We start from the raw sequence: 57,671 nt of genomic DNA, 5'->3' as shown, positions 1-57,671 counted from the left end.
ACTTTTAAACCCATTACAATCAAATTGTATATAAGAATCTCCTTTTATACTTCCGTCCTTTTTTTCTAGATCACCTCCAATTATTGTTAATAAGGCTTTATTACCTAGTTGAGGTAAAGTTGTATTTCCTAACGAATAGAGTTTCCAATCTCCTATAACTCCTCCATCATGAGATAATTTTAATCCTTCCGCTGCAAAGTACAAATGAGTATCTAAAAATTGTGTTTCTAATCGTGCAAAAGCAGTAAGTTCTAAATACTCAGAAGTGACTTTAGCATTAACAATAACCATTTCTGCTTTAAACCCATCATTAGTAAAACCTTTAAGCCCTACAGGCAATTTCACTAACTCACTTTTAGTTAAATTTTCTAAGTATTTTAAGTTTTTAGAATTAAATAGTTTTTTTAATTTATCAGTAAATTTTTCTTGTTTGGAAGAATTAAGAACACTTGAAAGTAATTGATTCCAATTACTAGTTCTATATTTTTCTATATCATCATGAATGGGCTGAATAAAAGACACTTTATCAGACTTATTGAATGCTTCATTAAATGCTATTTGAGCATCTAGTTTTGAAAATCGGGTCTTTATAACAGGTTCTGTCCTTAAGGTATCATTATAAATATTCTTAGTATTTGAGAATATCGAAAAGGAAATAAGAAAAGTTAAAAATAATAGAATTCTATTCATTTAGTTTGTTCATTTTTAAAATGCAAATGTACATATTATTAACAAAAAATTAAACAAACATTAAATCAAGATTAGATCCTTTTAAAGTTACTTTATTTTAACCAACATAAATTTCATAATATAAGAAAAACTTCTATTCCTTAATTTTTTGTTTTATTTTTATTATAAAAATCTAAAAAGCACTAATTACAAAACTTTTAAACCTTTCAAATAAAATCTATCATATTTAATTTTAAAAACAAATGAATGGAAATAATACGTAACAAAAAAGCTACAACTAATATAGTTGTAGCTTTACCTATTACTCAAAATAAGGGTCTTTAAAAAGACAATTTCTAATTAATTTTTCTTAGCCCAATTTAAATTGGTTATATATGAAATTCTAAGTGTTGGATTATTTTCTTGTATAGTGTTACCTAAATTCCATAAATTTTGATGAATATAGCTTAATTGTATCTGATGTTGTGAATTTAAATTATACCCCAAGCCTGTAATCACTCTATTTTGCTGTAGAAAAGTCTTTGCGTCTTTTACTCCTATATTCATAAACACCTCATCTCCTAAAAAGGCAAATAACTTCGGCTTATCTCCATTTTTAGTTAATGTATAATTTACTAAATACATATATCTTAATCGATTTCTATAATCTTTGTTAGTTATAGCAAAATCACCTGCTTCATTTTTAGTAGCTACTCCTACCCATCGGCTCTCATCACGCAAACGATGAGTGAATCTAAAATTATTTTTCGCACAACTAAAAACACCCTGAATCCAAACATTATCTTCTGGAGTTACAACTCTATTTAAAGGTACATCTCCATAAACAAAAATTCATGATGAGTATAACCAATACTTGCACTTATTTCTTTAGTAAATTGATAATCTACAGATGGACGAATAAAATACTGCTGTTTTTGATCAAATCCATTAGCAAATATTAGTGATCCTTCAAGAGTTAAGGAAAGTTTTTTACCTACCATATTTTTACCTAAATAATGTAACCAGATATCATTATTATGGTTTATTACCTGACCAAATACATTATTGTATAAAGACAATAATACTAATAAAAACAGTGAAGATTTAATGTTCTTTTTCATTTTATTTTTTTTAAGGGAGGGCAAAGGTACAATAAAAAACAAGAACAATAAATATTTTTTTTACAACTTAACAAAAAGAAGATTCTTTCAACATACTCTTACTAAAACACTGACTACAAAGCAACTAACAGGTCATATATAAAACAATTCGTATTATCTTGGCATACCCAAAAACCTTCAACATATGACTCTTTTTTGTTTCTTTAAAATTCCATACATCAAGTATTTTACATAGAAAATGATTTTAGATTAGGCTTTCTGATACCAAAAATTTTAGGAGATGATCTATGCTTCTATAAACTCAAAAAATCCATGTTTTATATTTTATATAGCTAATATTTAAAATAGTCAGTTTTAGATCGTGTTTTTCAAATATTTTTTATTTTATCTCTCCTTTATTTAAAATTTTCAATCTTCATCTTAACACTATATATCTAAAAAACAATCAAATACAATGCTTAAAATAAAAAGATATTATTATTATTAAAAGTTATTTCTTTTACTTCTCCAAAATCTAGTTTATAAAAAAGGCTTGTTCAAGCGGTTGATTTTCTAGATAACAGATTAAGCTTCTTATAACTCCTGCATGAGTAAAAATTACAATTGGTTCATCAGATGACAATTGACTTAAACTATATAAAAAATTGACTACTCTTTTGTATAAAATTTGAAAAGATTCTCCCATAGGTACTTGAATGGTAACAAAATCAGCCATCCACGGATTTAATTCTTCTTCTAAAATTGCATCCCAAGGTTGTAACTCCCATTTTCCGAAATTCATTTCTTTAAGCCGATTATCTAAAATGATTTTTTCTTTTGAATAACAATATTCTGCTAACTGAGTACAGCGTTTTAACGGACTACTATAAATATGTGCATTTATTGGTAATTTTTTTTAATTTTTTTAAATTCATTTAAAAAATTGGGCAATAAATCTACATCACTCTGACCATAACATATTCCTTTTGGACAAATAGTTTCAGTATGGCGTACTAAATAAATTTGCATATTGTTAAAAAAGATAAAAGTGTTATTATTTCACTTATTTGTTCCAATGCTCCTAAGCAATCACCTGTATAGCCTCCAATCCATTTTACAAAATAACGTCCCATATACCAACGTGTTAGTAACAACACTGGTATAATTAATAAAAATAAAAGGCTATAAATAATAGACATAGAAACTAAAGGTAAAAGTCCTAAAAAGACTACTCCTATAACTTCATAATAACTAAATGTTTTAGCAATATGTTTATTTTTACTTAATTCATCTTCTCTTACATAAAACAAGGTAAAAGAGAGTGAAATAGCATTTGCTCTGCTTATACTATGATAGGTTATAAATAATAGTCCTATATACAAATATTGATTAGAAAAAAAATTAGGTATCTTATCCATTATTTCCAATAGAATACTGTATTTAGCTAATAATAAAAGAATGACTCCTATGACTCCATAAGCTCCAATACTACTATCCTTCATTATTTTTAATATTCTTTCTTTGGTCCAGCCTCCACCAAATCCATCACAAACATCAGCAAATCCATCTTCATGAAAAGCCCCTGTAGTTAATATGCCACTTATTAAAGAAAAAACAACTGCTATATTAGAGGAAAAAAGATAATTACTTCCTATAAAAGTAAAAAATGAAATAATACCTACTAGCCAACCTACCAAAGGGAAATAACGTGTTGCCTTATTTAGATAACTAGAATGATGATGAATATATTTTGGACACGGAATACGCGTATAAAACGTAATCGCGGTAAAAAAATGTGTAACTGTTTTTTCATGTTTTTTTATTCAATAAACCTAACTGGTTTTAAAAAACTATTGAGTTTACATTATTCTTTATTACTTACTCCTGCTTCTTCAAAACTTGCCATTTCATTTAAAAAATTCACAGCACTTTGTATTAATGGAAAAGCAAGTGCCACCCCTGTTCCCTCTCCTAAACGCAATCCTAAATCTAATAGCGCATTTACATTCAAATAATTTAATAATGATTTATGTGCCTTTTCTTTTGAACAATGACAGAACACTGCATTCTTAAGTATTTGTGGTTCATAAGTATACGCTACTAAAAAAGCAACTGAACTAATAAAACCATCCACTAATAAGAGCATATTATTTTCAAAGGCTTGTAGCATTCCTCCTGCCATTTGATAAATTTCAAATCCTCCAAAATATGCTAATTTTTCTTCTAAAGAATCTAATTTAGTATGCTCTTGCAAGGCTGATTTTAAAATGGCTATTTTTTTATCTAAAGCTTCATTTACAAGTCCTGTACCGCTGCCTACACATTCTTCAATTGGAATTTTTGTCAAAATACTCATTAAAACTGATGAAGTAGCAGTATTTCCTATTCCCATCTCTCCAAACCCCACACAATTAGATCCTTTTTCATATACTACTTGTACAATCTGTCTTCCTTTTTCCAAACATTCCTTTAATTGATCTATAGTCATAGCTGGTTCATGTAAAAAAGATTGTGTACCCCAACCTACTTTTTGATGTATGATAGGTAATGATTTATCAAAATCAAAATTCACTCCTGCATCAATTACTTGCAATGTCAATCCATTTTGTTTAGAAAATACATTAATAGCTGCTCCTCCATTAACAAAGTTTAATACCATTTGTGGTGTTACTTCTGGAGGATAAGCACTAACTCCTTCCTTTGCAATACCATGGTCTGCAGCAAAGACTAACATATATGGTTTGTGTATTTCAGGAGTAAGTGTATTATATACTGTCCCTATTTGTAATGCTATATTTTCTAATTGTCCTAATGATCCTAGAGGTTTGGTTTTAAAATCTATTTTATGTTGTAATTTCTGTGTTAAATTCATTTTTTCTATAATTATATTTCACAAACTAAAAAATAATAGTTCTAATAAAATTCTTTTTTATAATCAAATAATTCTATTGATTTTCAAATAATGAGTAATTTATGGAAAGTCTCTTAAATACTCTATTTCTACCATAACAATCTCGTTACCAAAATCATAATACCTCTTCTAACTCAGCTTGACTACATGCTTTTGCCCTTCTATCCTCAATAAAATTCTAAATGAATACCTTAAAAAACGTTTTCTATTTGTTTTTCTTTAACCCATGTAATGTTTCAACCTATATTTTCTCATAATTCCCCAAGTAGTAGAATCTACAAGCGGAATATTGAGTACATTAGTATCCTATTTTGATATAAATTAAGTTAAAACATGAAAACGTTTTCATTTATACTATTTAAAAGAACAATGGGAGTGAATCCTATTTTTTAAAGCTTTCAATATTATAAAACCCTTATTTTTTCTGCTCCAAGAAAAAATTGCTTCTATCAATTTAATTTCCCTAACAAAGAAAACAAAAGTATCTGATTAAAGCATAATAAAAAAATTACATTCAAAAATTGATATTTTTAAATAGTTTTATTTTAAAACGTAAAACAATAAAAGTGTCTAAAATTATTATCACAAATTCTGATAATTGAAAACGATTTTCTTCAAGTGGCATTTTTTTATTTCATACTGAAGAAATAAATCTTTAACACTACAAAAACACTTAAATTAACTAGATTAATTATTAAATGAATACAGAAATAATAATCGTTTATTAGAACACAGTACATATTATTCACTTTTGAAACTCAAAAAACAACTAGCCAGATCATTTAAAGAAAGAAACTTAAAACACAATTCCCTTTCTATATCTATATATTTTCATTTTATAAATAATAATAAGTTTATTCTTTACCCCTTTCTTTACATCAAAAGACATTACAAATAAAAATAGACGATAAAAAAGGCTTCAAAATACGTTAGAACTTCCTACAAAATTAAAAATCTAGCTTTTTACTCTTTATTAAACGATGTTCAAGAGCAAGTGGTTTTTACTAACAAAATATTCGATAATAGAAGAATAAAAAGTAGCATATCAAAAACTACTTAATTATTACAGGAATTCCAGAAATCATCAAAACGACTTTATCAGCTTTTTTAGCTAAATATTGATTCATCCATCCTTGTAATTCTGTAAATTTTCGGCCTATTTCTGTTTGTGCATGCCCTCCCATCCCTATTTCATTAGTAATAATAATGATGGTTGCATCTTTTGTAATAGTATTTTTTCTACCTCTCTTTTTGCTAATTCTAAAGATTGATCAACGTCATTATTAGTATCTACAAAAAAATTAGTTAACCACAAGGTAACGCAATCAATCATTGTTACTTTTCCTGAAAATTCAAATTTACTAATCTGTTTTTCCTCTTCTACATTAGTCCATCTATGATCACGATCTTTTTGATGTCTATCAATTCTTTTTTGAAAATCATCATCCCATTTACGGGCAGTAGCCATATACACGGGATTAGGGGATAATTCTAGAGCTAAATTTTGAGCATACAAACTTTTACCTGAACGCTCACCTCCTGTTATAAGATACAACATAGACTTATTTTTTTTGGATGTAAAGATATTTAAAACTTTATCTTTGCTTATGTAATAGTAAAAAAACATTACAACCTACTTAACTCTATTTATTTTAGTAAACTTTACAAAAATACACCATTATGGATACCTATAAAATTCAATTTTTAGAAACAGTAGCAGCTCTTGTAATATATATTTTCCTATTTTTCTTTACTAAGAACATTATCAACAGTACTCTAAAAAAAACATATATAGAAAGAACTAGAAGAAAAATTATTATCAAAATACTACATCTCTTAATAAGTATCGTTTTTATAGTTTTAATTTCTGGAATTTGGGGACTAGAACAAAATGAAATTGCCTTATTTGCTAGTAGTATATTAACAGCTTTAGGCGTTGCTTTTTTTGCTCAATGGTCTTTATTGTCAAATATAACATCAAGTTTAATACTCTTTTTTAATCACCCTCTTAAATTAGGTGATATAATAAAAATACTTGATAAAGACTTTCCTTTAGAAGGTGAAATTATAGAACTTACCTACTTTTTTGTTCATCTAAAAACGAAAGAGGGTCATACTATTACGATACCAAACTCTTTAATTTTACAAAAATCAGTTTCAATAATAGAAAAACAAAATATGTCATTATAACACGTAAAAACTTTTATAATATTTAACTTACAAACAATTTATACTTTTCCAAAAAGTCAAAATATAATAATATAAAAGCACAAAGTATTGTATGTTTAAAACCTAATACGTGAAAGCTATTGAACCTATTCAACTCAAAGTATTAGCTCTTCACAGAACATACGTTTTTGTTCCTGAAGACAAAATTAAAGCATTTCAAAACGAAATGAATAAGGCTAAAGTCGACTGGCAAATGATTTTATTATGCAGATGCTGTGTATCCCTTTACCCACAAAGATGCTAAAAACAACAAAAGTAAAGGAGAAGCTTACAACGAAAAAGCAGCTAGACGCTCTTGGCAAGCGATGAAAGATTTTTTTGAAGAAATTTTGAAGTAAATCTACAAACCTGTTAGGTTTAATTTTAAGTTAAAAAAACCACGAAAAACGGTTATTCAATTTATCAACTAACCACCACAAACAAACAGCAAAAAAACAAATAATTGGAAATTTTAATAACCAATCGTAAAATTCTTTTTGTGGCAAAAACTCATTAACAATTCTAATAGCGTAGGGATGACACAAATAAATCCCTAAAGAAAGTGTACTAGGCATTTCTTGATTTGTTATTGATTTAGAGTTATTAATCCAATTAAAAGTCAACATACTTAATAAAGGAAGCACCACTAAAAAATCCATCACTTTAACTTTATATGTATAATACAGGCTCACTTCTACTAATAATAAAATCCAGATAGGAATGAGCAACCATTGCACCTTTGAAATCCTATCTTTCCAGAATTCGTATAAAGTACCTATCATCATCATTGGTAAAGCAAAAAACAAGTAATTGCGAGTTGTTCCAATGATTTCATACAAAAACCGAATATCTAAATTATGGATATAATTGGATTGAATACCTATTTGAAAGCCATAACCTACAAAAAGCAATAGCACAATTAAAACAACTTTGAGACTTAGACTAAAATTTCTAAAAACGTATAACAATCCAACTGCAATTGCGGTTGCTAATAAATACCACAAATGCCAATATCCATAAATAATCTTTAAAAGCATATCGGTTTTTGTAAACCACCCTAAGTTATAAAATCGGATTAAATCGGGTAAATAAATGAGTTGCCAAACAACATACAGCAGTAAAATTCGCTTGACATATTTCCATAAATAAGCTGTGTCATTTAACTTATTTCGTAAAAAATAACCCGATATCAAAAAAATGTAGGTACTGCAATTCTAGTAATACCACTTGCAATTTCATAGGAAATTAATCCTTTAATTCCATCCACTTTAGCAACAGGAAAAATATGCAATGCAATGACAAGAAATGCCATTACTATTTTAAGGATGTCGAGGTTGTTGTTGCGCATTAACCAAAGAAATCAACAGTTTTCAATCTCTTCTTTTGACAAACCTGTCGCCTCAGCAATTGTTCTTGTATCAATCCCCAAAACCTTTAAACTCTTAGCAGTTTCTAGTTTTGCCTTACGTTCACCTTCAAGTCGACCTTCTAACCTGCCTTCTAACAAGCCCTCAAGTTTTCCGTCGTCAAAAGCAGTATCAACTGTATTTTTATAATCTCTATAGTATTTAAGATTCATTTCATATTTTTCCAAATCTTCATAGCCTAACTTAGATAATTCTGCTTTTTCGAATGCCGACGTAAACACATCTTCGTTAAAAATCGTAGGTATTTGTTCTAACTCTTCTAGATGCTTAATAAAATAAAGCCACTTATCAAGTCGTGTATTCAGTTCATTTTCTGCTTTTAAAAAATTAGGCATTTCCAAATAAATATAAGTCAACTTATCATAGAAAACTTTTCCATTTTGATTCTTCAATTTGATCGTATGAAGTACTTCACTCTTTTCAGGTTCATTTTCATAATCATCAAAAGTAAAATCTAAGATTCCAATACAAAAAACAGCAGTTAAATTAAAATTCCAATTCCCTTTTTCAGCTTGTTCGCGAATAGGAAAAGTAGAATAATAAATGGTTCTATCTTTAAAAAAATTTTGTTTTGCTTTTTGAAGCTCAACTATAAACTTCTCACCTTTTTCATTCTCACAGTAAATATCATAAACCGCTTTACGATCTAAATCAGTAAGACCTAATTGCTCTGTATTTTTAAACGATAAATTAACAATTTGATTCGTTAGAGGCAAAATACTATTCAAGAAATCAATCAGCTGTGGCTTACTGGCTTCTTCTCCAAATATTTTCTTAAACCCAAAATCTGTAAATGGATTAATATATTTCGCTCTCATTTCTAAAAATTTATATAAGCAAATTTAATAAATTATACTTTTCTGTACACATTTTTGACATGCACTCTAAAACAACCTCTTGCCCAATCTCCTTAAGTTAAGGAAAAAAACAAATATTCTTTTCTTTTTCAGACCTAACAGGTTTTTAGCACCTGTTAGGTCTCACTAAACAGAGATTAACATCTTAGATTTCTTAACTTTATGACATTGACCTCTAACCTACTTATCAAAGCCTTCCACTTCAATCACTTCCCCTACCTTCAAACAATTCAACCCAATTGCTCCCACACGCACACGCACTAATCTCAAGGTAGGAAACCCAACCGCAGCGGTCATTTTACGAACCTGACGGAATTTACCTTCGGTAAGCGTAATGGAAAGCCAACTAGTAGGTCCGTGACGTTCATCACGTATGCGTCTGCCTTCGCCTATAAAATCAGGTAATGCGTCTATAATACTAGCCTCGCAAGTTTTGGTGGTGTAACGAATGCCTTTGAAGCCAATTTCTACTCCGTTTTTCAGTTGTTCAATAGCTTCAGGTGTAATTAAACCATCCACTTGAGCATAATATTCTTTCTCAACGGTTTTACTTCGCATGATCTCGCTCATCATGCCATCGGTAGTCAGTAACAAAATCCCTTCTGAGTCTTCGTCTAACCGACCTATAGCCATAGTGCCGTCTGGAAAATCATACAGTTCACCTAATTTCTTCTTAGGGCGTTTCTTTTCATATATAAATTGGCTTAAGTAACCGTGTGGTTTGTGGAGGATAAAATGGCGGTGCTTCATATTGCAAAAATAATTTAAAAAATCTATGGGTTTTTAATTTACATTACATTTTCAATTAATTGAAGATCAAAATCATTAAAGTGAGTAGTCATTAGTTTGTGCATTTGATCTACATCTTTGCAGATAAAGTCTACATTCTTAATAATTAAGAAACAAAATATCAATTAAAAAAAACACTATATTTGCGCCTCGAATAGATAACTCAGTTTTAATCTTTTTAATACTATTTACGGTGTAATACATTTTATATAACCCATTGACTAGACCTCGATTACTTTGAGGCAGGTTTGTTATGGCTTTTTTAAATATAAAATTTACACCTATGAGTTTATCAAAAAAATACAATAGAACGTATCATTTCCCCTTTTCACCTGGTACCACCAGTGATGACCGTATTAGTCATGAATACTGGGAATATATACAACAACTACCTGAGCTAATCATTACAGAAAAATTAGATGGCGAAAACACTTGTTTAAATCAGTATGGCGTTTTTGCACGTTCGCATGCAGCCCCTACATTGCATCCTTGGGCAAACTACCTAAAGGAGTATTGGCAACTTATAAAAAATGAGTTGAAAGATTTAGAAATCTTTGGCGAAAATTTATATGCGATCCATTCTATTGAATACCAAAACATAGAACACCATTTTTATGTTTTTGCAGCTCGGTACAAAGATCATTGGTTATCTTGGGAGGAAGTCGTTTTTTATGCTTCGCTTTTAGATTTACAAACAGTTCCTGTTCTAGATCTTCTTACTCCAGCACAAGAAACCGAGTTGACTTTAAAAGAAAAAGTATTAGAAATTATTGCGCGACCAAGTGTCTTCGATTCCTTTGATGTTCATACCCTACAACCTTGTACAATGGAAGGTATAGTGGCAAGAAACACACAAGAGTATTTAGTAGATGATTTTTACAAAAACGTTTTTAAATACGTTAGAAAAAATCATGTTAAAACCGATGAACATTGGACTAGAAATTGGAAAAGAGCGCACTTAAATTGGGAAAAAAATGTGGACATTAACAAATAATTATAACAACTGGCAAGCCCTTGAAAACGAATTTATATGGGTAGCCGAAATGAAAGAAGTACCTCAAGACCCTATTCATCATGCCGAGGGTAACGTTGCTATTCATACACAAATGGTACTTAAAGCCATGCAAGAATTACCTGAATTTGTAGCTTTAGCTAAAAATGAACAAGCGTTTTTATTAGCAGCTGCATTGGCACACGATATAGAAAAACGAAGTACCACGGTGATAGAAAATGGACGAGTACAGTCCCCAGGTCATGCAAAAAAGGGGCTTTTACCTTTAGACAAATTCTTTTTGAAAAAGGTGGCTTATCGCTCTTTGAAAGAGAACAACTCGTGGGACTAGTTCGCTATCACGGATTTCCTATCTGGTTGATGGAAAAACAAAATCCTGAAAAAGAATTGCTTAAAGTATCGCTAGAAACCAACACTAAATGGTTATACCTTTTAGCTAAAGCCGATATTTTAGGGCGAATTTGCAATGATCAGAAAGAAATGCTTGAGCGTATAACTCTTTTTAAAATGATGTGCGAGGAATATGACTGTTGGGGAAAACCTAGACATTTTAACAGTACCGAAGGTAGGTTTCACTATCTCAATACTAATGAAAATTATCCTGATTACCAACCTTTTGATTCCTACAAATGTACTGTACATGTTTTGTCGGCGTTGCCAGGTATGGGGAAAGATTATTTTATTAAAAACCAGTTCGATTTACCTGTAATATCCTTGGACGCTTTGCGCATTCAGCATAAAATAGCCCCAACCGATGCTGCGGGTAATGGGCGAATTGTACAAGAAGCTAAAAAAATGGCTAAAATATATCTCGCTTCGGGTCAGGATTTTGTTTGGAATGCCACAAATACATCGCGATTAATGCGTGAGCAACTCATTGCGTTGTTTGTAGATTATAAGGCCAAAGTTATTATTCATTACATTGAAAAACCTTATAAAAAATGGTTAGTCCAAAATCACACTAGAGAGGCCAAAGTTCCTGAAAATGTATTATTTAAAATGTTAAGCAAATGGCAACCTCCTAGCCTATATGAAGGTCATGAGGTACTTTATTATGAAGATTAACTTTAGAATTTACCTGCTATAACAATAAAACCTCGACATTTTTTTGTTGAGGTTTTATTTTTAACACAATTAAGTGATAAAAGTCTATTTCAGCTAAAAATTGATTTTAAATCTAAAAAAGTACTCCTTCTTTATCTTCTTTGCCCTTTTCACACACATCACAAAGTTTAATGCCTAATTCTATCTAACAAATAAGATTTAGTTTTATCATTCCACAAAGTCATACCAAATTTCACAAAAGGTTTCATAACGTTTTATGTTTTGCAAATCAAAATCTGTGTGGTATAGAATTACGCAAAATATACTAGACTTCAAAATTGCACTACTTTCTTGTATTTTGAGTTTAACTCTCCATACTCATATAATCTAATTCACCGTGCTTATTAGCATTAATAGCAATCAAATAGTCAGTGATATCTGGTCCTATAGAATAATCGAAAACTACAAAATTTTCATCACTGTGAGGGTAGAATCCTACACGAATTAGCTTTAACTTTTTTAAAAGTTGATCTTCGGGTGTTACCGCTTTATCATGAAAATTCACAAGACCTGAAAGTGCCTCTTGACTGAACTCTTCTAAGTGGTGCTCTATATAAAATCGTACCGTATCACCTTCTTCATCATTATAATCCTCAAGAATATACTTATTGTTTAGCTTATCATATTTACCTATGTCGTCAATTAAACTTTTTAATTGCTCCATGGTTGGCACATCAATAGTAGCTTCATCAAAATTTAGATCTAAACTAATGGTACTTCCATTGATTTCAATAGCAACATCATAATATTCTTGCAAGTTATCTATAGGTAAATTTCCAAAATAAGGTAAAGTGTAATGCATCATTTTTAAGATTTAGTAATTTTATTTGTGTCTTAGGGTTGATCTACGTATAGATAGTAGCTACAATTGTTTTAAAATTGTAAAAGATAAAAAAATCACTTATCATTTTCTTTCTTAAAATCTAATTCTTTTACAAAAAATTGTTTAGGCAAATATTGCTCACTGAATTTTTGTTGAAAATGATTAAACCACATTACTTTATAAAGAGTATCTGAAACTAATCTCTTTTCTTTCTTACTATTGGGATAAAACAAATCTTTGTTTATTTCCTTTTTATTCGGACAAAACAAAATCAGGTGTTTGAAATGAAATATTGGAAATCTTTTCATTATTATTATCATAAGATTTTCGATGTTCCAATTTTTTTGTTTTAAACTGAATAACTGAACCATATTTATAATCAGCATCATTATAACTTTCTACTTCTTCAACCAAAGTTGTGCCTGAATTATTAGCTTCATTTTCTTTATTGTATTTCAGTTTATCATATTTTTCCAATAGTTCAGAATAAATAACAACCTCAATAAATTCACTTTTATTTGCATTAAAATAAATACAGGTACATTTTGATAATCCAGAAATTTGATTGCCCGTTTCTTCACAATAAACCTTTTTCTTTTGTTCATCTTCATAAAAAACTTCTTTAACAAGCATTAAGGGTGATGTTTGTGCAGGAAATTCTATTATTTTATGATGATTTCTAAATAAGGGATGTGATTTGATTGCAACTATATCTCCTATTATAAAACTTACATCTTGTTTAGTATCACTATCGTTTATAGCTTCTTCCATTTATTTGATTTTTAATAAAGATAAAAATAACTATTTTTACAAAAGTAAAGTAAGGAAGTTCTTTAGTTATTGAAATAAGACATTTGTTGAACTAATGTGTTTCAAATGAAACCACTTAATCAAACCTCTTTTGAGGGTTAATAAATATGTAGATTAAGAATAGTGTAATTCTTAATTCAATGAATGCCTCATCTAATATTAGAATCAGCATTAATTGAATTACCGCTACCAAGACTTTAGGAATTCCTGCCATCTCTATGGTTATACGGAAATTTAACAGTTTTGTTACAAACATAAATAATTCTATGGGATTTAATGTTATCATAATCTCTAATTGAAAGTTCATTGACGTAAAACAACAACGGGAGTCGAGAACTCGGCTAATGGTTCAATTTCATCGAAATGTTACGTTTTATTTTTTAAAATCCGTGCGAGAACTTCTTTACTTTTTTCAAGCAAACTATGATAAAAACTAAAGATTGGTTTAAAGATCGAGGTTATCCTCACTTTACAAATAAAACACCTCAATCCATAAAATATGAGTTGGAAAAATACATCACTAACTCAAAGAAGATAGCAAAACACTCATTTTCTCCATTAATTTTTAAAGAAATAAAACAAAGGAGATATAAAACTTCAAACTTTAATGGAATTGAAAAACGATCACACAAAAAAATAAATAAAAAAGGAGAAATAGTTTCTAACGCTAAAATTAGAGAGATTCTTTACGCCACTCATATTGATGCACACATATATTCTTACTATACTCAAAAAATTATCAGTCCTAAATACGAAGCTCACTTATGTAAGAATTTAGAATTATCAAAAGCAATTACGGCATACAGACAAATTTTGACTGAGGATGGTTTAAAATTTAAAAACAATGTTCATTTTGCAAAGGACATCTTTGATGAAATAAAGAGTAGAGAAAATTGCGTTGTTTTAGCTTTTGATATCAAAGACTTTTTCCCATCACTAAATCATAAAAAATTAAAATTAATTTGGGCAAAAATATTAGGCTTCAAAACTTTACCTGAAGATCATTATAATATTTTTAAAGCTTCAACAAATTTTACCTATGTTAAGCTTAATGATTTACGAATTAACAAAAGGCATTTTGATGAAAAAAACTCTCTAAATTAAAAAAAGAAGGCAAACACTCCTTTTTTGAAAATATAAAAGAATTAATCGATTCTGATATTATCATCCATAAAAATCAAAAACATAAAAACGGAAAAATTATAGGGATACCTCAAGGTTTACCCATAAGTGCACTTTTAGCAAATATCTATATGCTTCCGTTTGACGAAGCAATTATTGAAGACTTGGTTAAACCTTTGAATGTTTTTTACAGGAGATATTCTGATGACATCATAGTAATATGTAACGAAAAACAAGTTGAAACAGTAGAAAGTTTTGTTTTAAACAAAATAAAAGATATTGATTTAGTCATTTCTAGAGAAAAAACAGAAAAAACATTATTTAGAAACCTTGACGGTAAATTACAATCATATCAAATAAAAGGACAAGAATTAATAAAAAACATACCTCTCAACTACTTAGGATTTGAATTTTATGGCAATAAAACATTAGTCAAATCTAAAAACTTAGCAAGTTTTTACCGAGAAATGAAACAAGCCATAAAAAGAAAATCAAAAAGAATTGAAAAACTAAAAGAAAAAAAACTTTTAGATGAGTCTCCTCTTTTCAAAAGAAAAATTTACAGGCTTTATAGTTATAAAGGCGTGAAATCAAGATTAATACCTTCCAAAAAAAGTGAATTTAGGAATGGCAAACTAGTCGTTAAAAACTTTAATCGAAAATTTAGAGGTAATTATATCAAATACATATATAAAGCTTCAGATGAAATGAATGCGCCTGAAATAAAAAAGCAAATACGCAACCATTGGAAAATATTACAAAGAACACTTAATAAATATATTTTTTCTAATGTTAAAAAGGAATCTTAAATTTACATTTTAAAATCAGAATAATGAGTGAATCAATAATCATAATAATAACATTAATCATTGCCTTAGCCATAGGAATCTACCTAGGAAAAATCATCTTTTCAGCATCGGCTAAAACTACAAACGCTACTTTTGAGGAAAAAATTAACGGCTTACTTTCTCAAATCGAGCAATTAAAACAACAATTACAAACAGAAAGAACCCAATGGGAACAACAATTAAAAAATAGCACCATTGAAAAAGAAGCCATCCGAACTGAAAAAGAAGCCTTAGCCATTCAATTATCAAAAAAGAAGTTGATTTTGACAATTTATTGGAACGCAATAAAGAACAAAAGCAAGAAGTAGAACAACTTCAAGAGAAGTTTACTAAAGAATTTGAAAACCTTGCTAACAAAATTCTCGAAGAAAAATCAAATAAGTTTGCCGAGCAAAACAAAGAAAACTTAAAAACCATACTTTCTCCGTTACAAGATAAAATTCAACTTTTTGAAAAGAAAGTCGAAGACACCCACAAAGAAAGCATTGATTACCATGCCGCATTACGCCAGCAAATCATTGGGCTACGCGAAATGAATGCACAAATGAGCAAAGAAACCCTTAATTTGACCAAAGCGCTAAAAGGCGATAGCAAAATGCAAGGAAACTGGGGCGAACTAGTCCTAGAGCGTGTTTTAGAAAAATCAGGCTTAGAAAAAGGGCGCGAATATGAAGTACAACAAAGCTTCACAAACGATGAAGGACAACGTTTACAACCTGACGTAGTGATTAACCTACCTGATGGAAAAAAAATGATTGTTGATTCAAAAGTGACGTTAACCGCTTATGAACGCTATGTAAATGAGGAAGATGACAATTTAAAAGAGCAGTATTTAAAAGAACACGTTGCTTCGTTAAAACGTCACGTAGATCAATTGGGCGAAAAAAACTATCACGACTTGTACAAAATAGAAAGTCCAGATTTTGTCCTTCTTTTTGTACCTATAGAACCTGCATTTGCCCTAGCCTTGCAGGAAGATACCACCTTGTACAACAAAGCCTTTGAGCGTAATATTGTAATCGTTACCCCTTCTACCCTACTAGCAACACTGCGCACTATTGACAGTATGTGGACGAACCAAAAGCAACAAGAAAATGCTTATGAAATTGCTCGCCAAGCAGGTGCTTTATATGATAAATTTGAAGGTTTTGTACAAGATCTTATTAAGATAGGCAAACGAATGGACGAAGCTAAAAATGAATATTCAGGAGCTATGAATAAACTCATAGAAGGCAAAGGTAATCTTATAACAAGTGTAGAAAAACTAAAAAAATGGGAGCTAAAGCTAAAAAATCGCTTCCTGAAGCTATTATAAACAGAGCAGAACAAAATGAAAATAATTTAATAAACTAATTTATATGTTAAAAAAATTTTTGGATTAGCTTAGGTACATTTACCTTTTGCTTTGCCTTGTACTTTACTATTTTATATTATGCGACTTATAGCGAAGGAACTCGAACGGGTGAACTTATTAAATTCAGTAAAAAAGGTTATGTATTCAAAACTTGGGAAGGTGAATTAAGTCAAGGACTTTCTGGTAATAAAATTTTTTCTTTTTCAATATTAGATAATGAGAATAGGACAATTGAAAAATTAAAAAACCTAGAAGGGCGTTATGTAAAAGTAACTTATATAGAACGTTATAAAACTTTTCCTTGGTGGGGGATACAACATATTTTGTAACGAATGTACAAGAAGAAAAATCCCCTATTTTTAATCGCTAATTATTTTATTATTCTAATACATATGATTTAAAACTATTTAAAAACTATTTAAAAACTATTTACAAACTATTTATAAACTAAAACAATATGTTATTTTTCAAAAAACACATCATTTTATCATTTCCCATTTTATTTTTTATTAGTTGTAATAAAGCTGAAATTGAGCAGCCCATTCAAACTGTTTCCACTACGAATAATACAAATAATAATGATGTAAATAATTCATCAAACATAAAACTTAAGTTTTTAGATGAATACATTTATCCCGCAAATGAAAATTTTAAGAATTTACCAATTGGAGGATTATCCGGTATTGACTATGATTCTGAAAATGATCTTTATTATATAGTTGCTGATGATGCTTACAATCCTAGGTATTACATAGCAAATATTGATATTAAAAATGATAAAATTAGTAAACCTGTTTTTACAGATATGCTCATTTTTGACAAAAAAGATCCTTTTTATTCTTCCAGATTTTTAGATTTAGAAAGCATCTTATATTTTAATAATCAAATAATTATATCATCTGAAGGATACATCCAAGGTAATCAAAAACCTAGTATTTTTAATTCTGATAAAAAGGAAATTTTTTATCAGAATTTACAATTCCTAACATTTTCTTACAGGAAACGGTACACAATGGTTCATTTGAATCGTTAACAAAAAGTGTTGATAAACAGGGTATATGGAGTGCAAATGAATTACCTCTAAAATCAGATGGATCAGAACCTGATTACTCTAAAGCAAATTATCCTGTCCGATTTACTTACTACGATCAAAATACCAAACAAGCCACAAAAGAATTTATTTATGAATTATCAGCTCTTACTAAACCCAAACTAAGTCCAAATGATATGAATGGGGTATCTGATATTTTAGAATATAAAAAAGACCATTTTTTAGTAATAGAAAGAGCCTTTCAAAATGAAAATATTGTAAAAATATTTGATGCCTCTATCACGACTGAGTCTACCAATTCATTGAATATAAAGAATTTAAAATCACAAAAATATATTTCTATGAAAAAAGAATTAGTTTTAGATTTTAATAACATCAAGAAATATTTAAAACAAGCTAAAATAGATAATATTGAAGGGATAACTTTTGGTAAAACACTACCAAACGGTAATAAAACTATAATAGTTATATCTGATGATAATTTTCAACAATTTGGATCACAATTAAATCAATTTATATTATTTGAATTAATTGAAAAATGATCTTATATCTTTTTTTACAATATAATGAAGAACACCTTTAAAACCGTAAATGACTCTAGAATTGTCATTTCAGAACTCATGTTACCCTCGCATACTAATTTTAGTGGCAAAATACATGGTGGCTATATTTTGTCATTATTAGACCAGATTGCTTTTGCTTGTGCTTCTAAATTTTCAGGACATTATTGTGTAACTGCCTCAGTAGACACTGTTGATTTTTTAGCACCTATAGAAGTAGGTGAATTAGTCACAATGAAAGCCTCTGTAAATTATGTAGGTCGAACATCCATGATTGTAGGTATACGTGTAGAAGCTGAAAATATACAAACAGGTATAGTAAAACATTGTAACTCATCTTATTTTACTATGGTAGCTAAAGATAAGAATGGTACCACTACTCCTGTTCCTGGATTAATTTTAAATGATTTTGAAGATGTAAGACGTTTCTATAATTGCCTTAAAACGATCTCTAATCGAAAAGAACAACAACAACATGAAGATCATTTTAACTACAAAAGCCCTGAGGCTCTTGCTCATTTATCAGAATATAAAGTAAAAATAGAGATATAAAATTATAAAAAAGAAAGTTTGTCATTTCAAACAAAGAGAAAAAGGATCATATTTTCACCAAATTCTCCTCATATTGAGATGACAAACTAACTTACTAAAATTGTTTTTTTATAAAATTTTCTCTTCTTTTTTCTTAGAAAACTCTTACTAAGTTAAATCCAAAACTAATCTCTCCTTTACTCCAATTTCCTGTTGTTCTACCTAAATAACCTGTATCGTGCATGGCATTAGCATTGGTAAAAAACATTTGAAATATGTGACCTCCCGTTTCTAAATCTACTCCTACTGAAAGAGGATCTTTAAAATCAGAACTTTTTACTCTATTCAAATGTGCAGCATAATCTACATTTAAAGAGAATCGCTTACTTAACTTATAACGTCCTCCCATTCCCAATGCAAATTGTGCATTTTTTTGTTGAGGATCAACAACTACATTTTCATAGAAAAAAGTAGGAGCTAATTGTAATGTTAATTGATCATTAAATTTTCTTGATACTAATAATTGTGTATTATAAGAAAGCCTATGTTTAAATTCTAATAATGGATAGACTTCTTTTTTCATGCCAGAATTAACAGCTATAGCATTATATCCTACAATTGTAATAGGAAAACCATCCTTTTTTTGGTTTGCTATTTTATATTTAATACCAGCATCATATGTTTTTGCAAAAGTACTTCTTGAAAAATGCAAGGTAACATCATCAGTCAATCCGTAAACAAATTTTAATTGAGTGGTAGCTCCATCTAACCCAAAAAAGTTTTCAAATCCTGCATTTAAAAACCCAAAACGGTGAGAAACAATAAAATACATATCTCCTTTTGAAGCTAATTTTGTTGATTCTAAGTTTACAATCTTTAAAGATTTAAAAGCTGATTCAACTACTTGCGAGTCGTTATTTTCTACTCCTTTTAATAAATCATCTTGTGCTTGTAAATGATTACTTAACACAATTGAAAGTCCTAATAAAATTTTCTTTAACATATTTTTCACTTTTTTAACATCCAAACATCAAAATAAATAAATTACATTTGCTGTTATTTGTATAGACAAATATATAAATTTAATAACTAAAATCAACTCATTATGAAAAAAACATTTTTGTTTTTAAGTTTCCTAACAATTAGTTTAACAAGTTGTTCTAAGGATAACGAATCAACTATTTCAGTACCTACTACAACTCCTACTAGTGGAGCAAAATTAACTTATGAAGCAAACGCAAAAGCAATTTTCACTAATAATTGCATTGGTTGTCATCCTGGAAGAGGATTAACCGCTTTAGACACATATAATACTACAAAAATTAATATTAATGGTATTATAGATAGAATACAAAGAACAGGAGCTGGAGTAATGCCTCCTACAGGCAAAATGTCTCAAGCCAACATTGATATCCTAAAACAATGGCAAGCTGATGGCTTATTAGAAAAGTAATTTATAGCTAAAGCACACTTACCCCCTAGAGTGTGCTTAAAGCACAAAAACAATTAATAATTCAATACTATTTAAACTATACAATAATTATGAAAAGCCTATTTTATTCATTATTTTTATTTATAAATATACATTCTTGGACACAAGAAAAAAATATAGCAAAAAATGGAATAGTAACATTTGAAGCATCTGTTGCTACTTTCGAAGAAGTTAAAGCTACAACTTCTACTGCTGTATGTGTATTAAATTCAAAAACTGGAGATCTTGCTTCTGCAATAAGTATTAAAACTTTTAAATTTAAAAACAGTTTAATGCAAGAGCACTTCAATGAAAATTATATGGAAAGTGATAAATTTCCAAAGGCCATTTTTAAAGGGAAAATAGAAAACTATAACTCATATAATTTTGATAATCAAACTAAAATTCAAATAAATGGAACATTTGAAATTCATGGAAAATCAAAAAATATGACGGTTCCCGCAACACTAAAAAAGAAGGAAACAACTATATTCTTGTAGCTAACTTTGTTTTAAAACCAGAAGAATTTAATATTGAAATCCCTAGTATTGTTGGCTATAAAATTGCAAAATCAATAGAGGTATCTACGACATTTAAACTTCTAGCTCTATAAATAAATTCAACCAAAATTATATTAATTCTTTCCTTTAGTTATATCTCAACTTTTTCAAATTGATTTAACCGATCTATATGTAAAATAGTTGAGGTAAAACTATTATTGTGTTCATACATAGGCTTAAATTTAGCGCCGTAGATGATTTCATCAAATGTATAAGAAGTTCTTTTTACCACATTATTACTAAACATATCATCAAAAGCTTTTAAAAAAACTATTACTTCTCCTTTTCTAGTCTCAAAATCTTGTTTTGAGAAACCATAAAGAGGACTATTTTCATCAATCACATGTACTAGGGTCCAACTAAGCGTTAAAACATTTACGTGGTCATATTCTAACTCTAAGGGATAAAACTTATTAACCCATTTTCCTTTTTCTTGTACTTTTAACCCTAACGTTATTTTTGCAACAGCATCTGTTAAGGTCGTGTTTTTAAAAGGAGCAACTCTCATCATTAGTGCGCAACCATCTTGAAAAGGGGTAATTAAAGCATTGTGAGTAAACTTTAGATAAGCCCTAGGTTTACTAAATCTACCATATAATAAACCTGTTGCTAATGCAAAAGCTAATAACCCCATCAATGCTTCAATAGAAGCTATTGTACTAGTTAAAAAACCTTGAGGATTTATATGTCCATATCCTACTGTTGTAAAAGTCTGTGTACTAAAAAAATACGCTTGTGCAAATTTTTCTAACTCATTTGTAGCCGTAATTCCATTTAAATGCTCAATCCCTATTATATAATATACTGAAGCAAATAAAAAATTAACCATTACAAATACAGCTAATATTACAAAATGAAATTTCCAAATAGGCAATTGTAAAAGGGTATGAAACCAACTAATTTGATCAAATAATGGAATTCCTGATTTAATAACATTTGCGGAACCATCCTTACTAACAAAACGACCTCCATAATTTTCAGGATCTGAACCAAATCCAGTATGCTCATCTGTGGTTAGCTTCTTTGTTTTTCTTCCAAATACTGCCATCATTTTTTTTTTCGTAAATTTACCATATATTTTATTAAAAACATTGACTGTGAAATTGACTAAATTATTTCAATCATTTTTTGAGAGCGAAAAAGCCAGTGGTATCATCTTAATATTTTGTACTATATTTTCTATAACAATAACTAACTCTACATTTGGAGAAAGTTATTCACATTTATGGCATACTAAAATTGGAAATTTTTCAATAGAACATATTATTAATGATGGTTTAATGACTATTTTTTTTCTAATGATAGGTTTAGAATTAGAACGCGAAATTTATATAGGAGAATTATCTAGGATTAAAAATGCACTACTTCCTATATTAGGTGCTTTAGGAGGAATGCTTGTTCCTGCAGGAATTTACTATCTTATAAATCAGAACACACCTTATACTAATGGAATAGGAATTCCTATGGCTACAGATATAGCTTTTGCAATTGGAATTTTATCTTTATTAGGCAATCGAGTTCCTGTTTCTCTAAAAATTTTCTTGACAGCTCTAGCTGTTATTGATGATTTAGGTGCTATAATTGTTATAGCCTTATTTTATTCAACTGATATGAACTGGATGAATTTAGGGATAGCCATGACTATATTTGGAATACTTTTAATCATGAACAGAATGAAGTTTTACAAACTATGGCCTTACTTAATCCTAGGTATTGTAATGTGGTATTTTATGCTACATTCAGGTGTTCATGCAACAATTACAGGAGTGCTATTAGCTTTTGCAATTCCTTTTGAAGATGGAACAGAAAATACAATTTCTTACAAATTAGAACATCTATTACACAAACCTGTTGCCTTTTTAATTCTTCCTATTTTTGCTTTAGCAAATACCGCTATCATCCTCGCATTTAATAGTAATGAAGGGGTATTACCCAGTTATGGTTTAGGGATCATTTTAGGCTTAGCAATAGGTAAACCACTAGGTATTACCTTTCTTTCGTGGTTATCAGTAAAATTAAAATGGGCAAAACTACCAAAAGATTTAAACTGGTATACTATTTTTGGAGCTGGTATATTAGGTGGAATAGGATTTACCATGTCTATTTTTATAGATTTATTAGCTTTTACCGATCCTACCATAATAAATAATTCTAAATTATATATCATTATAGGTTCTTTATTAGCTGGAATGATTGGTTTATTTTATCTAAAAACTATTTTAAAAGAAAAACTTTTAGTTAAAAAACATTCAATGTAGTTTAGATGTAAAAAAATAAATATAGAACCTATAATTTCTTGATCTATTACTCTTCTTTTTTACTAAAATAGAAAAAAATTAAACTATCAACTCAAACAAACACCTCTACAAAAAATCCTTTTTAAAATTTAAGAATTCGAAAGCTTTAATATCCTTTTGTTATTGAATTAAAAAATATTTTGGAATGACCATTAAGAACAAATAAGCATTCAACAAAAATGAAATAAAAACAAAAGGTTCAAGTCTATTATGACTTGAACCTTTTTAATCAAAGTTAACTAATAAATAAAATTTTTCATTTAGAACGCAACATTATAAATTATATAAAATTGACACAATAAATAAAATGGAAGGTTTTCCAGATTAGTTACATCAATAACTAATAAAAATCAATAACAAGACAAAAATTGTGCATAACCCAAACTTACAACAATTACAGCTGGAAAACCTAACCATTTTAACATTCAAAAATTATAAAAACAGAAATAACAAAGCTCATTTTTAAGGGGTTAATTATCATGTAACATTCTCAAATCTTTTAGAATCGTTTCATAAGCTAAAATAGCATTAATAATATTATTTTTATCAGCAAAAGGAGTTATTGATTTTTGACAACTTTCGGTCTCTGATAGAAAATACTTAATTGCTTCATGTTGCTTATCTAAAAACTTATTATACCCTGAATTTTCAGGTATTCCTACATCTTGCATAGATATACCTGTCTTATTTGTTAAAGCTATAAAAGGAATTCTATGTACTAAAACACGGATACGCTCTAAATATAGCTCTACTAATCCTCCTTTTTGCATCCCATCTAATTCGCTTTTTTCATGAAATTTACTTACGTACGCCATCGGATTAATTATACTTTTTGAAACATTTTTATTTTGCGCACTTAGATTATTGAAAAATGTTAAAACAAAAAAAGCGAAAGTCAAAATCTTCTTCATTTTATTAATATTTTTACATTTCTCAAAGTTAGACAACCTTTATTTTAATAAAGTTGATCACCGTCAATATTTAAAAGAACTATTTTTCATGAGTTTTGATATAACTAGATATACCTTTAGAAGTCATGAACTTCTAAAAAATGTAAAACCAAAATTCTTACAAGAACTAGAATCCTGTAAATCAATTGAAAAGCATACTAAAGGAAATATTCTGTACGAAGAAGGAACAGATGCAAAGGCTGTTTATCGATTAATAAAAGGAAAAGTTAAAATTGAACAATTAAATCAAGATGGAAAAACAAGAATTGTATATATTTTTGTTGAAGGCGAATTTTTTGGTTTTAGACCTTTATTAAGTAATGAAAAACACCCAGTAACAGCAATCTTATTAGAAGATAGTGAAATAGAAGTTTACGAAGGGAATAGATTCATTGAAATAACCAAAAAATCACCGAATTTATCATTTAATTTAGTTCAAATTTTAAGCTTTGAATTTAATGTTTGGATCAATCTAATCACCTCTCTCTCTCATAAATCTGCAAAAGAAAAGATTGCCTTAATTTTACTTATCCTAAATGAAAAATACAAATCAGAAGAAGAAGAACTTGAAATATCTATGACAAAGTCAGACATAGCCAAATATTCTGAAACATCTGAAGAAACAGTAGTTAGAGTAATTAGCTTTTTTGAATCTGAAGGCATTTTAATTAATCATAGCAGAAGTATAAAGATTATCAACATGAAATTGCTTTCAATTATTTCTGAAGGTTTTTAGCAAAAAAGACTAATTAATTAGTAAATTTTTAAAAGTAAGTCTATAATCTTCTAAAATTTTAATTTTATCTAAGATCCCATAAAATTTATTATTTTTGAGAACAATAAGACTTTTAATTTCTGTCGTATCAAATTTATTCATTATATCATCAATGTCTTCACTAATATCTGCAACTAAAAAATTATTTGACATAACTTCATGAACTTTTGTAAACTTAACTTGAAAAGAATTAAATAAGAGTTTTTTAATTGTATCATAATAAATTACTCCTACAACTTCCTGTTGATTATTTAACACAGGAAAAATAGTTTGTTTACTCTCTAAAACGATATTTACAATTTTATCTAATAAGTCTTCTGGAAAGATTATTTTCACATTGGTATCTATTAATTTTACGACTTCTATACTTTGTAATATATTTTTATCTTTATTACTTGTAAAAACATCTCCAGAATCAGCTAACATCTTTACATCCATAGAATGTTCTTCAAAACGTTTAGAAACAGCAAAACTTACAGATGATACGATCATTAAAGGAATCATCAAATCATATCCTCCTGTTATTTCACCAATAAGAAAAATAGCGGTCAAAGGAGCATGAAACAATCCACTTAATATACCTGCCATCCCCACTATAGTAAAATTTGTTACGGGTAATTGTGAGATACCTAATATATTAATTATTTTGGCTACAACAAATCCTAAATAAGAACCTACAAATAATGAAGGTGCAAAATTCCCTCCATTTCCTCCACTACCTAATGTAATCCCAGTTGCTATAGATTTCACAAAAACAATAACTCCGACAAAAAAATCAGAATCCATTTTTCATTTTTAACACCTTCTAGTAAGGTGTTTTCTAAAAGGATTTCTGGATGTGAAGTAGACAAAATTTTTATACTTTCATAACCTTCCCCAAATAAGGTTGGAAAGAAAAAAATTAGAATAGCCAAAACTAAAGCACCAAAAATTGCTTTAGCATATACCCTTTCTGAAAAATGATTAAAAAAATGCTCTACTTTCCTAAATGTACGAGCATGATAAACTGATACCAAACCTGCTAATACCCCTAATAAAATATAGAATAAGGTATTTGAAAAATTAAACGCTTGTACTTTTTGAAAACTCAAAATAACCTCACCACTAATAACTATTTTACTTACTAAAGCGCCTGTAGCAGCAGAAATCATGATGGGGATAAATGCAGAAATAGATATATCAGCAAGTATAACTTCGATAGTAAAAAGCACTCCTGCTATAGGAGCATTAAATGCTGCTCCAATACCAGCTGCTACACCACAAGCCAAGAGTAATATTCTGTTTTTCTTAGAAAGGGAATAATTTTGCGCATAATTAGATCCAAATGCCGCTCCAGTAATTACGATGGGGCTTTCTAATCCTGCAGAACCTCCCATCCCAACAGTTAAAGAGCTTGTCATTATTTGAGCATACATTTGTTTTCTAGGCACTATCCCTCCTTTCTTTGCAATAGAGTGCAAAATTTTTGCGCTTCCTTTTTCTATACTTCCACCTAGAAATCGTTTAATTACAAATACAGTTAATATTAAACCTATAATTGGCAACATACTATTAGGATAGGGTAATTTTAAATACTTATTAAGCAAATTAGCCCAAATAAACACTTTATGTGCAAAGGTTTTAAGAAAAATTACTGCAAAGGAAACCGAAATAGCGATCGCTACACTAGATAGATATAAAAAATTTCGTTCAGAAAGTATAGCTTTCGCTTTAAAAAGAAATACTCTAAACGAGCAAAAATAGTTCTAAAAAAAAGTTGGATTTTAGCTGAAATTCTCCTTGGCATAATTTTAACGGATGTTATCGTGTTTGTATATTCCTGAAATAGCCCCTAACAATTGTCTGTATTTTAAGTTGTAAAAATAAATCAAAAAATATAGATTAGAATATAGAGATCTCTATTGATCTATATTTTTTGATTCTGGAATTGTTTTTGTGTTTGAATATAACCTGAGGATATTAAATAATTAAAAAAGTGTATATCCCAATATTAGTGAAAATTTACTATAATTCGAGCTCCAAAAAATATAGTTACTTATGATATTCTGATTAGTATAGTTTCTAAGTTCAAGAATAAATTTATTTCTAAAATTATAACCTATCCCTATTCCATAATTTGGTGTAGGTCTCACGTCTAGAGTGTTTGTTGTAGTGTCGTTCAATTTAGTAATATAAGAGGAATTTATGCTGAAACTAGTACCATATGTTCCATTAATAAAAAGTTTAGATTTTTTATTTAAAAACAAATAATGTCGAATTCCAAAAGGTAAATCTATAGTGCTATAATTGACAGAATTTGTAATTATGCCTTGGGTGTAATAACTTGAATCGGTTGGTTTACTTAGATCAGAAGAATATTTAGAGTAGTTGGGTTCAAATATTATACTCCATTTGTTTTTATTAAAGGGTAATATGAATTCCAACTCTAGCCCCAAACCTAAATTTAGATTATTTCCGTAATCTAAATTTGAATTGGTTAGTAAACTATTACTAGAAGATAGGGAAGTTTTATTACAATGTACTCTTAAATTTAAGTTGAAAACATCTCTTTTCTCCTTAGATAGATAATTTCTATTGTTAATTTCATTATTGCAGGAATTAAATTTCGCAAATATCTTCACTAAACTACTACTTTCATAAGATGTTTTTTCAATATCGCTATTTTTGATTGTTGAACATTTTAAACTGTTTAGTAATTTTTGTTTATATCCAAGATTTTCTAATATAGTGTAATCTTTGTCTACATACAATTTATAGATCAATGGTTCAATAGATTCATTTTCTAACTTTAGATAGTATTTCTGGCTTATATCGTCTTTATAAAAATATAAATTAGCTTTTCCTTCAGCTAAAATTTTCAAAAAGACTGTCTCTTCTTTGAATTCAGGGGTTCTTTGAGTGCTTAAGTGATTGATATCCGTACTTGATTTATCCACATTTACAGTAGCTCTAATGTATTTTGACCAATTATATATGCTAAACTCACTTACATAATTAATATTTTGAATTTGAACTGCAGAATTTTCATCTAATTTATATTCAAATTGTATTGGACTGTTTGCCCAATCTTCATTTTTAATTAAACATTCAATTTTTTGATTCAAATTATTTATAAAATACCCTTTTTCAAAGTTTATCTGTGAAAAAGTTTGGTTTAAGAAAAAAAGAAAAAATAAAATTTGGATTTTGGTTTTCATTGTTTGTTTTAAAATTAATTTTTGTAATAAAAAAACCATGAATTTACTTTAAAGTAAATTCATGGTTTAGCTTTTAAGTATTGATTTGTTATTTAGTCAAATACATTTTTCTTCTAGAATACAACTCGTAGAATTGATCGTCTTTCAAGTCATCAATAAACAAGATGCTTTCACCAGTTGATTTCATTTCAGGTCCTAGGGCTTTGTTTACACCTGGGAATTTATTGAATGAGAATACCGGTTGTTTGATAGCATATCCATTTAATTGTGGATTGAAATCAAAATCAGTTACTTTTTTCTCACCTAACATTACTTTAGTAGCAAAGTTTACATAAGGTTCGCCATATGCTTTTGCTATAAATGGTACCGTACGTGAAGCTCTTGGGTTCGCTTCAATAATGTAAACCGTATCATCTTTTATAGCAAACTGGATATTGATAAGACCAACAGTTTTCAATGCTTTAGCAATTTTTTCTGTGTGATCTTTAATTTGTTGCATTACAAACTCTCCTAAGTTGAATGGAGGTAAAGTAGCATTACTATCGCCCGAGTGTACTCCACAAGGCTCAATGTGTTCCATGATACCTATGATGTACACATTTCCATCAGCATCACAAATTGCATCCGCTTCTGCCTCTATAGCACCATCTAAATAATGGTCTAATAACAATTTATTATTAGGAATATGTTTTAAAATTTCAATTACATGCTCCTCTAGCTCTTGCTTATTTATAACAATTTTCATTCCTTGTCCTCCTAACACATAAGAAGGACGCACTAATAATGGAAAATCTAATTCGTCTGCTAATTTTACGGCTTGCTCTGCATTTTCAGCTACACCAAACTTAGGGAATGGAATGTTTAACTCGGTTAACAACTCAGAGAAACGACCTCTGTCTTCAGCTAGATCTAAAGCGTCAAAAGAAGTTCCAATGATTTTTATTCCGTATTTGCTTAATTTTTCAGCTAACTTCAACGCTGTTTGTCCACCTAATTGAACAATTACACCTTCAGGTTTTTCATGACGGATGATGTCATAAATATGCTCCCAGAAAACAGGTTCGAAGTATAATTTGTCGGCTGTATCAAAATCAGTCGAAACGGTTTCAGGGTTACAGTTAATCATTATGGTTTCATAACCACATTCTTTAGCTGCTAAAACTCCGTGAACACAAGAGTAGTCAAACTCAATTCCTTGACCAATTCGGTTAGGACCAGAACCAAGAACAACAATCTTCTTTTTATCAGTAACCACGCTTTCATTAGCTACATAACGTGTACCATCCGCTTTTTCAATTTCTGCTTCAAAAGTAGAATAATAATAAGGTGTTTGCGCTTTAAATTCAGCAGCGCATGTATCTACTAATTTATATACACGCTGAATATTCATTTCTTCTCTTAACGCATGCACCTGACTTTCTAAACAGCCTAGCATATGTGCAATTTGGCGGTCACCGTAACCTTTTTGTTTAGCTTCTAGTAATAAATCTTTAGGTAAGGTGTCTAATTTATATTTAGAGATTTCTTTTTCTAATAAATACAATGCTTCATATTCCTTTAAGAACCACATGTCAATTTTAGTAATTTCGTGAATTCTTGATAATGGAATACCCATCGCAATAGCGTCATAAATTACAAACACACGATCCCAACTTGCATGCGTTAGTTTTTCGATAATTTGCTCGTAATTTTTATATCCTTTACCATCGGCTCCTAAGCCATTACGCTTAATTTCTAAAGATTGGGTTGCTTTATGTAAGGCTTCTTGAAATGAACGACCAATACCCATTACTTCACCCACTGATTTCATTTGAAGTCCTAAAGTTCTATCTGACCCTTCAAATTTGTCAAAATTCCAACGTGGTATTTTTACAATTACATAATCTAATGTTGGCTCAAATAAAGCAGAAGTCGATTTTGTAATTTGGTTTTGTAATTCATCCAGGGTATAACCTAACGCTAATTTTGTTGCAATTTTAGCAATTGGATATCCTGTTGCTTTAGAGGCTAATGCAGAAGAACGCGATACACGTGGGTTGATTTCGATTGCTACGATATCTTCTTTATCATCTGGAGAAACTGCAAATTGAACATTACATCCCCCTGCAAAGTTTCCTATACTACGCATCATGTGCATCGCCATATCACGCATTTTTTGAAAAGTTGTATCAGACAAGGTCATGGCAGGAGCTACAGTGATACTATCTCCAGTGTGAATACCCATAGGGTCCATATTTTCAATGGTACAGATAATAACTACGTTATCGTTTTTATCACGTAATAACTCTAATTCATATTCTTTCCAGCCTAAAAGGGCTTTATCTATTAATACCTCATGTATGGGAGAAGCTTCTAAACCACGTGTTAATAAGGTATCAAAATCTTCTTTTTATGAACAAAAGCCGCTCCTGTTCCTCCTAATGTAAATGAAGGACGAATTACTAATGGAAAACCAAATTCTTGTGCAATCTCTTTTCCTTTTAGGAAAGAATTAGCTGTTTTAGCAGGAGCTTGAGGAATGCCTATTTTATTTAATAATTCTTTAAATTGATCACGATCCTCAGTGATATTAATAGCATTTACATCAACTCCTATTAATTTCACATTAAAATCTTTCCAAATTCCTTTATCTTCCGCTTCTAAACATAGATTTAATGCCGTTTGACCTCCCATAGTAGGTAAAACAGCATCAATTTGTGGATGTGCTTTAAGGATTTCAATAATTGATTTTGTAGTTAATGGCTTAAGATAAATATGATCTGCCATAGAAGGATCTGTCATAATAGTTGCAGGATTAGAATTGATTAAGATCACTTCAATTCCTTCTTCTCTTAATGAGCGAGCAGACTGAGAACCTGAATAATCAAATTCACAGGCTTGACCGATAATAATAGGTCCTGATCCAATAATTAAAACTGATTTAATAGAATTGTCTTTAGGCATTTGTGTGTGTTGTTTGCGCTGTTAACCAGCAATATTAGTTGTATAAAAATATTTATTCTTAATTAAAATTTAAAAAAGCACTTTCTGAATTTAAATTTTAAAAAAAGGCGTTACCAATAAAAGTAACGCCTTTGTATAGATTGTTAAACAATCATTATTTTTTGTGTCTTGGTTCAGAAGAAACGGTTAATTTATGTCTTCCTTTAGCACGACGACGAGCAAGAACTTTTCTTCCGTTTGCAGAAGCCATTCTTTCCATAAATCCGTGTTTATTTCTTCTTTTTCTTTTCGATGGTTGAAATGTTCTCTTACTCATAGCTTTTTATCTTTAAAATCCTGTATATTTATCTAGTTATTTGGTTTTCTCAAAACCGAGTGCAAATATACAATCATTTTTTATTTCTGCAAATCCTTTTTTAAAATAATATCAAAAAATACGTAACTTTTATCATACGACTTTAAAAGTTGACTTTATTTCTTGTATATCTTTTCTATATTTGCACCACATAAAAAAAGAAATTACTATGTTTCACAGAAATATTAAATTAGTATTAGCAGCTTTGCTACTTGTAACAGGAATTTGGCAATTTACAGAAAATAATATCGGTAATGGTATATTTTTATTTCTACTTACCATAATTCCTATCTTTTTATATTTTCGTAACGAATATATCCTGCTCGCCTTTTTAAAGTTAAGAAATCAAGATTTTACAGGAGCTAAGAACTGGCTAGATAAAATAAAAAACCCTGAAACAGCTTTAATACAAAAACAACAAGGCTATTACAATTACTTAAATGGTTTAATGGTTTCACAAACAAACCTAAATCAAGCAGAAAAATTTTTAAAAAAGCTATTGCATTAGGTTTATCTATGGATCAAGATTTAGCTTTGGCTAAATTAAATTTAGCAGGAATAGCATTATCTAAGAGAAGAAAAATAGAAGCTACTACACTCTTAAATGAAGCTAAAAAATTAGACAAGCATAATATGTTAAAAGATCAAATAGGAATGATGAAAGATCAATTAAAGAGAATTTAACTACAAAATATGTTAAAATTAAAAAACCGCACCTAACTAGTGCGGTTTTTTACTATATTTAGGGTAGATAATCGAAAAAAAATACTGTTAGTCGAATATTTTATTCCATTAAAAGTGAGCAGGTTATCTTCGCAGCAAATAATAAACATGAAAAAGTTATATTTCTTAGTAGTTGCGTTATATTCCCTTTTTAGTTTTTGCCAAGATCAGGTAATAACTACAAGTTTTCCTGACGCATTGAGAGCTCATTTAGCGAAGTATAATCAAAAAGTAAATTATGCTTATGAAAGAAATGATATTCAAACTTCTAAAATGTTATTTGATTCATTAGTTAACTTTCATCTTAAAGGAACTCGTTTTCAAGATTACACATTCAAAACATTTGAAAGGAGAAAAATTCAGTTAAGCAGTATCCAAAAACCTATTTTTATTTTAACTTATGCTTCTTGGTGCGTTCCTAGTAAAGGAGAGTTTCAAGCTCTAAATAAGTTAGCACAAAAACACGCCAAAGATGTTAAATTCATTTTATTGTTTTGGGATAAACGAAAAAACATAAAGGAAATAGCTCGAAAATTCAACAGTAACATAGAAGTGTGCTATGCTAATGAATCTTATGAAAATGATGCTCCTATAGTAGCTCATTTAAAACATACACTAGGCTTTCCAACTTCTTATTTTTTAGACGCAAAATTAAATGTTGTAGATATTAAAAGAGGTGGGGCTCACCCTAAACCTAATATCAGCTTTTCAAACGCATTAACCATGAATTATGACACATTTAATCTAGGCCTTAAATCTATTGTCGTCGAAAAAAAAATAAACGAAAGCCAAATTTCTGATTCTAACTAGGGTTTATTTTTCTAAAAACATCTTACTTCCTATAATTATCAATATAATGCTGAAAATTTTTTTCAGCATTTTTTGATCTAAGTTAACAGCTAACTTACTTCCTGCATAACTTCCTACAACAAAGAATAGAGCTATTACTGCGGCATACTTCCAATTTATATATCCTTCTTTATAATAATTAAATACAGCTAAAGCTGTAACAGGTACAACCAATACAGCCAAACTTGTTCCTTGCGCTTGATGCTGCGAAAAACCTAAAATAAAAACCATCATAGGAACCATTATAATTCCGCCTCCCACTCCTACTAACCCGCTTAACATTCCTGCTAACAATCCTGTTATAATCAAAACAATTATAGTTGCTGTATTCATATTCGAAACTTTATTTATTGTACATGAAATGTAACGTTATTTTATTTATTAATAAACATTAATCAAAAATAATTTTAATATCTATGCTTCCTTATTTAACTGGTAAATCTAAAATATATTTTTTCTTATTAGGATTATCAAGTTTTACATCACGTAACCACGGGTTCATCAACTTCAATTCTTTATAATTAACTCCTTGGTTTTTAGCAAATTTAGCTAAATCTGTAATACTACTATCTACCTCTATTTTTTTTACTTTTAGTGGCTTATACAACTCTGTTTCTTTCAATTCAAACCCATATTGTTTTGGATTTTTCATAATTTCTTTTAAAGCTAAAATTCTAAATACATATCTAAATGTTTCATCTGTAAGTAACAAATCATAATAATTAGAAACTAACTGTTGATTAATTGCTTTTTGCAATCCATTCATTCCTCCATTATAAGAAGCTGCTGCTAAAGTCCAAGAACCAAACTTTTCTTTTGCTTTTAATAAATATTCACAAGCAGCCTGTGTTGCTTTTTCCAAATGATAACGTTCATCTATTCCGTCTGTAATTTCCATTCCCTTTTCTTTAGCTGTTTGAGGCATAAATTGCCAAAAACCTTTTGCTCCAGAAGGAGATGTAGCATTTGTTAAAGAACTTTCTATTACAGCTAGATATTTAAAATCGTCTGGCACATTATTCTTTACCAAAATAGGTTCAATAATAGGAAAAAAACGATACGCTCTTTTAATGATCATAATAGTTGAACCATGCATATATTCATTAATAATTAACTCACGATCTAATCTTTCATGAACATCAGGAACATCTAGCGGCACTTCTTCTCCACAAAAATCAATCTTTACAGGAAAAAGAGGATTGCTTTTCCAACTTACTAAGATAAAACTAACACTCAAAAACAAAAAAACAATACTTCTAAACTTCATTCTATTCTAGTATTAATTTAGGTAAATTTTCATTTAACCATTTATATTTACTCAAAATCATAATATGAGTTCCTCCTTTAACATTTATATATTTTTCTATATTTTTCACAGGAAAAACCTCATCAGCATCTCCCTGAATATGGATTACTTTTAAATCTGGCTCATTCCTTTCCCAGCAAACTACTTGTTCAATAGCCCAATCTAGATACTCTTTTTCTGTATGGATCATAAATTTTTTATATAACTCTACTCTTTGCTTTACAATTCCCTTTCCAAAAACGTATTTTGCTAATGTTTCCAAATTTTTAGCTAAACCAGTAGGTAAAATCTTATATAATTTAGTAGTCTTTGCAATTTTCATTCGTTTAGGCAATTCTTGATTACTTTTGACACTTGAAATAATAATAACTTTTTTAGGATTCAAAAATTGCGCCATTTCCTGTACAAGAATTCCTCCAAACGATACACCTATCAGAATAATATTTTCTCCTAATACTTTTTTTGACATTCTTTGAGCATAATCTTTAAGAGTTTCATTAGACAGGGGCATTTCCCATTCTAAGAAATTCATATCAAAAAATTCTTCTGATAATTGAATTCGTTCAAATATTTTTGAACTTGCAGCCATTCCTGGCATAAAATATACTTGTAACTTAGACATTACTTTATTTTATTAAATTTTTACTAAATTAATTATTTATTCTAGCTATAAAATAATAGCATGAAAAAAAGTTTTTCTGTAAAATTGCACAAAAAAATAATATGAAAAATTTAGCTCTTAAGTGGAAAATAGCTTTTAAAATTTTCCCTATCATTTTTATTGTTGGAATTTTTAAATTATTAAGTCATAATTATTATTTCGAACTAATGGAACTAAATGCTCTTTTTACTAGTTTAGTAGCTGGAACTATTTTTTTAATTGGTTTTTTAATTAGTGGTGTATTATCAGATTATAAGGAAAGTGAAAAACTACCTACAGAACTGGTTGTTTCTATGCGTACTCTACAAGATGACACCTTTACAATAATTAAATCTAAAAACTCAGAAGCAGCTAAAAATTTCTTAGAATACCAAAAAGAACTTCCTTGGTTTATAAAAAAATGGCTTTACAAAACCGAAAGCACTTCTGGTCTTTTAGCATACATTAGCAATATTAATGATCACTTGATTAATCTTGAGAAAGAAGATATTCAAGCAAATTACATTATTAAAATGAAGAATGAGCAAAATCAATTACGTAAAACGATCATGAGAATGGACACTATTCGAGAGACTGATTTTGCAGTTTCTGCTTATGCTATCGTTGAAGCTATGGCATTTTTAACATCAATTGGACTAATCATAATTAAAATAGAACCTTTTTTAGCTGCCATGTTTCTAACTGTATTAATTACTTTTTTAATTTGGTATATGCTATTTTTAATTAAAGACTTAGACAATCCATTTGATTATACAGAAAATGGAGAAACAGGAACTGAAATTTCTCTTAAACCTTTACATGATTTTATTTCTGAAATTTAACTTTTTACAAAAGCCTTCATTAATTATTTAAAATGAAGGCTTTTGCAGATTATACTTTTTTTTTAAAAAAACTATTCCTTACAAAATTCTACTCTTACGCTTCCGTCTTCGTCTATTTTTGATAATTTTACTTGATGCAAAGTGTTAACTAATTCTGGATTCCAAGGAGTTTTAACTTTTACATAATTTTCTGTAAAACCATGAATATATCCTTCTTTATTTTCTCCTTCAAACAATACGGTTCTTAAACTTCCTATCTGACTTTCATAAAATGCACGACGTTTTTTAACAGATAACCCTCTTAACATTTTACTACGTTTTGCTCGTACATTATTGGGAACTACTCCTTCCATAGAAGTAGCTTCTGTATTATCACGTTCAGAATAAGTAAAAACATGCAAATAGGATATATCTAAACTATGTAAAAAATTATATGTTTCTAAAAACAATTCATCTGTTTCTCCTGGAAAACCTACAATAACATCTACACCAATACAAGCATGAGACATTACTTCTCGTATTTTATTCACTCTATCTGAATATAATTCACGCAAGTAACGACGCTTCATTTTTTTTAAAATAGCATTAGATCCTGATTGTAATGGTATATGGAAATGAGGAACAAAAGTTCTGCTTTTTGAAACAAAATCAATAGTTTCATTTTTCAATAAATTAGGTTCTATTGATGATATACGTAATCTTTCAATTCCATTTATTTTATCTAAAGCTTGAACTAATTCTAAAAAGGTGTGTTCGTGTTTTTTATTACCAAACTCTCCTTTCCCATAATCTCCAATATTAACACCGGTTAAAACGATTTCTTTAATTCCTCTTTCTGAGATTTCTTTAGCATTTTTCAATACATTTTCCATTGTATCACTACGAGAAATACCACGAGCTAATGGAATGGTACAATAGGTACATTTATAATCACACCCATCCTGTACTTTTAAAAAAGCACGGGTTCTATCTCCTATAGAATAACTACCTACATAAAAATCTGCTTCTTCAATTTCACATGAGTGAACTTCTCCTAAATCATTTTTGGAAAGATCATTTAAGTAATCTGTTATTTTAAATTTTTCAGTAGCACCTAAAACTAAATCAACTCCATCAACTGAAGCTAATTCTTCTGGTTTCAATTGTGCATAACATCCCACGGCAGCAACAAAAGCTTTCTCATTAAGCTTTATGGCTTTTTTTACAATTTGTTTAAATTGTTTATCCGCATTATCTGTTACAGAACAAGTGTTAATAACATATATATCTGCTACTTCCTCAAAATCAACACGATCAAAACCTTCATTTTGAAAATTTCGTGCAATGGTAGATGTTTCAGAAAAGTTTAATTTACATCCAAGCGTATAAAACGCTACTTTTTTTTTATTTTCCATAATTAACTCTCAATCAATGAAATCGTTGTCAAAAATTGAGAATGCAAATTTAACTAGTTATTTCGGTTTAAAAAAACAGAAGTTGATACTGTTCTAATAAAATTTTAAGAAGATTTTTTTAGAAAATAATACCGATTTTAGATTCTAAAAATTAACACTACATCAAAAGGGAGAGAAAGTGATTAAATTATTTTTATCTAAAATCGGTATATTTTTTATTTATGAAAAGCCTTAGGAGCTAACATATTTTCTGGATTTAAAATATCGTCTAATTGTTCTTTAGAAAGAATATTGTGTTCTAAGACTAAATTATAAACACTTTTTCCTGTTTCTAATGCTTCTTTAGCTATTTTAGTACTATTCTTATACCCTATATACGGGTTTAAAGCCGTTACAATACCTATGCTATGTAATACCATTTCGCGGCAATGTTCTTCATTAGCGGTAATACCATCAATACATTTCTCTCTTAATGTATCCATGGCTTGACTCATTAATTGCATTGATTCAAGAATCGCATAGATTAAAACTGGCTCCATTACATTCAACTGCAATTGACCTGCTTCTGCTGCCATTGTAACTGTTAAATCATTACCTATTACACGAAAACAAACCTGATTCATAACCTCAGGAATAACGGGATTTACTTTTCCTGGCATAATAGAAGAACCCGGTTGCATAGGAGGCAGATTAATTTCATTTAATCCACAACGAGGCCCTGATGATAACAAGCGTAAATCATTACATATTTTTGACATTTTAATTGCCATTCGCTTTAAAGCGGATGAATAAATAACATAAGAACCTGTATCTGGTGTTGCTTCAATTAGATTTGGAGCTGAAACTATAGCTAAACCTGTAATGTTTGCTAATTTTTCAGCACATAACTGTGCATAACCTATTGGTGCATTTAATCCTGTACCAATAGCAGTTGCTCCCATATTAATCTCTAGAAATAAGTTTGAATTTTGTGTTAAACGATCTATTTCTTCTTCTAAAGTAGCAGCAAAGGCTTCAAATTCTTGTCCTAATGTCATAGGAACGGCATCTTGCAACTGAGTACGTCCCATTTTTAAAACGTGTTTAAACTCTTCTCCTTTTTTTCTAAAAGAAGCTATTAATTGTTTAAGATGTAATATTAAATTCATATTAGAGCGTATTGCTCCAATTTTTATAGCAGTTGGATAAGCATCATTCGTAGATTGAGATAAATTTACATGATCATTGGGTGAACAAAATTGATATTGTCCTTTTTCATATCCCATTATTTCGAGTGCTCGATTCGCCAGCACTTCATTAATATTCATATTAGTTGAAGTCCCTGCCCCTCCTTGAATCATATCAACAGGAAATTCACGATCAAATTTACCTTCTATAACTTCTTTAGAAGCTTCTACAATTGCATTTTTTATAGGTTCTTCAAGTAAGCCTAACTGAAAATTTGTTTCTGCTGCTGCCCACTTCACATAAGCTAATCCTTTTATAAATTCAGGAAATTGATACAATCGAACTCCTGAAATATTAAAATTTTCAATAGCGCGTTGTGTTTGCACTCCATAATAAGCATCTACAGGCACTTGCAAATCACCTAATAAATCGTTTTCTATTCTATACATTTTTTTAAAGCTAAAAAAACCACGAATTATACTCGCGGTTTCTTATTTCAATTTATATTAATTATTCTTTTCTATATTTTTTTGTTTCTTCAAAAACGTGTTCTAAAATTCTAATCTCTTGTTCTGAAAACTCTAAATTACGTCTTGACATTACGATCTTAGCTGTTTGAAAAGCTTTATTCGTAAGATAAGTTGTAAAACCTGAGGCTCCTCCCCAAGAAAAACTAGGCACGAAGTTACGAGGAAATCCTGAACCAAAAATATTAGCAGAAACACCTACTACAGTTCCTGTATTAAACATCGTATTAATTCCACATTTACTATGATCACCCATCATTAAACCACAGAATTGAAGTCCTGTACGAGCAAAATTTTCTGTTTCATAACTCCAAAGTTTTACTTCTTCGTAATTATTTTTCAAATTTGAATTATTACTATCTGCTCCTATATTACACCATTCTCCTAAGACGGAATTACCTAAAAACCCATCATGTCCTTTATTGGAATAAGCAAATAAAACAGAATTATTTATTTCTCCTCCCACTCTACTATGTGGTCCAACTGTTGTTGCTCCATAAATTTTAGTAGCTAATTTCACTTGTGCCTCTTCGCATAATGCAAAAGGTCCACGAATAACAGACCCTTCCATTATTTCAGAATTTTTACCTATATAGATTGGTCCTGTAGAGGCGTTTAAGGTTACAAATTCTAACTTAGCTCCTTCTTCTATAAAGATATTTTCAGGAGCAATAACATTAACTGATTTAGGAATAGGCTGCGAAGTTCTACCTTCTGTAATCAATTCAAAGTCTTCACGAAGTGCTATATCATTCTTAGCAAAAATATCCCATGTATGCTCGATTGTAATACAATCAACTGTACACTCTATTATTTCAAAAGCATCAAAATCAACTTCCTGATTTTCTTTACTATAGAAAGCAACTACTTCATCTTTATAAAAAACTGCTTGATTTTCTTCTAAAGATTTAATCATTTCTACTAATACATCATTAGGCAAGAAAGAAGCGTTAATCATAATATTTTCTTCCATTTCTACCATCGGGTATTTTTCTGATAAATACTCCTCTGTAATAGTTGTGGTTGTATATCCTAAAAACTTCTCCCATTTTTCACGAATAGTTAAAATTCCTACACGAATATCAGCAACGGGACGTGTAAAAGTGAATGGCAATAAGGCATTACGCACATTTCCATCAAAAAGTATGTAGTTCATATCTATTTAAAATTTTGCAGGTTTAAAAGTCTTCTTTCAAACTATTTTAACATTTCAAAAATAAGCAAATTCCATTTTTAATTTTGAAATTTCTGATAAATTTCTAAAAAATAGTAAAAGAAAAAGCACCATTTTCATGGTGCTTTTATTAATTACATTAAATTCAATATTATTTGTTGAATTTAGCATATTTAGTTTTGAACTTGTCAATACGTCCAGCTGTATCAACCAATTTAGATTTACCTGTGTAAAAAGGGTGAGAAGAACGAGAGATTTCCATTTTGAACACTGGATACTCTACACCTTCGTGCATGATTGTTTCTTTTGTTTCAACTGTAGATTTAGTAATAAATACATCATCATTTGACATATCTTTGAAAGCTACTAATCTGTAATTTTCTGGGTGAATTCCTTTTTTCATAATAAATCTGTTTATGTTTTGCTGTTTTCTTTCTTGATGCTTTTATCTCTAAAAGGTATTGACTTACAACAGCTTTTATTGTATAATATTTTTATTCAGGCTGCAAATTTAATACATTTTTTTAATATACAAATTATTCTGTAACATTTTTAGTTTTAAAACTACTTACTATCAAAATACCTATATTTGTTAAACTAAAACCAGAACATTAAGATATGAATGAAATTATTAAAAAAAATGGGGTTCAATACGGAGTAGTAATAGGACTTATTTCAATATTGACTACGCTTTTTATCTACTTAGTAAATATTAATTTATTTACTTCTGGATGGGTTACTTTTATTAAGTATGGACTTTACTTAATTGTAATCATACTACTACTAAGGAAAAGTCAAAAAGATTTTCAGACAGGTATAACATTTAAAGAAACATTTACTACATACTTTATTGCTATTACGGTTGGAATACTTATGGGTACTTTTTTCGAAATCATTTTATTTAACATTATAGATCCCTCTTTAAAGGAAAGTGTAAAGGAAATTCTGATCAAAGAAACAGGCACAATGCTTCAAAAATTTGGCACTCCAAGATCTGTTATTAAAGAATCTATTAAACAACTTGAAAATCAAGACCAGTTTTCTGTAGGCAACTTTTTTAAAGGAACTATTTTTACAATTTTAATAAGTGCAATTTTTGGCTTAATTTTGTCTGCATTTTTTAAAACAAAATCGTCAAATCAACTATAGAGTGGATATATCAATTATAATACCCTTATTAAACGAACAAGAATCATTACCAGAGTTAACTTCATGGATTGAACGTGTAATGATCCAGAATAATTATTCATACGAAGTCCTATTTATAGATGACGGAAGTACAGATAATTCTTGGCTAGTTATAGAGCAATTAGCTTCAAAGAACAAAAGCTTAAAAGGAATCCGTTTTTTACGTAACTATGGCAAAAGTCAGGCTTTACATGCTGGTTTTGCGAAAGCAGAAGGCAATGTAGTAATTACTATGGATGCAGATTTACAAGATAGTCCTGATGAAATACCTGGACTATATGAAATGATTATGAAGGAGAATTTTGATCTAGTTTCTGGTTGGAAAAAGAAGCGATATGATAATACTCTAACAAAAAATTTACCTTCTAAACTCTTTAACGCAGCTGCTAGAAAAACTTCGGGTGTCCAGCTTAATGATTTTAATTGCGGTTTAAAGGCTTATAAAAACACAGTCATTAAAAACATAGAGGTTTTTGGTGAAATGCACCGTTATATTCCTGTATTAGCAAAAAATGCAGGTTTTAGAAAGATTGGTGAAAAAATAGTTCAACATCAAGCCCGTAAATATGGTGAATCAAAATTTGGGATCGATCGTTTTGTTAATGGCTTTTTAGACTTAATTACTATTTGGTTTTTAGGTAAATTTGGTAAAAGACCAATGCACTTATTTGGATTATTAGGCACTCTAATGTTTATGATTGGTTTTTTCTCAGCAGGTTATATAGGTGCTATTAAACTCTGGAAACTTTACACTCACCAAGAAACTATTTTAATCACTAATAATCCTTGGTTTTACATAGCTTTAACCACAATGATTATTGGAACTCAGTTATTTCTAGCTGGATTTTTAGGCGAAATCATTCTTCGCACAAAGAATAATGAAGAACGATATAAAATTCAAGAAACAATATAATTCAAAGATTTATATTTTTACTGTTTATATTGATTTTTTATAAATAGTTTTAATATTTTCAAAAAAAGAGAATAGCTAATTTAATTTCAAAAATCATTATTCTCATTACAATATTTTTTGATCTATCTAAGAAACAAAAATTATTTCTTCTGTTATTATGATTCTCTATTTTTGAATAATAGAGATAAAATTAGAAACTTAACAAAAAAATTGACTATAAAAACAAAAGAATTATGCACATTGAACAGGCAATTTTAGAAAAAGTAAACATTTGGTTAACACCTACTTTTGATAATGAAACTCAAGAAGCTATTAAAGAAATGATGACTTCATCTCCTAAAGAATTAGAAGAAAGTTTTTACAAAAACTTAGAATTCGGAACAGGAGGTATGCGAGGAATCATGGGAGTAGGCACCAATAGAATTAATAAATACACTCTAGGCAAAAACACTCAAGGTTTATCTAATTATTTGAAAAAATGTTTTCCTAATGAGGAAATAAAGGTAGCTATTGCTTATGATTGCCGCACCAACAGCGACACATTAGCCAAAGTCGTTGCAGATGTATTTTCAGCTAATGGAATTAAAGTCTTTTTATTTTCTGAATTAAGACCTACTCCTGAACTGTCTTTTACTGTAAGACATTTAGCATGTCACGTGGGGATTGTTTTAACAGCATCACATAATCCACCAGAATATAATGGATATAAAGTTTATTGGCAGGATGGCGGGCAAATTGTACCTCCACAAGACAAAGAAATCATCCAATCTATTGAGGCTCTGGAATACGCTGATATTAATTTTAGCTCTAATCCTAACCTTATAGAATATATAGACAAAAAAATAGATGAAGCTTTCTTAAAAAGTACTCTTGAGAACGCAAGTTTTAACACTAGCTCTCAAGCTAAAGAAAATTTAAAAATTGTTTATACTTCACTACATGGTACTTCCATAAAAGCAATACCAAATGTTTTAAGTACAGCTGGATATACAGATGTAAATATAGTAGAGGAACAAGCTGTACCCAATGGCAACTTTCCTACCGTAAAATCTCCTAATCCAGAAGAGCCAGAAGCACTCACTCTAGCTCTTGAATTAGCAAACAAAATAAATGCTGACATTGTTATTGGAACAGATCCTGACTCAGATCGTCTAGGAGTAGCAGTACGCGACAATCAAAATAGTATGATTCTTTTAAATGGAAATCAGACTATGGTGATTATGACCGCATTCTTACTAGAACAATGGAAAAAATCAAATAAATTAACAGGTACTGAATTTATTGGATCTACTATTGTTTCTACTCCTATGATGCTTGATTTAGCAGAGGCTTATGGTGTAGAATGTAAAGTAGGTCTAACAGGTTTTAAATGGATTGCTAAATTTATAAAAGATTTCCCTAATCAAAAATTCATTGGTGGCGGAGAGGAAAGTTTCGGCTTTATGGTTGGTGATGCGGTTCGTGATAAGGATGCAGTAGGGGCTATTTTATTAGTTTGTGAAATTGCAGCACAAGCTAAAGAAGCAGGCAAAACATTATATCAAAGATTAGAAGAACTTTATGTTGATTTTGGTTTTTACAAAGAATATCTTATTTCTATTACAAAGAAAGGAATGGATGGTGCTACCGAAATTGAGGCAATGATGAAAAATCTTAGAGAAAATCCAATGACTGAAATTAATGGTGAGCGCGTGGTTTGTGTAGAGGACTACCTAACCTCTAAAGGAAAGGATTTTATGAATGGTGAAGAATTTGAAATTTATGTACCTAAATCAAATGTGTTAATTTATTACTTAGAAGACGGAAGTAAGATCTGTGCCCGTCCAAGTGGAACAGAGCCTAAAATTAAATTTTATTTTAGTGTAAATTGTACTATAGACTCAAGAGCTGACATACCTGAAGCAGAAAAACAGCTAAACACTAAAATAAAAAATATCATTAACGATATGCAATTGAACTAATGGATAGTAATTTAAAGAAAATAATTCCATACGCATTAAGATATAAGACAAACATTATTTGGAATATCTTATTTAATATTCTTTACGCTTTGTTCAGTACTCTTTTAATGGTATCTATTATGCCTACCCTTGAAGTGCTTTTTAAACAAAATGCAAGAGTTAATAAAAAACCTATTTACACAGGTATATCTAATATAAAAGATTTCTTAACTGATTCTTTTAACTACAAACTAACCGAAATTTCAGATGAATACGGCAAACAAGATGCTTTATTAGTTGTTATAAGCATCGTAATTATTACTGCTTTATTAAAAAATCTTTTTAATTACCTAGGCTCAAGACAAGTTACAGTGTTAAGAAACGGTGTATTAAGAGATCTACGAATTAAACTCTATAATAAAATTATTAATTTACCTGTTTCTTATTATTCAGATACTCGAAAAGGAGATGTAATGGCTCGTATGTTAGGCGATGTAGGTGAAGTTCAAAATTCGTTCTTTCAAATTTTAGAACTTATAGTTCGAGAGCCAATGACAATTGTATTTTCAATTATTGCTATGTTATTTATAAGTATAAAGTTAACTTTATTTGTCTTTATATTCATACCTATTTCAGGTTTTATTATTTCTAGAATTGGCAAAACATTAAAATCTAAATCACAAAAAGCACAGCAAGAACAAGGTATATTTATTTCCATATTAGATGAAACATTATCAGGACTTAAAGTTGTAAAAGGATTTAATGCTGAAACTCTTTTCATCCAAAAATTTAATGATTCTGTTAATCGCGTATTAAAATTATCTAATAGCATTGCTAATAAAAATAATTTATCCTCTCCTATGAGTGAGTTTTTTGGTATCGTAACAATAGCTACTCTGCTATGGTATGGAGGGCATTTAGTTTTAATTGAGAAAAGTCTTGCTGGAACTGCTTTTATTGGTTACATCGCCTTAGCTTACACAATTCTTCAACCTGCTAAATCTATTTCAAAAGCTTCTTATCAAGTAAAAAGCGGTTTGGCTGCTGCAGAACGTGTTTTCTCCTTATTAGAACAAGAAAGCAGTATAGTAGATCAACCTAATGCTTTAGACAAAAAGGATTTCAATAACTCTATAAAAATTGAAAATATAAATTTTGCTTATGCTGATGATACAGTTTTAAAAAATTTCACGATTGAAGTTCCAAAAGGCAAAACAATTGCATTAGTAGGTCAATCTGGATCAGGAAAGAGTACCATTGCAAACTTACTTACTCGTTTTTATGACGTAAATGATGGAAAAATAAGTATAGATGGAACAGATATAAAGGATATATCTATGCATTCCTTAAGATCTTTAATGGGAATTGTAACCCAAGATTCTATTTTATTTCATGACTCAATAAGAAACAATTTATTAATAGGGAAACCTAATGCTACTGACGAAGAAATCATTGAAGCTCTTAAAATTGCCAATGCTTATGAGTTTGTAAAAGAGTTACCTGAAGGCATTAACACAAGTATTGGTGATGCAGGAGGCAAATTATCTGGTGGGCAAAAACAACGTTTGTCTATTGCTAGAGCGGTTTTAAAAAATCCTCCAATCATGATCCTTGATGAAGCTACTTCTGCTCTTGATACTGAAAGTGAAAAACTGGTACAAATTGCGCTTGAAAACATGATGCAAAATAGAACTTCTATCGTAATTGCGCATAGACTTTCTACAATTCAAAAGGCAGACAATATTATTGTGATGCAAAAAGGTGAAATTGTAGAGCAAGGTACCCACAATGAATTACTTTCCAAAGATGGTACATATGCTAAACTTGTTATGATGCAGAGTTTAGAATAATATAAAAAAATCCCGAAATTTCGGGATTTTTCATTTCATACTGATTTGTATCATATTTTAAATTCTTCTGCAACCCAATCTCTTTTTATATCTACATAAAAATAATGCAATCCATCCATTTTATCAAAAGCTCCATTTTTATTACGATCATCAATTGTTCTAAAAAAAATTTTATTTGCTGCTTCTACATAATTCCAATCTATTAATTCCTGCATATCAACTGAAACTTTAGTAAATTTATCACCTAAATCAGTACTTAGATACAAAGATTTTACATCATACGAATCCACCTTTCCATCTTGATTTGTATCATTATCTGCCATAACATATACTAAAATCTTTTTGACTTAAGATAAGTCATTCGTTCTATTAAAACTGATTTATCAGTCAGAACTCGCAATGAATCTTTTCCTATTTCTTGAAATTTAACATTTTGTAAATACCCTGTAAGCTCTTCATCTAAAACACTGGAAACATTAAACCCATTCATATCCATTTTGTCACCTTCATAACTTCCTTTTTTTATATCACTTACTCTAAGCTCTCCTACAGGATAAATCAAAACATTAGAAGTAGAGAATTGAATAGGTAAATCTGCCACTAGCAAACGAGTTGTATCCTTTTTTATTTGAACCTGCCTTACAGGCCTATCATATTTAACTTTTGGTTTTTGCTCTTCTTTACAACTTATGAATGCAATAATAAAAGGCAGAAAATATAAAATGTTTTTTCTCATCACAATCCTATTTTATCCAAATATATATTTATTTTGTTTATATCTTTACATTTAATTTGATACTAAATACACGAGTCGTTAAATAATTAGGAACGCCATATTGAATTTTAGTATACACATCGCGTACCCATGTATTTGTAATTGAGTTTTGATTATTGAACATATTAAATATTTCAACCCCAAGAGCAAGCTCTCTAAAATGTCTTAACCAATTATCTTTTTCTTTCGATCTAGCTCTGTCGGTAAAAACATACGAAAATCCAATATCTGCCCTGCGATAATCTCTTAATCTAGACTGGTATTGATAAGGATCTGCATAAGAAGGAGAACCTCCTGGTAAACCGGTATTATATACTAAATTAAGATACATCTTTAAGGCTGGTATATTAGGAACATAATCTTGAAATAAGGCACCAAATTTTAGTCTTTGATCAGTGGGACGAGGTATATATTGTTTCCCATCAATAGATTCTTGTGTATCCATATACCCAAAACTCAACCATGATTCTGTTCCTGGTATAAATTCTCCGTTTATTCTAACATCTAATCCTTTAGCATAAGCCTCCGCATTATTAATAGCTTTATAACGAATTCTGACGTTATCTATAGTATAAGGATTTACATTATTAATATCTTTATAATACAACTCTGTTACTAACTTAAATGGACGTTTCCACATTTTAAAACTAAAATCATGTCCTATAACTATATGGGTAGATTGTTGAGCTTTAACATTTGGACGAACTATTCCCATAGAATCTCTCAACTCTCTGTAAAAAGGAGGCTGATGATACCATCCTCCTGAAATTCTAAAGAACATATCTTTACTCCAATTTGGCTTTATAGCTAATTGTGCTCTTGGACTAAATGTAAGCTGACTATCTCCTCCATTAATACCATCTGTAACTTTCCATTGCTGAGCTCTTGCCCCTATATTAAAAAATATATCGTGTTCTTTCCATCTTAAACGTCTATTCCACTGAAAATAAACTGAAAAGCGATTGATAAGAGTATAATTTACTGCTCTAATACTATTATAAGGTACTAAAGGTCCTACATAAGGTGTATAAGGCTGATCTTTTTAGGAAAATTTTTAGGTGGATTTAATAAAAAACCTGCAGAATCAATAACTTCCCACTCTCTAAGTCTATCACGTATACTTTCACGTGTATACTTAAATCCCCAATCTATTTGATTTTCTTTTTTCTTGTGATTTCCTTTCAGCTCTGCATTTACAATCAGGGCATCTAAATCGTTACGAGCATGTGTAAGCTGAGAGCCTATTCCCCTAGAATATTCAACAGTACCAAAACTAGCATCACCTAAATTAGAATTAATTTCCCCTAATTTATATGCTGCCATTATATCATAATATTCTTGCTCAACAGTATGGTAAACAGAGGTAATCCATTTTAAATTAGAATCATCATTTATTTTATAATTTGATTTTACAGCTCCAAAAGTAGTAGTATAAGCATCTTTCTCTACTCCATCATACTGTATTAATAAGGCCATAGGTTGTTGTAAAGTACCAAAATTAGTTTGCCTAGCAAACGGACTATAATCGTACTTATTTTGAGATAAATTACCTAAAAATCCAAACTGCCATTTAAGATTAGGAGTAAAAGTCACATACGTTTGTAAATCTGCAAATCGTGGTCTAAAATTTATTTGGGTTTCTTGACTTTTTACTAATAAACTATTATCTCGGTAACGTATACCAGTAATAGCATTCCATTTTTGGTTTTTTGACACATTATCCATAGAAATACTCCCTCCTAAAAAGGAAGCTTCAAGAGAAGCACCGAATTTAGTAGGCTTTCTATAAGTTATATCTAATACAGATGATAATTTATCACCATATTTTGCCTGAAAACCTCCAGAGGAAAAATCAACATGTTGAATTAAATCTGTATTGGTAAAACTTAAACCTTCTTGTTGCCCTGATCGAATCAAAAAGGACGATATACTTCTATTTCATTTACATATACTAAATTTTCATCATAATTCCCTCCTCTTACAGCATATTGAGTGCTTAATTCATTGTTCGAATTTACTCCTGGTAATGATTTTAAAATATTCTCTACTCCGAATTAGCTCCTGGTATTAATCGTATGGCTTTAGGTGATAAAGTAACAATTCCCTCAATTCTTTTTTTACTGTTATTTGATATTACAATTTCCCCTAACTGTTCCGTTGTACTTTTTAGAACTATATTAAACTCATAATCTTCATTAGAATTTAATTCTAACGAAATAACAGCTGATTTTAAAGATAGATGTGTAAACTTTAGATTAGACTTTACTTTAGATGGGATGACTAATTGATAAAATCCGTTTTCATTTGTCTTCGTATTTTTTTGCTGAAATGACACATTAACTCCTTCGACCGGGTTATTCGCTTCATCTAACACAATTCCTTTAACTCTTGCCATTTGTCCTAAAAACTAACTGAAAAGAGTAATAATAAAAGAGAAAATTTAGTTTTCAAAATTTATGTTTTTGTTTTATAGAAATTTGATTCAAATGTAGCTGTATTTCCTAAATTATCCATTACTTCTAACTTAAAATCATTTTTACCATTTATAAATTTAGAATCTGAAAAATAATGAATTAATCTATTTAATTTAGGCTCATACTCCATTAATATCCACTCATTATTTAGATACGCATTATATGATTTAATTCCGGATAAATTATCAGAGATAAAAATTTTCAAAGAATCTTTTGTCGTTAAATCTTCAGCGAGTTTAAAATTAGGGGAATAAATTTTGGGTGCTATCGTATCTGTAGCAATTAAAAATTTCCCTAATTTTTTGGCTTTAATTATAAACTGATTTTCTTTTTTAATAGTTGGATTATACTCTATTCGTGTACCATCTAAATTAGCTATAAACATTTTTTCACGCATTTCTTTAGGTAAATGAGTTACATCAAAAGTAATAGTCATGGCTTTAGTAATAGCTACTGACTGATCATGTAAATACAACTCATTATTTTTTACATCAAACTTAATGTAAAAATCTTCATAAAATGTTTGCTCTGGGATAAAAACAGATATTCCGTCTTTTGAGTACAATTGTTCTATTTGAGATTTTAAAAAATAGGGAGTTTTAAAACTATTACTAATTACAGAAGCGTTTGAATCAGAAAACTCAATTGGTATTATTATAGTATTCTTATTCCCATGAAAATCATGTATATCTATTTTATAACTAAGATTATAGCTAGGAACTACCTTTACATGTCCATTATCTGTTCTATATTTTATAATACTCTCTGGATATATATATCCTATGAAAAGCTTCTGAAAACGCTGATGTGTTCTTTTATATCTTGAATAATCTATAAAACAGTTTATATGTTTTGATTCATCAAAAGAAAAATGATCAAACTGGTATCCAAAATGAAGTGTTCCATTCAAAAAGGCTTCTAATTTATAAATTCCGTTTTTACCAAAATTATAATCTGATACATCATGAGTATTTATAGCAAATCCTATTGTATCCTTAGCTTTTACAGGTGCCGCAAGATACGTCCCATCTGATTGCAAGCTCAAAGGAATCATTATTGGATCGGAAGAACCATTAATTACAGCATTTTTAGACAAAGCATAAGCATATAACCCTTCTATAGAAGGAGCCTTTGTATCTTTAATTAGTTTATCATATCCAAACAAAAAAGGATTCATGGCAAACTCTGTTTTAGTATCTCTTATTTCAAAATGCAAATGGGGCCCACTAGATCCTCCTGTATTACCAGTATATCCTATTAAATCTCCTTTTTTACAGGTAAAAGATCTGCTTTAGGACGTAATTCTAAAACAAAAGTTTTTTCTAAATATTGTTTTTCTTTCACATAACGATCTATAGATTCTGAAAATCGTTGTAAATGAGCATATACTGTAGTATAACCATTAGGATGATCTATATACAAACATTTACCATAACCATAAGTAGAAATATTTAAACGAGAAATATATCCATCTGCTGTTGCGTATACAGGAAACCCTTCTTTTTGTTGCGTTCTAAAATCAATTCCTGAATGAAAATGATTAGGTCTAAGTTCTCCAAAAGAACCTGCAATATTTAAACTAATATCTAAGGGAGAACCAAAATAATCTCGAGAATATCTATCTTGACAAATTCCTCCAAGAGAAAATATCAAAAAAATAAACCAACACTTTTTAATCATATCATAAAAATTACAGCTGTAAACTTAAATACTTTCTTTATTTGCGCTAAGATAACGATTACTTTTTACAATATTTCACTCCTATTTTTTTATTTTTAAAAGTTTCATTTTAAAACGATTAACAATAAAAAATTGACATTTATCATTTTTTTCCTCAAACTTATTGTTAAAATACATTTTAAAATTTAAATTTGTGAAGTGATGTAATGTAATTTTATTACGATGAACAAACTAGAAGGAATAGCTGATTCTCTTGAAGTTAAGATTCAGGAACTTTTCCAGAAAATGGAAAATCTGAAACTTGAAAATCAAGAACTAAGATTAAAACTTAGATATTCAGAATCAATTATCCTAAAACAAGGTGGAGACTTAAAAAAAATAAAGTCAGAATTGGACTCAGTAAAAATTACAAACTCACTTTTAGGTAGTGACGAATTCAAAAGAGATACGAAACTCAAAATAAATTCATTAATCAAAGAAATTGATTATTGTATAGCGCAACTTTCGGAATAGAAAGCACAATGAGTGAAAAACTAAAAATAGACATATCAATAGCGGAAAGGATTTACCCACTAACAATAGATCCTAGCCAAAAAGAAAGCTTACTAAAAGCTTCTGAAAAGATTGACTATATGCTAAAACAGTTTAAACAAAATTATGCTGTAAAAGATAAGCAAGATTTACTTGCTATGTGCGCTTTACAATTTGCCACTCAAGTAGAACAAAAAAATGAGGAAATGAACAACTCAGACCTACAAGTGACAGAAAGATTAAAAAGATTAAATGATTTATTAGATCAATATCTCTAAAACAAAATAAAAATACGTTCTTAAAAATTAGATTTAAAAACACTACCTACATTAGTACCCATTTGATAAACTCAACACTAACGTTTAAAAAGGGCAAATCGTCAATACTATAGCAGGCCTTTCAGTAGGAAGCTTGAACATTGAGTTAACCCAAAACTTGCATATTTCGAGTTTATGCAATCTTTCTAATGTAGGTTTTTTTATACATAACACTTAACACAGACTATGGACATTTTAATAGTAATTATTATTGGAATCTTTGGAGTTGCAACAGGTTTTGGTATTGCAAAATACTTAGAAAAAACCAATGTATCTACCTTGATTAAAAATGCTAAGAAAGAAGCGACTTCTATCTTAAAAGACGCGAATACAGAGGCTGAAAACATCAAAAAGACAAGATATTACAAGCCAAAGAGAAGTTTATCGAGCTAAAAGCAGAACACGAACAGGTTATTTTAGCCCGTGATCGAAAAGTTGCTGAAGTAGAAAAAAGAATACGAGACAAAGAGTCTCAAGTTTCTAACGAACTTGCAAAAACAAAAAAACTAAATGAAGAAATTGATCATAAAATAAAAGAATACGATTCAAAAGTAGATAACTTAGAGAAGAAAACTACTGAAATTGATAAAATGCACAGAGCTCAAGTAGAACAGCTAGAAACTATTTCTGGACTTTCTGCTGAAGAAGCTAAAAATCAATTAATGGAAAGCTTAAAAGCAGAAGCTAAAACAAATGCTATGGCTCATATTCAAGAGACAATAGAAGAAGCTAAATTAACTGCTCAACAAGAAGCTAAAAAAATTATTATCAATACCATTCAACGAGTAGGAACAGAAGAAGCAGTTGAAAACTGTGTTTCCGTATTCAATATAGAATCAGACGATGTAAAAGGCAGAATCATCGGCCGTGAAGGACGTAATATACGTGCCATAGAAGCTGCCACAGGAGTAGAAATTATAGTAGATGACACTCCAGAAGCCATCATTCTATCATGTTTTGACCCAGTAAGAAGAGAAATTGCACGTTTATCTCTCCATAAATTAGTAACAGATGGACGTATACACCCAGCAAGAATCGAAGAAGTAGTAGCTAAAACTACTAAACAAATAGAAGAAGAAATCATTGAAGTAGGTAAACGTACTGTTATTGAACTAGGCGTTCATGGACTACATCCTGAGTTAATCAAAATAGTAGGTCGCATGAAATACCGTTCTTCATATGGTCAAAACTTATTACAGCACTCTCGAGAAGTTTCAAAACTTTGTGGAATCATGGCTGCTGAATTAGGATTAAATGTAAAATTAGCCAAAAGAGCAGGACTTTTACACGATATAGGCAAAGTTCCTGAAACAGAAAGTGATTTACCACACGCTTTACTAGGTATGCAATGGGCTGAAAAATATGGTGAAAAAGAGGAAGTATGCAATGCGATTGGTGCACATCATGACGAAATAGAAATGAAGTCATTAATTGCTCCAATTATCCAAGTTTGTGATGCTATTTCTGGCGCTAGACCTGGCGCTAGACGCCAAGTCCTAGACTCTTACATCCAACGCCTTAAAGATCTAGAAGATATTGCTTATGGCTTTGGCGGTGTAAAAAGCGCTTATGCAATTCAAGCAGGTAGAGAATTACGTGTAATTGTAGAAAGTGAAAAAGTGACAGATGAAATGGCATCAAAACTTTCATTTGATATATCTCACAAAATACAAACAGAAATGACCTACCCAGGTCAGGTTAAAATTACTGTAATCCGAGAAACAAGAGCAGTTAATATAGCCAAATAATTACAAATATTAGTATAAAAAAATCACGCTTTTTAGCGTGATTTTTTTATACTAATATTTAATCCCAATACTATCTCTTAAAATAAACCTTAAAAATAGACCCCACATCTAACTTACTAACAACAGTAATTTTACCTCCCATAGCCTCTATTTGATTTTTAGCTATATACAAACCAATCCCTGTAGACGCTCTATTTTTATGAAAAGTTTTATAAGGTCCAAATACTGCTTCTTGATATTTATCTAAATCAATTCCTATCCCATTATCTTCAACACATAAAACATCATATTCAATATTATTATCTAGCTCTGATTTCAAATAAAATGAAATAAATTTATCTTTTTTATTAGGATCTGAATATTTCACTGCATTAGTAATTAAATTCAATATCACACTCTCAAGATAAGCAGGAATAAAAGAAACCTCAAAATCTTTATCTACATCTAGATTTATAATTATATCTTTAGCATAAATCATTTCTTTTAAAACAGATAACGATCTTTCTACATAATATCTTAAATTATTCTTCTGTTTCTCACTAATAACTTCTGCCTGTACTCCTACTAAGTCTACTAAATTATCTATAGTTCCTTTCAATTCATTATATACAATCTGTAAACTCTTAATTACTTCTTCCGTTGAAACATATCCATTTTTATAAAAAGACAATAACATATAGAAATTTTCTGTATGACTTTTTAAATTATGAGAAACAATATGAGCAAAATTCATCAATTTCCCTTTTTGACTATTAACAACATCAAAAGTTTCTCGAAGTTTTTGTTCTTTTGCCTTTTGAACTGTAACATCTGTATGAGTCCCAATAATCCTTAAAGGTTTCCCATAAGTATCTCGTTCTATAACTTTCCCTCTATCTAAAATCCACTTATAAACACCATTACATAAAACACGGTGATATGTTTCATAATAAGGAATTCTTCCCTCAAAATGTTCTTTTATATTATTAAAATAAATTTCTTTATCATCTGGATGAACTAAAGTATCCCACTTTTCAGGATTTGAAATCAAACCAACATCTCCCTCGTTTATCTCTAAAATTTTAAGAGACTGTGCTGAATAAAAAACTTGATTTGTTTCTAAGTTCCAATCCCAAACCCCTATACCTGAAGCCTGATTAGCAAATTGACTTCTCAATTCTGCAATCCTACTCTCCTCTTCTGTTTTTTTCTGATCTGTAATATCTGAAATCACTCCAAAAAAAGAAACTTTACCTCCTTCTCTTTCAACAGTAGCTCCCATTTTATACCATTTCAAATCCTTGGACAGCACGACTCTAAATTCTATTTGCAACTCTTTTAAATCACTTCTACTTCTATCTATAGAACTTAAAATCTTAGACTTATCTACAGGCAACACTACTTTTCTAAAAATACTTAAAGGATCAGTTTGAAACATTTCAATCTCCGATTCAAAAAAATCATAATGAGGCCCCTGTAAATAATCAACAACTAAACAGCCATTTAAACCCACTGAAAATTGAAAAAAAAGTAATGATTGATTAGAAATTATTTTGTTTAAAAAAAAATGATCTGACAGCTCTAATTGCATTTTGAATTCTACTTTAAAAAACAATATTAAACAAAAATACCGAAAAATATAATTTTATTGCATGCAAAACAAACAAACACAGCTCTACAAACAAACTAATAAGACAAAATACAAATATTCCTTCTTATCTACACATAATTTTATTTAACGATGAATTAACACAAAAATTATATCAACTTAACATTAAAGCTGTATTTCGATTTATTTTTTTAACATATTAAAAAGTTTTTAAATAAATCAAAATCCAAAAATTATACATTTAATCTAATTTATTTAAATTTTAATCAACACAAAAAATCTCTGATTCAAGCTATTAATTCTAAAAAATAAAACTAAATAAAGGCTAAACAACTTTATAATCCAAATTAACACAATGAAAAAACAATAGAAGCCTACCTACTTATACTCAAGATTAAAACACAAATCAAACTACAGAAGTTTTTCAAAGAAAGGAAAAAGATAAAATATTTAACAAAACACAAAGAGTATCCAAACAAAAAAGAAACAAATTCCTAACTCTTTATATTTTTCACACTTCCAAACAATGAGATTTCTTACACCGAACAAACACAATCTTTAAAACCTAAAGAAAAGATTTTAAGACTAAACTTTAAAAAACAAGAATATGACTTGATCTAAGAAAGAGCCAAAATTGTATTTAAAATTTATCCTGATATCGAAATTGCTTATCAACTCTCAATAGAACTATCAAATATTTTTCAAAATAGAACAAATAAAATATATGCTTACACAAAATTAGCCAAGTGGCACGAAAAAGTAAATCAAACAGGATTTAAAGCTTTTAATACCATTTCCAGAACAATAATTAACCACTACAAAACAATACTAAATTATTTTGATAACAGAAGCACTAATGCTTCTGCAGAATCCTTTAACGCAAAAATAAAAGCATTTAGAGCACAATTTAGAGGCGTGCGTAGTATAGAATTTTTCCTTTTTAGGCTAACAAAAATTTATGCGTAATTTGAGTTCCTCCACAACTTTTAGTATTGATCCCCGTTTTTATGAAAACGTATTCGCTAACGTATTCGTTAGCTAAAATTCCATTAATTTTAGACATAAAAAAAGCGGCTCTAAATTACTTTAAAACCGCATAAAATCTGTGCTTTTCGACTTTTTAAGCCTTGTAGCGAAGACGGGAGTTGAACCCGTGACCTCAGGGTTATGAATCCAAATCTCTTTTATAAATAGCATGTATAAAGACTGATAATCAGCAATATAGTAATGTGAAAGAACGGCTTTTTGATTGTTTTTTTATACTTACATTGCCGTTTACATTGCCGACAATGAAATTTTTAAATATTTGTTTTTCAGTAGTTTATGTTTTTAAAAACATAGAGGATTCAGTCCCAAAAATCCAATTCGCATTCACTTTATAGACTTGACAAATGCGCTCTATATGTAATGCCGTGAAGTGCGCTTCTCCTTTTTTTATTTTAGTGATTGTGGTGTGTAGCATTTCGATTTTCGAACAAAAATCTTTGTTTGAAGACACAACACCTTTATACTTTAAATAAGCTATTAATTCAAGTATTTTGACGTCTGATTTGAACATTGAAAAATTAAACTTAGTAATACAAAAATTCTGTTTTCTTCACAGCTATTCCGTCTATCTTTTCAATCATCTCTACTGGAACATCCTCTTTGTATTTATACTCGTAAAAACTAGAGTTGAAATCTGTATTTTTCTGTATTGTATTGTAATTTCTACCAACATGAATAAGATACTTAGGAAGGTTTATTTTTGAATAAGGAGTTATACTTTTTTTAACAAAAAAAACAAATTTATAAATGTAATTGGTCATACCTGTAGAATATTCTGTTTCTGTATATTTATCTACAACTCCATTTGTAATTTCGTAATCGTATAAATCATACTGAAATAAACTTCCTGAAGAATTGAATTGATTACGTTTTTTCAAAAAACCATCACTAGTATATTCATAAGTATCATAACCTGTAAATTTGCCATTTTTAAGATTATCAACCCTACTAAGTCTACCTTGTGTGTCATAGTTGTACTTGCTAGATTCTATATCTTGTTTCGTTGATATAGTGGTTCTCTCCTCATTAAGTAGATTGCCTATATAGCTATATTCTGTTTTAAAAATAGTTCCATTCTGTAGAACCTCTTCATCTTTTATCAGCTTAGTATTTTCAAAATAGAAATTACGAACAGTTTTACTTCCTGTTTTCATATCCGTCACAATTCTAGTTTTAATAAACTTACCCTGTGATTGGGAAACTGTATCTGTTAAAGCGCTTACCTGTTCGTTAGTTTCTTTTGAACATGATATGATAATTAGTGCTAAGAATGT

60 protein-coding genes and 5 pseudogenes (2 of these 65 cut by a window edge) are annotated in these 57,671 nt (G+C 29.5%); 26 read left to right on the top strand and 39 right to left on the bottom strand.

The window, feature by feature from the left end; all coding sequences use genetic code 11:
- The 8 genes from JJC03_RS09695 to JJC03_RS09670 form a co-directional block, all read right to left on the bottom strand.
- On the bottom strand, nucleotides 1-690 hold the 5' end (the start) of the coding sequence (locus JJC03_RS09695) for a hypothetical protein (RefSeq protein WP_235873182.1). Its footprint begins 4,341 nt before the window's first position; 690 of the gene's 5,031 nt are visible here — the first part of the coding sequence; the start codon lies at nucleotides 688-690; its stop codon lies off the left edge, out of view.
- 339 nt (nucleotides 691-1,029) lie between these two features.
- Complete coding sequence (locus JJC03_RS17820; RefSeq protein ID WP_258932609.1) at nucleotides 1,030-1,461, bottom strand: DUF2490 domain-containing protein; 432 nt, start codon at nucleotides 1,459-1,461, stop codon at nucleotides 1,030-1,032.
- Nucleotides 1,462-1,493: 32 nt separating this feature from the next.
- Nucleotides 1,494-1,790 carry a DUF2490 domain-containing protein gene (locus tag JJC03_RS17815; protein ID WP_258930601.1) on the bottom strand — a complete coding sequence of 99 codons (297 nt, stop codon included), beginning with the start codon at nucleotides 1,788-1,790 and terminating at the stop codon, nucleotides 1,494-1,496.
- 514 nt (nucleotides 1,791-2,304) lie between these two features.
- A complete protein-coding gene (locus JJC03_RS17810; RefSeq protein WP_258932608.1) occupies nucleotides 2,305-2,661 on the bottom strand; it encodes a histidine phosphatase family protein in 357 nt (118 codons plus the stop codon).
- 121 nt (nucleotides 2,662-2,782) lie between these two features.
- Nucleotides 2,783-3,532 (bottom strand): adenosylcobinamide-GDP ribazoletransferase, encoded by a 750-nt coding sequence (locus tag JJC03_RS09680; RefSeq protein WP_374226267.1) that lies wholly within the window; start codon nucleotides 3,530-3,532, stop codon nucleotides 2,783-2,785.
- A 101-nt stretch (nucleotides 3,533-3,633) separates the two neighbouring features.
- Complete coding sequence (cobT, locus tag JJC03_RS09675) at nucleotides 3,634-4,641, bottom strand: nicotinate-nucleotide--dimethylbenzimidazole phosphoribosyltransferase (RefSeq protein WP_088400033.1); 1,008 nt, start codon at nucleotides 4,639-4,641, stop codon at nucleotides 3,634-3,636.
- A gap of 1,091 nt (nucleotides 4,642-5,732) precedes the next feature.
- Nucleotides 5,733-5,864: a bifunctional adenosylcobinamide kinase/adenosylcobinamide-phosphate guanylyltransferase gene (locus JJC03_RS19190; protein ID WP_374226222.1), complete on the bottom strand. Its 132-nt coding sequence runs from the start codon at nucleotides 5,862-5,864 to the stop codon at nucleotides 5,733-5,735.
- 2 nt (nucleotides 5,865-5,866) lie between these two features.
- Complete coding sequence (locus tag JJC03_RS09670) at nucleotides 5,867-6,238, bottom strand: bifunctional adenosylcobinamide kinase/adenosylcobinamide-phosphate guanylyltransferase (RefSeq protein ID WP_374226221.1); 372 nt, start codon at nucleotides 6,236-6,238, stop codon at nucleotides 5,867-5,869.
- A gap of 122 nt (nucleotides 6,239-6,360) precedes the next feature.
- Here JJC03_RS09670 and JJC03_RS09665 point away from each other — a divergent pair, with 122 nt between their 5' ends.
- Both JJC03_RS09665 and JJC03_RS19185 read left to right on the top strand, forming a co-directional pair.
- Nucleotides 6,361-6,870: a mechanosensitive ion channel domain-containing protein gene (locus JJC03_RS09665; protein WP_088400037.1), complete on the top strand. Its 510-nt coding sequence runs from the start codon at nucleotides 6,361-6,363 to the stop codon at nucleotides 6,868-6,870.
- Nucleotides 6,871-7,124: 254 nt separating this feature from the next.
- Nucleotides 7,125-7,247 carry a dienelactone hydrolase family protein gene (locus tag JJC03_RS19185; RefSeq protein WP_235873181.1) on the top strand — a complete coding sequence of 41 codons (123 nt, stop codon included), beginning with the start codon at nucleotides 7,125-7,127 and terminating at the stop codon, nucleotides 7,245-7,247.
- Between the two features lie 30 nt (nucleotides 7,248-7,277).
- Here the strand turns inward: JJC03_RS19185 and JJC03_RS09655 are convergent, their stop codons facing one another.
- The 4 genes from JJC03_RS09655 to JJC03_RS09645 form a co-directional block, all read right to left on the bottom strand.
- On the bottom strand, nucleotides 7,278-8,081 hold the full coding sequence (locus JJC03_RS09655; protein ID WP_235873180.1) for an acyltransferase family protein: 804 nt from the start codon (nucleotides 8,079-8,081) through the stop codon (nucleotides 7,278-7,280).
- Entirely contained in the window at nucleotides 8,078-8,200 is a 123-nt protein-coding gene (locus JJC03_RS17805; protein ID WP_258930597.1) for a hypothetical protein, read from the bottom strand. Before JJC03_RS17805 ends, JJC03_RS09655 begins: the two co-directional genes overlap by 4 nt.
- A 48-nt stretch (nucleotides 8,201-8,248) precedes the next feature.
- Nucleotides 8,249-9,133 (bottom strand): Rpn family recombination-promoting nuclease/putative transposase, encoded by an 885-nt coding sequence (locus tag JJC03_RS09650; protein WP_088400041.1) that lies wholly within the window; start codon nucleotides 9,131-9,133, stop codon nucleotides 8,249-8,251.
- 219 nt (nucleotides 9,134-9,352) lie between these two features.
- Nucleotides 9,353-9,922: a pseudouridine synthase gene (locus tag JJC03_RS09645; RefSeq protein WP_235873178.1), complete on the bottom strand. Its 570-nt coding sequence runs from the start codon at nucleotides 9,920-9,922 to the stop codon at nucleotides 9,353-9,355.
- 322 nt (nucleotides 9,923-10,244) lie between these two features.
- On the opposite strand from JJC03_RS09645, the gene JJC03_RS09640 reads away from it, so the two are divergent.
- Genes JJC03_RS09640 through JJC03_RS09630 form a run of 3 tightly spaced genes read left to right on the top strand, consistent with a single transcriptional unit; the run spans nucleotide 10,245 to nucleotide 12,038 of the window.
- Complete coding sequence (locus tag JJC03_RS09640; RefSeq protein WP_088400059.1) at nucleotides 10,245-10,955, top strand: RNA ligase family protein; 711 nt, start codon at nucleotides 10,245-10,247, stop codon at nucleotides 10,953-10,955.
- A complete protein-coding gene (locus JJC03_RS09635) occupies nucleotides 10,936-11,304 on the top strand; it encodes a hypothetical protein (RefSeq protein WP_235873176.1) in 369 nt (122 codons plus the stop codon). The genes JJC03_RS09640 and JJC03_RS09635 overlap by 20 nt, the downstream gene beginning before the upstream one ends.
- Nucleotides 11,295-12,038: an AAA family ATPase gene (locus tag JJC03_RS09630; RefSeq protein ID WP_235873175.1), complete on the top strand. Its 744-nt coding sequence runs from the start codon at nucleotides 11,295-11,297 to the stop codon at nucleotides 12,036-12,038. The genes JJC03_RS09635 and JJC03_RS09630 overlap by 10 nt, the downstream gene beginning before the upstream one ends.
- 343 nt (nucleotides 12,039-12,381) lie before the next feature.
- Here JJC03_RS09630 and JJC03_RS09625 read toward each other — a convergent pair whose 3' ends face one another.
- From JJC03_RS09625 to JJC03_RS09615, 3 genes are all read right to left on the bottom strand, one after another.
- Nucleotides 12,382-12,882, bottom strand: coding sequence for a DUF2004 domain-containing protein (locus JJC03_RS09625; protein ID WP_235873173.1), 501 nt, complete (start codon nucleotides 12,880-12,882; stop codon nucleotides 12,382-12,384).
- Between the two features lie 270 nt (nucleotides 12,883-13,152).
- Nucleotides 13,153-13,671 (bottom strand): hypothetical protein, encoded by a 519-nt coding sequence (locus JJC03_RS09620; protein WP_235873172.1) that lies wholly within the window; start codon nucleotides 13,669-13,671, stop codon nucleotides 13,153-13,155.
- 115 nt (nucleotides 13,672-13,786) lie between these two features.
- Complete coding sequence (locus JJC03_RS09615; RefSeq protein ID WP_123902171.1) at nucleotides 13,787-13,996, bottom strand: hypothetical protein; 210 nt, start codon at nucleotides 13,994-13,996, stop codon at nucleotides 13,787-13,789.
- A gap of 137 nt (nucleotides 13,997-14,133) precedes the next feature.
- On the opposite strand from JJC03_RS09615, the gene JJC03_RS09610 reads away from it, so the two are divergent.
- The 6 genes and pseudogenes from JJC03_RS09610 (at nucleotide 14,134) to JJC03_RS09580 (ending at nucleotide 19,197) form a co-directional block, all read left to right on the top strand.
- Entirely contained in the window at nucleotides 14,134-14,814 is a 681-nt protein-coding gene (locus JJC03_RS09610) for an RNA-dependent RNA polymerase family protein (protein ID WP_235873170.1), read from the top strand.
- Nucleotides 14,815-14,846: 32 nt separating this feature from the next.
- Nucleotides 14,847-15,641: a reverse transcriptase domain-containing protein gene (locus JJC03_RS09605; RefSeq protein WP_235874371.1), complete on the top strand. Its 795-nt coding sequence runs from the start codon at nucleotides 14,847-14,849 to the stop codon at nucleotides 15,639-15,641.
- A 23-nt stretch (nucleotides 15,642-15,664) separates the two neighbouring features.
- Nucleotides 15,665-17,033 (top strand): annotated as a pseudogene (locus tag JJC03_RS09600) (DNA recombination protein RmuC).
- 57 nt (nucleotides 17,034-17,090) lie between these two features.
- The gene (locus tag JJC03_RS09595; protein WP_309597636.1) at nucleotides 17,091-17,363 is read left to right on the top strand and encodes a DUF8785 domain-containing protein; all 273 of its coding nucleotides are present in this window, start codon (nucleotides 17,091-17,093) and stop codon (nucleotides 17,361-17,363) included.
- 128 nt (nucleotides 17,364-17,491) lie between these two features.
- A pseudogene (locus JJC03_RS17800) lies at nucleotides 17,492-18,627 on the top strand (esterase-like activity of phytase family protein).
- Nucleotides 18,628-18,651: 24 nt separating this feature from the next.
- Nucleotides 18,652-19,197 carry an acyl-CoA thioesterase gene (locus JJC03_RS09580; RefSeq protein WP_088398481.1) on the top strand — a complete coding sequence of 182 codons (546 nt, stop codon included), beginning with the start codon at nucleotides 18,652-18,654 and terminating at the stop codon, nucleotides 19,195-19,197.
- A gap of 133 nt (nucleotides 19,198-19,330) precedes the next feature.
- On the opposite strand, the gene JJC03_RS09575 is transcribed toward JJC03_RS09580, so the two are convergent.
- Nucleotides 19,331-20,179 (bottom strand): DUF5777 family beta-barrel protein, encoded by an 849-nt coding sequence (locus JJC03_RS09575; RefSeq protein WP_088398482.1) that lies wholly within the window; start codon nucleotides 20,177-20,179, stop codon nucleotides 19,331-19,333.
- Nucleotides 20,180-20,281: 102 nt separating this feature from the next.
- Here JJC03_RS09575 and JJC03_RS09570 point away from each other — a divergent pair, with 102 nt between their 5' ends.
- Together JJC03_RS09570 and JJC03_RS09565 are read left to right on the top strand one after the other, a co-directional pair.
- Nucleotides 20,282-20,629, top strand: coding sequence for a c-type cytochrome (locus tag JJC03_RS09570; RefSeq protein WP_088398483.1), 348 nt, complete (start codon nucleotides 20,282-20,284; stop codon nucleotides 20,627-20,629).
- A gap of 89 nt (nucleotides 20,630-20,718) precedes the next feature.
- Complete coding sequence (locus tag JJC03_RS09565; protein WP_258930587.1) at nucleotides 20,719-21,147, top strand: YceI family protein; 429 nt, start codon at nucleotides 20,719-20,721, stop codon at nucleotides 21,145-21,147.
- Nucleotides 21,148-21,298: 151 nt separating this feature from the next.
- Here JJC03_RS09565 and JJC03_RS09560 read toward each other — a convergent pair whose 3' ends face one another.
- Nucleotides 21,299-22,258, bottom strand: a complete 960-nt coding sequence (locus JJC03_RS09560) for an ion channel (protein ID WP_309597635.1) — start codon at nucleotides 22,256-22,258, stop codon at nucleotides 21,299-21,301.
- Between the two features lie 46 nt (nucleotides 22,259-22,304).
- Here JJC03_RS09560 and nhaA point away from each other — a divergent pair, with 46 nt between their 5' ends.
- Nucleotides 22,305-23,465: a Na+/H+ antiporter NhaA gene (gene nhaA, locus JJC03_RS09555; protein ID WP_088445214.1), complete on the top strand. Its 1,161-nt coding sequence runs from the start codon at nucleotides 22,305-22,307 to the stop codon at nucleotides 23,463-23,465.
- A 509-nt stretch (nucleotides 23,466-23,974) separates the two neighbouring features.
- On the opposite strand, the gene JJC03_RS09550 is transcribed toward nhaA, so the two are convergent.
- Nucleotides 23,975-24,415: a hypothetical protein gene (locus JJC03_RS09550; protein WP_088398487.1), complete on the bottom strand. Its 441-nt coding sequence runs from the start codon at nucleotides 24,413-24,415 to the stop codon at nucleotides 23,975-23,977.
- An 88-nt stretch (nucleotides 24,416-24,503) separates the two neighbouring features.
- Between JJC03_RS09550 and JJC03_RS09545 the strand changes: the two genes are divergently transcribed.
- Nucleotides 24,504-25,190 carry a Crp/Fnr family transcriptional regulator gene (locus JJC03_RS09545; RefSeq protein WP_123867179.1) on the top strand — a complete coding sequence of 229 codons (687 nt, stop codon included), beginning with the start codon at nucleotides 24,504-24,506 and terminating at the stop codon, nucleotides 25,188-25,190.
- 9 nt (nucleotides 25,191-25,199) lie between these two features.
- On the opposite strand, the gene JJC03_RS19180 is transcribed toward JJC03_RS09545, so the two are convergent.
- The 5 genes and pseudogenes from JJC03_RS19180 to rpmH form a co-directional block, all read right to left on the bottom strand.
- Nucleotides 25,200-26,015: a chloride channel protein gene (locus tag JJC03_RS19180; RefSeq protein WP_374226220.1), complete on the bottom strand. Its 816-nt coding sequence runs from the start codon at nucleotides 26,013-26,015 to the stop codon at nucleotides 25,200-25,202.
- Complete coding sequence (locus JJC03_RS19175) at nucleotides 25,976-26,833, bottom strand: chloride channel protein (protein ID WP_374226219.1); 858 nt, start codon at nucleotides 26,831-26,833, stop codon at nucleotides 25,976-25,978. Before JJC03_RS19175 ends, JJC03_RS19180 begins: the two co-directional genes overlap by 40 nt.
- A 363-nt stretch (nucleotides 26,834-27,196) precedes the next feature.
- Complete coding sequence (locus JJC03_RS09535; RefSeq protein WP_235873167.1) at nucleotides 27,197-28,426, bottom strand: porin family protein; 1,230 nt, start codon at nucleotides 28,424-28,426, stop codon at nucleotides 27,197-27,199.
- Between the two features lie 88 nt (nucleotides 28,427-28,514).
- Nucleotides 28,515-31,369, bottom strand: a pseudogene (carB, locus tag JJC03_RS09530) (carbamoyl-phosphate synthase large subunit).
- A gap of 154 nt (nucleotides 31,370-31,523) precedes the next feature.
- Nucleotides 31,524-31,685, bottom strand: a complete 162-nt coding sequence (gene rpmH, locus JJC03_RS09525; RefSeq protein WP_026979292.1) for a 50S ribosomal protein L34 — start codon at nucleotides 31,683-31,685, stop codon at nucleotides 31,524-31,526.
- 208 nt (nucleotides 31,686-31,893) lie between these two features.
- Between rpmH and JJC03_RS09520 the strand changes: the two are divergent.
- Nucleotides 31,894-32,408 (top strand): annotated as a pseudogene (locus JJC03_RS09520) (DUF2892 domain-containing protein).
- Nucleotides 32,409-32,555: 147 nt separating this feature from the next.
- A complete protein-coding gene (locus JJC03_RS09515) occupies nucleotides 32,556-33,257 on the top strand; it encodes a TlpA family protein disulfide reductase (RefSeq protein WP_088398492.1) in 702 nt (233 codons plus the stop codon).
- A 3-nt stretch (nucleotides 33,258-33,260) separates the two neighbouring features.
- Here the strand turns inward: JJC03_RS09515 and JJC03_RS09510 are convergent, their stop codons facing one another.
- The 3 genes from JJC03_RS09510 to JJC03_RS09500 form a co-directional block, all read right to left on the bottom strand.
- Nucleotides 33,261-33,629, bottom strand: coding sequence for a sulfite exporter TauE/SafE family protein (locus JJC03_RS09510; protein ID WP_088398493.1), 369 nt, complete (start codon nucleotides 33,627-33,629; stop codon nucleotides 33,261-33,263).
- Between the two features lie 91 nt (nucleotides 33,630-33,720).
- A complete protein-coding gene (locus JJC03_RS09505; RefSeq protein ID WP_088398494.1) occupies nucleotides 33,721-34,563 on the bottom strand; it encodes a lytic transglycosylase domain-containing protein in 843 nt (280 codons plus the stop codon).
- Between the two features lies 1 nt (nucleotide 34,564).
- A complete protein-coding gene (locus tag JJC03_RS09500; RefSeq protein WP_165624206.1) occupies nucleotides 34,565-35,224 on the bottom strand; it encodes an alpha/beta hydrolase in 660 nt (219 codons plus the stop codon).
- A 101-nt stretch (nucleotides 35,225-35,325) separates the two neighbouring features.
- Between JJC03_RS09500 and JJC03_RS09495 the strand changes: the two genes are divergently transcribed.
- On the top strand, nucleotides 35,326-36,084 hold the full coding sequence (locus tag JJC03_RS09495) for a bestrophin-like domain (RefSeq protein ID WP_088398495.1): 759 nt from the start codon (nucleotides 35,326-35,328) through the stop codon (nucleotides 36,082-36,084).
- Between the two features lie 71 nt (nucleotides 36,085-36,155).
- On the opposite strand, the gene mtaB is transcribed toward JJC03_RS09495, so the two are convergent.
- From mtaB to JJC03_RS09475, 4 genes are all read right to left on the bottom strand, one after another.
- A complete protein-coding gene (gene mtaB / locus JJC03_RS09490) occupies nucleotides 36,156-37,478 on the bottom strand; it encodes a tRNA (N(6)-L-threonylcarbamoyladenosine(37)-C(2))-methylthiotransferase MtaB (RefSeq protein WP_088398496.1) in 1,323 nt (440 codons plus the stop codon).
- Between the two features lie 215 nt (nucleotides 37,479-37,693).
- A complete protein-coding gene (gene aspA, locus JJC03_RS09485; RefSeq protein WP_088398497.1) occupies nucleotides 37,694-39,094 on the bottom strand; it encodes an aspartate ammonia-lyase in 1,401 nt (466 codons plus the stop codon).
- Nucleotides 39,095-39,155: 61 nt separating this feature from the next.
- Nucleotides 39,156-40,328, bottom strand: a complete 1,173-nt coding sequence (locus JJC03_RS09480; RefSeq protein WP_088444721.1) for a GlmU family protein — start codon at nucleotides 40,326-40,328, stop codon at nucleotides 39,156-39,158.
- A gap of 169 nt (nucleotides 40,329-40,497) precedes the next feature.
- Complete coding sequence (locus tag JJC03_RS09475; protein ID WP_088398499.1) at nucleotides 40,498-40,749, bottom strand: type B 50S ribosomal protein L31; 252 nt, start codon at nucleotides 40,747-40,749, stop codon at nucleotides 40,498-40,500.
- Nucleotides 40,750-40,964: 215 nt separating this feature from the next.
- Between JJC03_RS09475 and JJC03_RS09470 the strand changes: the two genes are divergently transcribed.
- The 4 genes from JJC03_RS09470 (at nucleotide 40,965) to JJC03_RS09455 (ending at nucleotide 46,237) form a co-directional block, all read left to right on the top strand.
- The gene (locus tag JJC03_RS09470) at nucleotides 40,965-41,495 is read left to right on the top strand and encodes a DUF4199 domain-containing protein (RefSeq protein ID WP_088444720.1); all 531 of its coding nucleotides are present in this window, start codon (nucleotides 40,965-40,967) and stop codon (nucleotides 41,493-41,495) included.
- A 1-nt stretch (nucleotide 41,496) separates the two neighbouring features.
- Nucleotides 41,497-42,447: a glycosyltransferase family 2 protein gene (locus JJC03_RS09465; RefSeq protein WP_088398501.1), complete on the top strand. Its 951-nt coding sequence runs from the start codon at nucleotides 41,497-41,499 to the stop codon at nucleotides 42,445-42,447.
- 233 nt (nucleotides 42,448-42,680) lie between these two features.
- A complete protein-coding gene (locus JJC03_RS09460) occupies nucleotides 42,681-44,408 on the top strand; it encodes a phospho-sugar mutase (RefSeq protein WP_235873165.1) in 1,728 nt (575 codons plus the stop codon).
- The gene (locus JJC03_RS09455; RefSeq protein WP_088398503.1) at nucleotides 44,408-46,237 is read left to right on the top strand and encodes an ABC transporter ATP-binding protein; all 1,830 of its coding nucleotides are present in this window, start codon (nucleotides 44,408-44,410) and stop codon (nucleotides 46,235-46,237) included. The genes JJC03_RS09460 and JJC03_RS09455 overlap by 1 nt, the downstream gene beginning before the upstream one ends.
- A gap of 50 nt (nucleotides 46,238-46,287) precedes the next feature.
- On the opposite strand, the gene JJC03_RS17795 is transcribed toward JJC03_RS09455, so the two are convergent.
- The 7 genes from JJC03_RS17795 to JJC03_RS09435 all read right to left on the bottom strand — a co-directional run bounded on the left by JJC03_RS17795 (nucleotide 46,288) and on the right by JJC03_RS09435 (nucleotide 51,139).
- On the bottom strand, nucleotides 46,288-46,560 hold the full coding sequence (locus JJC03_RS17795; RefSeq protein ID WP_258930571.1) for a hypothetical protein: 273 nt from the start codon (nucleotides 46,558-46,560) through the stop codon (nucleotides 46,288-46,290).
- Between the two features lie 8 nt (nucleotides 46,561-46,568).
- A complete protein-coding gene (locus JJC03_RS17790) occupies nucleotides 46,569-46,973 on the bottom strand; it encodes a hypothetical protein (protein WP_258930569.1) in 405 nt (134 codons plus the stop codon).
- Nucleotides 46,974-47,010: 37 nt separating this feature from the next.
- Nucleotides 47,011-47,793 (bottom strand): TonB-dependent receptor, encoded by a 783-nt coding sequence (locus JJC03_RS19170; protein ID WP_374226218.1) that lies wholly within the window; start codon nucleotides 47,791-47,793, stop codon nucleotides 47,011-47,013.
- Between the two features lie 233 nt (nucleotides 47,794-48,026).
- On the bottom strand, nucleotides 48,027-48,929 hold the full coding sequence (locus JJC03_RS19165) for a TonB-dependent receptor (protein ID WP_374226217.1): 903 nt from the start codon (nucleotides 48,927-48,929) through the stop codon (nucleotides 48,027-48,029).
- 127 nt (nucleotides 48,930-49,056) lie between these two features.
- Nucleotides 49,057-49,407, bottom strand: a complete 351-nt coding sequence (locus tag JJC03_RS19160) for a carboxypeptidase-like regulatory domain-containing protein (RefSeq protein ID WP_374226216.1) — start codon at nucleotides 49,405-49,407, stop codon at nucleotides 49,057-49,059.
- A 59-nt stretch (nucleotides 49,408-49,466) separates the two neighbouring features.
- Nucleotides 49,467-50,663, bottom strand: a complete 1,197-nt coding sequence (locus JJC03_RS09440; RefSeq protein WP_258930567.1) for a M23 family peptidase — start codon at nucleotides 50,661-50,663, stop codon at nucleotides 49,467-49,469.
- A gap of 80 nt (nucleotides 50,664-50,743) precedes the next feature.
- Nucleotides 50,744-51,139 (bottom strand): M23 family metallopeptidase, encoded by a 396-nt coding sequence (locus tag JJC03_RS09435; protein ID WP_235873163.1) that lies wholly within the window; start codon nucleotides 51,137-51,139, stop codon nucleotides 50,744-50,746.
- 249 nt (nucleotides 51,140-51,388) lie between these two features.
- On the opposite strand from JJC03_RS09435, the gene JJC03_RS09430 reads away from it, so the two are divergent.
- From JJC03_RS09430 to rny, 3 genes and pseudogenes are all read left to right on the top strand, one after another.
- Nucleotides 51,389-51,679, top strand: coding sequence for a hypothetical protein (locus tag JJC03_RS09430; protein ID WP_088398507.1), 291 nt, complete (start codon nucleotides 51,389-51,391; stop codon nucleotides 51,677-51,679).
- Nucleotides 51,680-51,687: 8 nt separating this feature from the next.
- Nucleotides 51,688-51,975 (top strand): cell division protein ZapA, encoded by a 288-nt coding sequence (locus JJC03_RS09425; protein WP_088398508.1) that lies wholly within the window; start codon nucleotides 51,688-51,690, stop codon nucleotides 51,973-51,975.
- A gap of 225 nt (nucleotides 51,976-52,200) precedes the next feature.
- A pseudogene (rny, locus tag JJC03_RS09420) lies at nucleotides 52,201-53,762 on the top strand (ribonuclease Y).
- Nucleotides 53,763-53,832: 70 nt separating this feature from the next.
- Here rny and JJC03_RS09415 read toward each other — a convergent pair.
- Complete coding sequence (locus JJC03_RS09415) at nucleotides 53,833-55,332, bottom strand: sensor histidine kinase (RefSeq protein WP_088398510.1); 1,500 nt, start codon at nucleotides 55,330-55,332, stop codon at nucleotides 53,833-53,835.
- 651 nt (nucleotides 55,333-55,983) lie between these two features.
- Between JJC03_RS09415 and JJC03_RS09410 the strand changes: the two genes are divergently transcribed.
- Complete coding sequence (locus JJC03_RS09410; protein ID WP_309597797.1) at nucleotides 55,984-56,316, top strand: transposase; 333 nt, start codon at nucleotides 55,984-55,986, stop codon at nucleotides 56,314-56,316.
- 605 nt (nucleotides 56,317-56,921) lie between these two features.
- On the opposite strand, the gene JJC03_RS09405 is transcribed toward JJC03_RS09410, so the two are convergent.
- Nucleotides 56,922-57,671, bottom strand: partial view of a hypothetical protein gene (locus tag JJC03_RS09405; protein WP_235873162.1) — the 3' portion only. The gene runs 18 nt beyond the window's last position; only the last 750 of its 768 coding nucleotides appear in the window; its start codon lies beyond the right edge, outside the window — the gene reads right to left on this strand; the stop codon is at nucleotides 56,922-56,924.

Source organism: Flavobacterium oreochromis (assembly GCF_019565455.1).
GTDB lineage: Bacteria > Bacteroidota > Bacteroidia > Flavobacteriales > Flavobacteriaceae > Flavobacterium > Flavobacterium oreochromis.
This window is presented reverse-complemented; position numbering and strand designations above follow the sequence as displayed.

Coding starts and splice junctions, on each gene's coding strand:
- JJC03_RS17815 (WP_258930601.1), bottom strand. CDS start 1,790: ATGAAAAAGAACATTAAATCTTCACTGTTTTTATTAGTATTATTGTCT.
- cobT (WP_088400033.1), bottom strand. CDS start 4,641: ATGAATTTAACACAGAAATTACAACATAAAATAGATTTTAAAACCAAA.
- JJC03_RS19190 (WP_374226222.1), bottom strand. CDS start 5,864: ATGGGAGGGCATGCACAAACAGAAATAGGCCGAAAATTTACAGAATTA.
- JJC03_RS09670 (WP_374226221.1), bottom strand. CDS start 6,238: ATGTTGTATCTTATAACAGGAGGTGAGCGTTCAGGTAAAAGTTTGTAT.
- JJC03_RS09665 (WP_088400037.1), top strand. CDS start 6,361: ATGGATACCTATAAAATTCAATTTTTAGAAACAGTAGCAGCTCTTGTA.
- JJC03_RS17805 (WP_258930597.1), bottom strand. CDS start 8,200: ATGGCATTTCTTGTCATTGCATTGCATATTTTTCCTGTTGCTAAAGTG.
- JJC03_RS09650 (WP_088400041.1), bottom strand. CDS start 9,133: ATGAGAGCGAAATATATTAATCCATTTACAGATTTTGGGTTTAAGAAA.
- JJC03_RS09645 (WP_235873178.1), bottom strand. CDS start 9,922: ATGAAGCACCGCCATTTTATCCTCCACAAACCACACGGTTACTTAAGC.
- JJC03_RS09640 (WP_088400059.1), top strand. CDS start 10,245: ATGAGTTTATCAAAAAAATACAATAGAACGTATCATTTCCCCTTTTCA.
- JJC03_RS09635 (WP_235873176.1), top strand. CDS start 10,936: ATGTGGACATTAACAAATAATTATAACAACTGGCAAGCCCTTGAAAAC.
- JJC03_RS09625 (WP_235873173.1), bottom strand. CDS start 12,882: ATGATGCATTACACTTTACCTTATTTTGGAAATTTACCTATAGATAAC.
- JJC03_RS09620 (WP_235873172.1), bottom strand. CDS start 13,671: ATGGAAGAAGCTATAAACGATAGTGATACTAAACAAGATGTAAGTTTT.
- JJC03_RS09615 (WP_123902171.1), bottom strand. CDS start 13,996: ATGATAACATTAAATCCCATAGAATTATTTATGTTTGTAACAAAACTG.
- JJC03_RS09610 (WP_235873170.1), top strand. CDS start 14,134: ATGATAAAAACTAAAGATTGGTTTAAAGATCGAGGTTATCCTCACTTT.
- JJC03_RS09580 (WP_088398481.1), top strand. CDS start 18,652: ATGAAGAACACCTTTAAAACCGTAAATGACTCTAGAATTGTCATTTCA.
- JJC03_RS09575 (WP_088398482.1), bottom strand. CDS start 20,179: ATGTTAAAGAAAATTTTATTAGGACTTTCAATTGTGTTAAGTAATCAT.
- JJC03_RS09570 (WP_088398483.1), top strand. CDS start 20,282: ATGAAAAAAACATTTTTGTTTTTAAGTTTCCTAACAATTAGTTTAACA.
- JJC03_RS09565 (WP_258930587.1), top strand. CDS start 20,719: ATGAAAAGCCTATTTTATTCATTATTTTTATTTATAAATATACATTCT.
- JJC03_RS09560 (WP_309597635.1), bottom strand. CDS start 22,258: ATGATGGCAGTATTTGGAAGAAAAACAAAGAAGCTAACCACAGATGAG.
- JJC03_RS09550 (WP_088398487.1), bottom strand. CDS start 24,415: ATGAAGAAGATTTTGACTTTCGCTTTTTTTGTTTTAACATTTTTCAAT.
- JJC03_RS09545 (WP_123867179.1), top strand. CDS start 24,504: ATGAGTTTTGATATAACTAGATATACCTTTAGAAGTCATGAACTTCTA.
- JJC03_RS19180 (WP_374226220.1), bottom strand. CDS start 26,015: ATGGATTCTGATTTTTTTGTCGGAGTTATTGTTTTTGTGAAATCTATA.
- JJC03_RS09535 (WP_235873167.1), bottom strand. CDS start 28,426: ATGAAAACCAAAATCCAAATTTTATTTTTTCTTTTTTTCTTAAACCAA.
- rpmH (WP_026979292.1), bottom strand. CDS start 31,685: ATGAGTAAGAGAACATTTCAACCATCGAAAAGAAAAAGAAGAAATAAA.
- JJC03_RS09515 (WP_088398492.1), top strand. CDS start 32,556: ATGAAAAAGTTATATTTCTTAGTAGTTGCGTTATATTCCCTTTTTAGT.
- JJC03_RS09510 (WP_088398493.1), bottom strand. CDS start 33,629: ATGAATACAGCAACTATAATTGTTTTGATTATAACAGGATTGTTAGCA.
- JJC03_RS09505 (WP_088398494.1), bottom strand. CDS start 34,563: ATGAAGTTTAGAAGTATTGTTTTTTTGTTTTTGAGTGTTAGTTTTATC.
- JJC03_RS09500 (WP_165624206.1), bottom strand. CDS start 35,224: ATGTCTAAGTTACAAGTATATTTTATGCCAGGAATGGCTGCAAGTTCA.
- JJC03_RS09495 (WP_088398495.1), top strand. CDS start 35,326: ATGAAAAATTTAGCTCTTAAGTGGAAAATAGCTTTTAAAATTTTCCCT.
- mtaB (WP_088398496.1), bottom strand. CDS start 37,478: ATGGAAAATAAAAAAAAAGTAGCGTTTTATACGCTTGGATGTAAATTA.
- aspA (WP_088398497.1), bottom strand. CDS start 39,094: ATGTATAGAATAGAAAACGATTTATTAGGTGATTTGCAAGTGCCTGTA.
- JJC03_RS09480 (WP_088444721.1), bottom strand. CDS start 40,328: ATGAACTACATACTTTTTGATGGAAATGTGCGTAATGCCTTATTGCCA.
- JJC03_RS09475 (WP_088398499.1), bottom strand. CDS start 40,749: ATGAAAAAAGGAATTCACCCAGAAAATTACAGATTAGTAGCTTTCAAA.
- JJC03_RS09470 (WP_088444720.1), top strand. CDS start 40,965: ATGAATGAAATTATTAAAAAAAATGGGGTTCAATACGGAGTAGTAATA.
- JJC03_RS09460 (WP_235873165.1), top strand. CDS start 42,681: ATGCACATTGAACAGGCAATTTTAGAAAAAGTAAACATTTGGTTAACA.
- JJC03_RS09455 (WP_088398503.1), top strand. CDS start 44,408: ATGGATAGTAATTTAAAGAAAATAATTCCATACGCATTAAGATATAAG.
- JJC03_RS17795 (WP_258930571.1), bottom strand. CDS start 46,560: ATGGCAGATAATGATACAAATCAAGATGGAAAGGTGGATTCGTATGAT.
- JJC03_RS17790 (WP_258930569.1), bottom strand. CDS start 46,973: ATGAGAAAAAACATTTTATATTTTCTGCCTTTTATTATTGCATTCATA.
- JJC03_RS19170 (WP_374226218.1), bottom strand. CDS start 47,793: ATGTTCTTTAGAATTTCAGGAGGATGGTATCATCAGCCTCCTTTTTAC.
- JJC03_RS19160 (WP_374226216.1), bottom strand. CDS start 49,407: ATGGCAAGAGTTAAAGGAATTGTGTTAGATGAAGCGAATAACCCGGTC.
- JJC03_RS09440 (WP_258930567.1), bottom strand. CDS start 50,663: ATGAATCCTTTTTTGTTTGGATATGATAAACTAATTAAAGATACAAAG.
- JJC03_RS09430 (WP_088398507.1), top strand. CDS start 51,389: ATGAACAAACTAGAAGGAATAGCTGATTCTCTTGAAGTTAAGATTCAG.
- JJC03_RS09425 (WP_088398508.1), top strand. CDS start 51,688: ATGAGTGAAAAACTAAAAATAGACATATCAATAGCGGAAAGGATTTAC.
- JJC03_RS09415 (WP_088398510.1), bottom strand. CDS start 55,332: ATGCAATTAGAGCTGTCAGATCATTTTTTTTTAAACAAAATAATTTCT.